Raw genomic sequence first — 56,130 nt, forward strand, 5'->3', positions numbered from 1 at the left:
CATTGCGCGTCGGGCATATTGCCGACGGGTGAAATCAGTCCAGCCCATTGTGGTCTCCGTTCGTCCTAAGCAAACAAACAGAATCACAACTGGCTGATTTCACTCAACTCTTTTTCGGTCAGGCTCTTAGCAGCGCAACAATTTCGGCAAATGATTTCGGCAAATGGATTTACGGGTGGAAAAGACCGCCGAGCGCATCTGGCAGGTCGTTGCTACTTCGGAGCGCGGCATGAATTGGCTAAAGGCGAATTTTGCCGAAACGACAAACGCAGATGAGGATGCCTTCACAACAGACCTGATGGGCACAAACAGCTTCATGGGAAAAGCGCATGGCCACGGCTATCGAATTGAATACATTGGTCCAAATCGGGTCGTTCATTTTTGGTCCGCATTCATTGGAGAAGTAAGCACGCTCACCGGATAGAGTCAGCGAAGGAGTTATCACCCGCCACGCCCGATCCAGAACGGGCGATCGCCGAAGCAGGACGAGATTATTGCCACGTTGGTTTGCGAATCGCGGCTGCGCCGGCACAGTCCGCTGCACGAAGTGGTGCCGATCCGGACGACCGCTTCGAAGACATGGTCGAGAATGTCGATCTCGTCCTTCATACGATTGCTGCCGAGAACCAAGAAGGTTCCCGCATTCTCAAGGAAGCGACACCATAATTCTCCGCGCCCTCAGAGCCATCTTCGAGCAATGCACACTATATCGGGACCTACTACAGCGCAGTCGAACTTGCCGGGCCGCGACTTTTCCAGCCGCACATCAAACTTCATACGACGCAGAAGGCGGCCTGCGACACGAGCGAGACGGCATGTTCCGACCCGGCCGCAGGCTAGGAGGAAACCTGAACCCCAAGGTCTTCCACCTTTGCATCGAACTCATCCTCGATGTCGTTGATGGTCGGCAGGTGCAGTGCCTTGAGATCTGCATGAACTTTCTCGGCGGCAGGTGAATTAAGGTCGCGCCGAAAGTTGACGACGACCTCCTGCGCAGAACCGTAGCCTCGATAGCGCTCGATCTCCGATCGGGTCGCGTCCTGGACATGTTCCAACGTGCGTCTCTCAGCCTCCGGTCGACCGTCCGGCTTTGCCTTCATGACCGGATCGAGCGCACGCCTGACAACGAAATTCACCAGTTCCTGTTTTGCATTCCTGGCCATCATCATTCTCCCTTTCGGTTCCAACGAGGCCGCTCGTTGGTCGTCTATCGCCGTGCTAACCCACGTAGGCACCGCGGCACGGCTTCTCACAGGTTATTGATCGCTGGCGACGGTAGCCTTAGCGCCGCCGCAGCTTAGGTCGAAACTCCGCAAACACGCGACCGTTCCAAAAGCTCAGCAATATGCGTGCTTTCGCCGCCATACGGCGCCAGTTCGGCAAGAGGAAAGCGGAGTTTGACCCTGATGGACGCGCTGTTCAGGCAGACTTCCGCCGGAGCCGGTCGCACGTGCAAAAGCGGGCGTGGTGCTCGCCACTACAGATTTGTTTCCTGTGCGGCTGGCTCAATGGCCGCGACGCTGCGGAAATAATGCTCTGCATGCTGATAGTAGTTTTCGGCTTCGATCCGATCACCGGATAAAGCTCTTTCGCGGGCAAGAGCGAGATAATGCTCATAACGCTGTTTTGCGTTTCCGGCCATACGGGAAGATCTTTGAGAGCCGGTGTTTGCAGATATCTTTTTCAAGCCAATGTTAGGCGATTGCGGTCTGTTCATTGTGTGTTTTCAAGCCAGCGACGTGGCTTGCTCCTTGGTTATGGATATGGGCGAGACAGTAGAAAACGTTGAGAGCGCGGCCGTTGGCTGCGACAATCCCGGGCGATTTTTCGCGGCTGAAACCGATGATGAGCAGTTTCCTAAAAGCTTGAGCCGGAAAGTTCCTGGTTCTGCCGATGATTAGGAAGCATCTTAGTGCAATTACCGTTTCAGTTCAGAAACCTTGCACATGCCCACAAGCGACAAGACCAAACTTGGCTGCTTTGTTTCGGACTGAAATGGCCAGCGGCCCGGAGAATGGCGATGAATAAAAGCCACACAGCAAACATGTGCCTCTTCTGGCACACGACGCCTCAACCCTCGAATGGATGTTATATAAAACTGCATTATAGCCGTTTCAACCTGGAAGGAGCTGATCCCGGACTGACCGCCAAGCTGATCGACGGCCTGCCCGCGCTGCGGTCTTTCTAACCCGGCATCGCAGGCCGCTAGCGGGCAGGCAGGACCCGCGCCCGACTCAGGCGGACAGGTACTTCTCGATTTCGTTGGGCGGCAGGTTGACGAAGTTTTTGTCATGTCCCGCCACGATCCGCTGCCTGATTCCTTATCAAAGGCTCTTTGAACAAGGCCGTGGCTAATCTCACTGTTGTCTGCGCAGGCGGCCAAATCGAAAACCGCCTGATACCGCCGCGCGGACCATCATCATTTCTCCGATCGTCTCATGCGTCATGAGGCCGATGAGATGATCAGCACCGTCTACAACGGCGATGGCTGGCACATTTCCCTGCTGCATCAATCGTAGGCTCTCTTCCAGGCTCTTGCGATGATGGATTTTTGGAATATCGACGCGCATCGCGCTTACGACCGGCATGTTGGGGCCCTTGTCCTTCAAGCCCCGGATCATGTCGTCACGCGTCAGGAGACCTTCAAAACGGCCGGCAGAATCGACCACTGGAAATTCGCGTTGTGTTGTCGCAAGCAGCATCTCGATTGCCTCGTCGATACTCGCCGAACGATCGAGCCTTGCGAATTTAGTGACCATGACATCGCTGATCAGAACGCTGCCGGAGATCTCGCGGATCTGCGCATTCTGCGCCTCTGCCGCCGCGGCGAGATAGACGAAAATACCGATAAAGATCAGCAGCGGGTTATAAAAGAGACCGATGAAACCAAAGACGAACGCAAGCCCCTGTCCGATCATCGCGGCAATCTGCGTCGCACGCGACCAGGTAAGATGCGAAGCGAGAGCGGCACGCAGCACCCGGCCCCCGTCCATCGGAAAGGCGGGGATCATGTTGAAGAACAACAGAAAGATGTTGACGCCGGCGAGCCTCGTGAAGAAGCCGATCTTCGGGTCGTCGACTTCGATGATCTGCTCCACGCCCACCGATGCGCCGAGCACGAGAACGATCAGCCCGGCGATCGCCAGATTGACCAGCGGACCGGCGATGGCAATCAGCAATTCCTGATGTGGTTCTTCGGGCATGCGCTCAAGTCGGGCGACACCTCCTATTGGCAGCAAGGTAATATCCGGCGTTTTGATCCCGAAGTAGCGTGCAGCGACAATATGGCCGAACTCATGTAACACGACGCAGGCAAAGACGGATAGGATAAAGGCAATGCCCTCCCACGCCGCCGGCGCGCCGCCGATTCGATAATGCGCAAGCCATATCCAGACGAGCAGGAGCGCGAAGGTGATATGAACGCGTATCATCGTGCCGCCGACCGTCCCGATCTTGAAGGACCAACCCATCAGGCACTTCCTTCCGTTCTCACCCGCTGCCGGCAGCCTCGCGCGGCCATTCAAAGCCGCGAATACGCGTCCGCAGCGATGCAAGCGCCGAGATATCGCAATGTATACGAAAGTCGTTGTCAGACATCTGCAGGAAACACGCAGCGGCAGTTGAAGTTCCGCATGAAGGACATATACGACAGTCAGGCATGCCCAGTCTGGCCAGCGCAAACAGCCACATGGAGAGATAATGGAAATACTGGCCATCGCTATCTGGCGCCTCGCACATGCGATAGCCGCGTGGCCGCCCCCTCTCCGGACCTTAATCCCATCGAGATGGCCTTCTCCAAACTCAAGACGCTGCTGCGAAAGAAAAAGGCCAGAACTTACGACGACTTGTGGAAAGCCGTCGGAAGTCTGCGGACCTGTTCACACGGAACGACTGCTGGATCTATTTCAAAGAAGCAGGGTGCGTTGCTTGTTAATCGCCCGATGCTCTAGTTGGTGTGTCCGTCCTGGCGGCCAGGAGATGAGCTAGTTCCATCGGGAAGGGGAATATAATCGTTGAGTTCCCTTCTGCGGCAATGACGTTCAATGCGCTTAAATAGCGCAACTGCATGGCCAGAGGCTGCCGGGCCAGGATTTCGGCCGCTTCCACCAGCTTCGCCGCGGCCTGCTGCTCGCCCTCGGCATTTATGACTTTCGCACGCCGCTCGCGTTCGGCCTCTGCCTGGCGGGCAATCGCACGGATCATGGACTCGTTGATGTCGACATGTTTGATCTCGACGTTGGCGACTTTGATACCCCACGCGTCAGTTTGGGTGTCGAGCATTCTCTGGATATCTTCGTTGAGCCTGTCGCGCTCCGCGAGCATCTCATCGAGATCGTGCTTGCCGAGCACCGAGCGCAACGTCGTCTGGGCAAGCTGGCTCGTGGCTGCCATGAAATCCTCGACCTGAATCGCCGACTTTTCGGGATCGATGACCCTGAAATAAATCACCGCACTGACGCGGACAGAGACGTTGTCATGAGAGATGACGTCCTGGCTGGGTACATCGAGCACGCGTGTCCGCAAATCGACCCGCACCATCTGCTGCACGTAGGGGACGAGCAGGATCAATCCGGGGCCTTTTACGCCGGTGAATCGGCCAAGTGTGAAAACAACGGCACGCTCATACTCGCGCAGGATCTTGACCGCACTCGCGATGATAACCAGCAATAGGATGATCCCGACGACATAGAAGATAAAATCTCCAAACATGGTCATGCGCTTTTCTCCCTGCCTTCCAGCGGCCGTTGATCTCTGCGCGGCTTGCGGGCAACCTCCAGCGTTAGCCCCTCTCGAGCGATGACCGTCACATCCACTCCAACTGTGAGCCGTTCGGCGGAGACCGCCCTCCAGCGCTCTCCATGGGCGACGATGTAGCCAGTGGTGCCCGTCCAATCGGAAACTTTGCCGGAAATGCCGATCATCTGCTCCGCACCCGTCACGACGGCGTGCCGGCGCGCGGTGAATGCAAGCCGAGCGACAATGAGGCTGAACGCAAGGCCTGAAATGCCGATGCCAACCAGGACTGGACAGCTCACTTCCAAATCCGGCACATCCGTATCGAAGAGAATTGTTGCGCCTAGAACGAGCGCGACCGCACCGCCGAGGCCCAGGACGCCGAACGTCGGCGTATGCGCTTCCGCAACGAACAGCGCAACAGCAAGAACGATGAGGCCGACTCCTGCGTAACTTACCGGCAGCATGGCCAAAGCATAAAGACCGAGTAAAAGACAGATGCCGCCGACTGTTCCAGGGATCACCGCACCGGGCGTAAGAAACTCGAAGATCAGGCCGTAGATACCAATGATCATCAGGATGAGTGCCACGTTCGGATCGGCAATGACCGAGAGCAGGCGCGTCCTCCAATCGGGCTCGACGTTTTGGACGATGAGACCGGTTGTATCGAGCTGTATGTCCGCCTCTCCCACGCGCACCGTATGACCATTGGCTTGCGCCAACAGATCATCAACTGTGGTTGCGGTGAAATCGATGACTTTTTCACGTTCGGCAGCGATCGATGAAAGGCTTGCAGCGTCGCGCACCGCCCGTTCTGCCCAGTCGGCATTGCGATTGCGAAGCTCAGCCAGCCCTCGAAGATAGGCAGCCGCGTCGTTCACTGCTTTTGCCTCTGGGGCGTTGCGCGGCTGTTGCTGCTTGCGGTCACGGTCGTCGTCACCGTCGAACCCGCTCCCACCGAGGGCAATGGGCGTTGCCGCACCCAAATTGGTGCCTGGCGCCATGGCAGCGAGATGGCTGGCATATAAAATGTAAGTACCGGCGCTGGCCGCACGTGCGCCACTCGGGGCTACGAAACTCGCGACAGGCACGGACGAGGCAAGGATTGCGCGAATGATTTCCCGCATTGACGTATCGAGGCCGCCGGGTGTGTCCATTTGCAGAACGACCAGCGTCACTCCGCGTTCGTTGGCAAGCTCAAGGCTGCGTTTCACATAGTCGGCCGACGCCGGGCTGACGGCGCCATTCAATCGCAACAACAGGGCGACGCGCTCCGAACCCGCTGTCGGTGCGGCGGAAAATAGGGATGCCGAACCCAAGATGAGTGCCAGAGCGAAGATTCGAATTGCTTGTTGGCAAAACCTCCAGGATCGCACCATCGCGCGATAAATATTCATAGTTTCAAGTATACGCCAGAATCACCAAAAGATAAGCGGAAGCGTCTTGGCCACCCGCGGCTATCGCACCGCGCGCATGAGATTTTGGAGGCCGGTCGGTCGCCACCAAAGTCTTTTGCCCGTCTCGAGACCTCAGCGTGATCTTCATGTCTTCGCAATATTGATTTGAAACATCAATAAGGAGGTCGTAGACTTCGAATATCAGAGCCTGAGTAATAAAAGCGATGGTTGAATCGTGATTACTGCCGCTCAGCTGCGGGCCGCCAGGGCCCTTCTCGGTATCGACCAGCGGCAGTTGGCCGGACTGGCCGGGATTTCGGTGCCGACCATCCAGCGCATGGAGTCAAGCGCCCATGTGGTTCGCGGCAATGTGGACTCGCTCATGCGGCTGCTCGAAGCCTTGGAGACCGCTGGCATCGAGGTAATCAACGAGGGCGCGGTCAGCGAAGGTGGTGGGCGCGGGGTCCGGCTGAAGGCAACCGCCAGCGTCGAGCCCATGCAGCGGAAATCCTCCAAAATACCGGGAACAATGCGCACACCGAGGCCCCACCCATGACGCCGGCGGTCGTCATGCTATTATGTGCGACGGCTTTTTTGGGAACGGCGATCCTGGCGATCCTGGCTGCGCGGTCCGGCCGCGCGACACAGGTGATCTATGGCACAAGCCTTGTTGTTTCGAGTATCGCCTTTGCGACCGCGCTCGTCCAACTTGCTGCGGCGATCTCTCCCACCTCGACGTCAACGCTCACCCTCCCCATTGGCTTGCCGTGGCTGGGAGCCCATTTCCGGCTCGACGCGCTTGCCGCCTTCTTCCTTGTGGTCGTCAATCTCGGGGGCGCCCTCGCCAGTCTCTACGGCCTCGGCTACGGCCGTCACGAACGTGCGCCGCAACGGGTACTGCCGTTTTTCCCGGCCTTTCTCGCTGGCATGAACCTCGTAGTTCTGGCGGACGACGCCTTTACCTTCCTGCTCTCCTGGGAATTTATGTCGTTGGCCTCCTGGGCACTGGTGATGGCGCACCATCGCGACGCCGGCAACCGCAAGGCAGGTTACCTCTATATCGTCATGGCGAGCTTCGGTACCTTGGCCATGCTCCTCGCTTTCGGCCTGCTCGCCGGCCCCGAAGGCAGTTACGATTTCGCCGCTATGCGCGCTGCCGAGCACACGTCATCTACAGCCGGCATTGTGCTCATTCTCCTGTTGCTCGGCGCCGGCTCGAAGGCAGGGCTCGTGCCATTGCATGTCTGGCTACCGCTGGCACACCCGGCCGCGCCGAGCCATGTTTCGGCACTCATGAGCGGTGTCATGACCAAGGTCGCAGTCTACGGCTTCATCCGGGTTGTCTTCGACCTGCTCGGCACACCGACGGCGTGGTCAAGCGTTGTCGTGCTGGTTCTCGGCGGCGGGACCGCGGTGCTGGGCATCCTGCACGCACTGATGGAGAAGGACCTCAAGCGCCTTCTTGCCTACAGCACAATCGAGAATATCGGCGTTATCTTTGTCAGCCTCGGGCTTGCACTCGCCTTTGAGGCGAATGGCATGGGATTGGCGGCGGCATTGGCGCTCACCGCCGCCCTGTTTCACGTTCTCAACCACTCGTTCTTCAAGAGCCTGCTCTTCTTCGGCGCCGGCGCCGTGCTGGTGGCGACGGCCGAACCGGACATGGAGAAACTGGGCGGGCTCATCCATCGGATGCCGTTCACCAGTTTTGCGTTTCTTGTCGGCTGTATGGCAATCTCAGCGCTGCCGCCATTTAACGGCTTTGTCTCGGAATGGCTGGCCTTCCAGGCCGTTCTTCAAAGCCCCGAGCTGCCGCAATGGGGGCTGAAGATCATCATACCGGCTATCGGTGGCTTGCTGGCATTGTCGGCAGCACTCGCAGCTGCCTGTTTCGTCAAGGCATTCGGCGTGACCTTCCTTGGACGTCCAAGAACGCTCGTTGCCGGGCAAGCACGGGAGGTCGACCGCCTGTCACTTGCCGCCATGTTCGTGCTGGCCGCATTGTGCCTTCTCGTCGGCATTCTGCCTGGGGCGGTCATGGACAGTTTAGCCCCCGTGACGCTCTCCCTGATCGGCACCAGAATGCCGGTACAGATGGGGATCCCATGGTTGTCGATCGTACCGATCACTGAGACCCGCAGTTCCTATAATGGCCTGCTCGTTTTCCTGTTCACTGCGTTCTCGGCGTCGCTTGCGGCCTATCTCGTCCACCGCTTCGCCTCGCGGGCTCTGCGGCGGGCACCCGCCTGGGACTGCGGCTTTCCCGAGACTGATCCTGCAACGCAATATACTGCCGGCAGCTTCGCCCAGCCCATCAGGCGGGTTTTCGGGACGCTCGCCTTCCGGGCGCGCGAACAGGTTGATATGCCAGCGCCGGGCGATCTGCGGCCGGCGCGTCTTACCGTCGTATCGCGTGATCTGATCTGGGATGGGCTTTACGTGCCTGTCGTAGGCGCCGTTGTGTCTATCGCAGAAAAGCTCAATCACCTGCAATTCCTCACCATCAGGCGCTATCTAAGTCTGGTCTTCCTGGCGCTCGTCTTGCTGCTCCTGGTGCTGGCGCTATGGTCGTGATCTCCGCCCTCCTCGTCCAGGCAGTCCAGATGGCAGCGGTCGTGTTGCTGGCACCGCTGCTGACCGGCTTCATCCGCAAGGTCAAGGCGCGATTGCTGCGCAGGCAGGGGCCTTCCGTTGTCCAGCCCTACCGCGACATCCTGCGGCTTCTGCGCAAGGAAGTGGTACTGGCAGAGAATGCGTCCTGGCTGTTCCGGGTAGCCCCTTATCTGATTTTCGCTGTCACCTGGGTTGCTGCGGCGATCATTCCGACCTTCGCGACAGAGCTCATGTTCAGCTGGACCGCAGACCTGGTCGCCATCATTTCCCTGCTTGGCAGCGGGCGCTTCTTCCTGGCACTTGCCGGCATGGATGTCGGCACCAGCTTCGGCGGCCTCGGATCGAGCCGCGAGGTTATGATCGCGACGCTTGCCGAACCGGCGATGCTGCTCATCATCTTTACGCTTGCGCTTGTCGCCGGCTCGACCCAGCTTTCCACCATCGCCGCCTTCATGACCTCTCCACAGGTGGGGTTACGGGTTTCGCTTGGGATCGCGCTGATCGCTCTGATCATGGTGGCGATTGCCGAGAATGCCCGCATCCCAGTCGACAACCCGGCAACACACCTCGAACTCACCATGGTGCATGAGGCCATGGTGCTAGAATACTCCGGCCGTCATCTCGCGATGATCGAACTGGCCGCGTCTCTCAAGCTGCTGCTCTACATCTCCCTGATCGCCTGCATGTTTGTCCCCTGGAAACTTGCAGTCCCGGGGGCGGGCTCCGCCGCATATCTGGTCGGCCTGCTCGCCTACCTCGCCAAGCTTGCGGTCGGCGGCATGCTGCTTGCCCTGTTCGAAACCGCCACCGCCAAGATGAGGATCTTCCGGGTGCCGGAGTTTCTGGGTGCGGCACTCATGCTTGGCCTGCTCGCCACCCTCCTGCTGTTTGTCTCGAGGAGCCTGTGATGAGCGGTCTTGTTTTCGATATTGCCCACATGCTTGCCGGCGGTCTGGTCCTGGTCAGCATGATGATGCTGTATCAGGATCGCCTTTATGCGCTGCTCAACGTTTTTGCGCTGCATTCGCTTGTGCTGACGCTGTCGGTGGCCTGGCAAGCTTTCGTCCAGGATGCTCCACATCTCTACCTGACGGCGGCGATTGCGCTTGTCTTCAAGGCCGTCATCATCCCCGTGGCGCTCCACCGCATGATCCGGCAACTCGGCATCCACCGTGAGATCGAGACCGTCGTCGGCATCGGCCCGACAATGCTGGCCGGTATCGGACTTGTCGCACTGGCGATGGTGGTCATGCTGCGCGTCACGCCTGAAGCCAATCCTTTGGCGCGCGAAGATCTTGCCTTCGCGTTGTCAGTTCTGCTGCTCGGGCTTCTGGTGATGGTCACGCGCCGCAATGCCGTCAGCCAGGTCGTCGGGTTCATGTCGCTCGAGAACGGGCTGGTGCTCGCTGCGACCGGCGCAAAGGGCATGCCGCTGGTCGTCGAGATCAGCGTCGCCTTCTCGATCCTGATCGCCTTCATCGTGATCGGCGTCTTCCTGTTTCGAATCCGCGAACGGTTCGACACCGTCGATGTCCGTGCGCTCGATGATTTCAAGGGAAGAAGGCGGAAATGAACGATTTCTTCCCCGTTCCGGCCTTCGATGCGGTCACGGCCGTTCTTCTGATACCGGTCGTTGCGGCGGCCATGCTGGCGCTCCTGCCCGGCTACCGGCTGACGGCCCGGCTGAACGTCGTCGCGAGCCTGCTGACCCTGCTTGCCGCTCTTTCGCTGCTCGTGACCACAAGGCCGATACCGGGACTGTATCTCCTCGTCGACGATCTCAATATCGTCTTCATCGTCCTCAACGCCTTCGTCGGCTTCACCACCAGCATCTTCAGCGCCAGCTACATCGCACATGAACTGGAAACCGGCCGGCTGACGCCCGCGAACCTTCGCTTCTATCACGCTATGTATCAGACCATGATGTTCGGCATGAACCTCGCCTTCGTGTCGAACAATATCGGTCTGATGTGGGTCGCCGTCGAGCTTGCGACGCTGACGACCGTGCTGATGGTCGGCATCTACCGCACGCACGAAGCGCTTGAGGCCGCGTGGAAATATTTCATTCTGGGAAGCGTCGGCATCGCCTTTGCGCTGTTCGGCACCATTCTCGTCTATATGGCGGCACAGCCAGTCGTCGGCGAAGGCTATGACGCCATGGTCTGGACCTTCCTGATCGAGCACGCTGCCGCCTTCGACCCTGCTCTCCTCAATGTCGCCTTCGTGTTTCTGCTGCTCGGCTATGGCACCAAGGTCGGTCTTGCGCCGCTGCATGCCTGGCTGCCCGACGCGCATGCCGAGGGGCCGACGCCGATCTCGGCGGTGCTCTCCGGCCTCCTTCTGAATGTCGCGCTCTATGCCGTTCTGCGCTTCAAGATACTGCTTGCCGCCAGTCCCGAGGCGATCGCCCCCGGTCCGTTGATGATGACGATGGGGCTCATATCGCTCGTCTTCGCCGCGTTCATGCTCTATCGCCGCCGCGACATCAAACGCCTGTTCGCCTATTCCTCCATCGAGCATATGGGCATCATCGTCTTTGCCTTCGGCTTGGGCGGGCCGATCGCCAATTTCGCCGGGCTGCTGCACATGGTCATGCACTCGCTCACCAAATCGGCGATCTTCTTTGCCGTCGGCCACATCGCACAGATCAAGGGAACGCAAAGGCTTTCCAGCATTCGTGGCCTCACCGAAACGCATCCGGGACTCGGCTGGGGGCTGGTGATCGGCGTCGTTGCCATTGCCGGCCTGCCGCCGCTGGGGATTTTCATGAGCGAGTTCCTGGTCGTGAGCTCCACCTTTGCCCGTCAGCCCCTGCTCGCCCTTCCGCTCGTCTTCGGCCTTCTGATCGCCTTCGGTGCTTTGTTGCTGCGGCTCACCGGCGTTGCCTTCGGACAGCCGCGCGGCAGCACCGCGCCGGCCGAGGCTTCCTACATACCGATGTATTCCCATCTGGCGCTCGTGCTGGGCGCAGGCATTTACCTGCCGCCGCCGCTGGTCGCCTGGTTCCAGCATATAGCCAACCTTCTTCGATGATGGGGAGAGCCGTTCGATGCCAGCGCTGACCGATCTCATTCTGGAAGGCCGTCCGGTTCAACACCATCGCCCCTGGCAACGCGCGACCGTCGATCCAAAGGCCTGGGCATCGGCAACGGCGGCACTCGCGCAAGGGCGCTGGACCTTGCTTGGGCTTTGGGGCGAAACCGCAGCAGTCCACATGGCGTTGCTGGAAGAGCCAACAGGCATGATCGGCGTCATCACTCTGGAAGGACTGGAAGGCGGCTATCCCTCTGTCGCGCAATACCATCCGCCGGCCCTCCGGCTAGAGCGCGCCATTCACGATTTGGTTGGGTTGGTCCCGCAGGGTTTGCCCGATCCGCGCCCATGGCTCGATCACGGCCGCTGGGGCCTGCGGTTTCCACTGGGCGACCGACTTCCCCCTGCACCCGAAACCGCTCCTTATGCGTTCCTGCGCGCAGAGGGTGACAGCCTGCACCAGATCCCGGTCGGGCCGGTGCATGCCGGCATCATCGAGCCGGGGCATTTCCGCTTCACGGCCAACGGCGAGACGATCGTCCGCCTCGAAGAGCGCCTCGGATATGTCCATAAGGGGATCGAGACGCTCATGACGGGCGCAAGCCTCGACCGGGCGGTGCAACTTGCTGGACGAACGTCCGGCGACAGCACGGTCGCCTATGCCTACGCGTTTTCGCGGGCGGTCGAGGCGGCCGTGCAGCTTGAGGTGCCGCCGCGCGCCATCTGGCTGCGCGCGCTGATGGCCGAGGTCGAACGGCTGGCCAACCATCTCGGCGACATTGGCGCCATCTGCAACGACGCTGCCTTTCCACTCATGCACACGCATTGCGGTGTGCTGCGCGAGCGCCTGCTGCGTGCGGCCGACATTGCGTTTGGCCATCGCCTGATGCGCGACCGCATCACGCCCGGCGGCGTTACCGCCGATCTGAATCACAAGGGGGCGGCTGCTCTGCGGGCTGTGGCCACCGAGATCGGGCAGACGTTCCCGGCCTTGGTCGAACTCTACGACAACACCGCCTCGCTTCAGGATCGAACGGTTGGCACCGGCATCCTCAGTCCGGACCTTGCCCGTCAGTACGGTGCCGGCGGCTATGTCGGGCGGGCCTCCGGGCGCAGTTTCGACGCCAGGCGCGGGGCCTGCTACCCGCCCTACGACAGCCTTCGTTTCGAGGTTCCCGTGCTGGGCGAGGGCGATGTCAATGCCCGGGTCTGGATCCGCATTCGCGAGGTTGAACAGTGCCTGTCGCTGATCGCCCAGATCCTGGATCAACTGCCGGCTGGCCCGGTGTGCATCGATATTCCGGATATTGCTGAAACACACGAAGGTCTGGCCCTTGTTGAAGGTTTTCGCGGCGATGTGCTGGTCTGGCTCCGCCTCGCCGAAAACGGCAGGATCGACCGATGCCATCTGCGCGACCCATCCTGGTTCCAATGGCCGCTTCTGGAAGCTGCGATCGAGGACAATATCGTCGCCGATTTTCCTCTCTGCAACAAATCGTTCAACTGCTCCTATTCCGGTCATGATCTCTGAAGGCAGGCACTCATGCGCAAACTCCTCTTCGAAAGCCTGATCCGCGTGCCCCTGACCGAACGCGCTCCTTCCCGCTCGGACGCTGCTATGGAAGAGCTGGCGTCCGCCATCGACAAGGCTGCCCGCCGCCATCTCGGCCGCAGTCTGTCGATCCGCGCCGTCGACGCCGGCTCCTGCAATGGCTGCGAACTGGAGATGCACGCTCTTAGCAATGCTTTCTACGACATCGAGCGCTTCGGGATTCGCTTCGTCGCCTCCCCGCGACACGCTGATGTGCTGCTGGTCACCGGGCCGGTAACCGGGAACATGCGCGAGGCCTTGGAGCGGACATATAACGCCACGCCTGATCCAAAATGGGTTGTCGCTTTGGGTAGCTGCGCGCGCGACGGCGGCTGCTTTGCGGATAGCTACGCCGTTGTAGGCGGGGTTTCGGCAGTCATACCGGTAGATCTCCATCTTCCGGGCTGCCCGCCATCACCGACAGACATCCTCAAAGGTTTGCTCGCGCTGCTCGAACATGTGACTATGGGAACCCACGCTTCGTGATGGCAATCTCCAATGGTTCGACTTTTCCAAGCTGGGCTTATCGCCATAGGTGCTCGGTTCGTCGCCGCGACAATGACGGTGCTTGCGGCTGTTCGACACCGGATCTATCCACCAACTTCAGCACGTCGGTCGCGCAAGAGCAGGCTCAATACCTCCGAGGAAGATCTGACTACGCGCCGGGGTATAGACGCGGTCCTATAATTTTTACCGGCGAGATGAAATGGAATCCACGGAACAGCAAAGCGCTTTCGAAAGCGCCGCGTCCGGAATGATCTACACTTTACCGCGGCGCCCCTCCGTTGCAGGTCGATCGGCTGCGGCGAACGACGCGGCCAAGGCGACGGGTTTGGGGGTATGCATCGAGACGCCGACGCAGCAGGTCGTGGCCGGCGAAGTCGTGGACCGTCAGCTCGCTATTGACGTGATCTCTCGAAAATCAGACGATCAAAAATCCCTGTATGGCACTCTTCTGGCCATTCAGTTCTATTACAACCCACAAGGGTGGGTCGGGCGTCGTTTTGGTGGTGTCGGTGGGCTTGGCGCCAAGCGCCGGCTGGGCGACGACCGGCCATACCTTGTCCGTACTCGTAGCAGAATGATCTGGAAGTACTTCGACAGCAACTCTCTCGCTGCCGTCCTCCTTGGTAGATACATATACATCCATCCCCTCACCAAAGCCGGAGCCTATGATTTTAAAGGGCGTTCGAACAAGTAATGGAGCAACTAAGGTCTCCGGCTCGAGGCGCTTGATTTTAACTTTAGGGCTTGCGGTTGGCATGTCATCCTCCCTAGTCCGTCTTTACATTGGATTAGTCGTTGTCGCCTGATCTTCGAGGAATGAACCCGCCTGACCTTGACATCACGCCACCAGAGCGGGACAGGGCACCGCCCGATCTGGACATTGCGCCGCTCGCCATGCCTCGGGGATCAGCAGAAACCTCGGCCGACAGCAGGATTTGCTCAAGGGTTCCCGTCTCGGCATCGAGTCTCATTGAGACATCGCCTTTGTCATAAATCCAGACCCTCATGTCCTTAGCCAGAGCTCCGAGTTGGGAACCAAGGCCGGTTCGTGCACTCGAACCAGGGGAACGATACAATCTGTCATACTCGATATCACCACCCACATTCCTCGGGGGTGGATCGTCAGGATCGGCTCCGGGGCCGTGGACAACGAAGATGGCTGGTCGACCAAGTTCAATGAACGCTCCCTCGAAGGAGAAAGCAAATATTCGCGCCAGAACCGCGTCGGCTGCACCGAGCTGGTCCCTCAGAAAGTTATTTCTTCCTGCTATTGGCACGCTTAGATTCTGATAAATGGGTCCGCCTCTGAGAATCAGATCGCTCAGTGGGCGCCCGAACAGATGTATCGCTGATACGCCAAGTAAAGTTTCGTTGTCTGCCACGTCTCCCTCCGTCTAGTTGATTGTTGAATTATTGGCCGCTCATTGATCTCGACAGCAGAACTTTCTCGCGATAGTTCATCTTCGGAAGCTCCAGATAATCTATCGGCAGTAACGTCCGCGCAGAGAGGACATGGCTGCGATGTTCGCCGCCTTTGAGGTGCGCGCCGGCGTGCAACTCGCCGATCGCCCGTTGCCCGAAGTTTCTGCTGATGATTCTTGCGAATTGGCCGCCACTTTCATTCCGATCAATCGCAAGCATCGTCCTTGCGACATCGCCGTAGTCCAGAAAGTCGGGAGCAAGAGCCCACAAGGTTTCCGCCAGATACGTCCCGACGATATCGCGTGCGTCGAGCAGTGCTTCGATAAAACCATCTGGGTTGCGCCCGAAATCGCGATCGAAAGCATGCTGCACGGGCGCCTCGGCAGCCGGATCGAACTCGGCAATATCTGCGAGATCCTCAACGGCAGGCGAGATCAAGCCGCGCGCCACCAGGCTTTCATGAAAGATGTCGACGAGGATATCGAATATCGCACCGGTGAGTGGTTGCGAGAGCTCGTGCTCGTCCTTCCACCCACGAGCGAACTCGGCCATCGTCCTTTTGTTGTTTGCAGACCGTATCTGCCGATGCGGCGAAAATTCCGAAAAGCGCGCAAGGCGATTTGCGCGGTAGAGGTTACCCCGCGTCTCCGCGAGAACATTGTCGATCACGGACGGAAAATGCATGGCCGCGATCAGCGACACGCAGTCGGAGAAGGCCTCCTGGAAGCCAAGATATTCGGGGTACTCGGTCCCCGGGTGCGGTACGCCCAGTACGCTGAAGATGATCGCGTGCCCCACCTCATGAGCGATAACGTCGAAATCCAGGCTGAAGGGAAGGACGTGCCCGTCATTTTCGAACTGGCTCCCAACTTCGAGGAAACCATAGCCGTACTGAGCGTTGTCCCATCGCGGCAGGATCGAGATTTCCAGACGGTCATAATGATCGCGAAAATGCCAGGTGAGCGGTTGGCCGAGATAGCGCTCCCACACATCCAGGGTGAATCGCACGCAACCAAAAACATGCGCGGCTTCGAAGCCAGCCATCGAAGGCCGGAGATAGTCGAAATTGCCGCACTCGTCGGGGGTGGCCGGCTCGATGATTTTCCCGGTCCAGGGCGGCAGATACATGTACGGCGTTCCGAGCGGCCCGCGGTTCACACCGTAAGGACCGATCTTGCCGACCGGTTCCACAACGAACATGCGGTTGTCGGCCGGACCAGCTGTCAGGCTACCCAGCGGAGACGATACTTCAACAATCTCAGGACTAGACCGAGCATCTTCAAATGGAGGCTGTACAAAAAGTCTAAACTGGGTGCCCATTCGCTCTCCCCTCAAAAGACTTTTATGATTGCCATTTTAAGTTGACATTCGGCGCTCGCAAGAATTTTAGCAAGTAATAAAATAGAATTAGAAACAGCCTGCCAGATGTACTTGGCGTTATTCAGACAGCTCAACCAATCTCGAATAGCGCGGGTGATTGCGAATGGTATCGAGGTCGGAATCGTTCTTGAACCAGAGCCTCATTTCTCCGCCGACCTGAGGCATCCATACCTCAAGCACGTCAATCGCGCGGTCGATCTCGCCAAGTAGCGCATAAGTGCAGGCGGCATTGTATTGAATGTTTATGTCGTTGGGATCGGTTGCCAGGGAGCGAGCCAACCATTCCAGTGCCTGATCGCGCTCACCGAGAAATGCCAGTACGGTCGCTCCAAGACAGGCAACATTGGCGTTCTCGGGGTGTAGCCGCATTTCTTGGTCAGCCCTTTTTATCCCGATTCGCGCAAAGCTCTCGGCTTTGTCTGCCTGTCCTAGGGAACGAAAGACGTGTACGAGCATGATCGGCGCGCCGTAATCCCCAGGCTTGATTTCCATCGCACGCTGAAAGTAGGTGGCCGCCAGTTCGAACTGACCTTCGGTAACGCAAAATTCGGCATAGTATCGATTGGCTTCGTGGCAATTGGGGCCGAGCAACAACGCCTGCTGAAATGCAGAAACCGCCTCGGCGCGATTTCCGGCGACCGCCAAAGCAAGCCCTTTGGCCGCATGTGCCTCCGCCAGATTTGGATCAATAGCGAGGGCCTTCGCTGTATTAGCAAGAACGTCATCCACCGGAATTTGAACGCCAAACTGGGACAACAGACGCGCATCACAAACCGCGACGCCCGCATAGGCGCGGGCATAGCCCGGGTCCAGTTCGATGGCTCTGGCAAAACTCTGCCTGGCCATCAGATGGTTTGAGCGAGAGGCAATGTGAAGGTACTCGCGCCCCCTTAGATAGTGCGTATAAGCTTCCACGCTTTCTGTCGGCGTCTGCTCGATTGCCTTCTTTTCCTCCGGGAGCAGCTTGACCTTTAGTTGCTCGACGATCGCCTTGGTAATCTCGTCCTGGACTTCGAAGATGTCGGTGAGGTCGCGGTCGTAGCGCGCGGCCCACATGTGGCCGTCGCTCGCTGCGTCGATCAATTCAGCATTGATCCTCATATGGTTGCCGGCCTTGCGGACGCTGCCCTCTACGACATAGGCAACCCCGAGTTCCCTGGCGATGCGCTGCAGGTTCTCGCTGCGGCCTTTCCATGTGAAGACAGTGTTGCGGCTTAGTACAAACAGGCCTGAAACATTCGATAGGTCAGTGATGATGTCCTCGGTGATGCCGTCGCTGAAAAACTCCTGGGCGGGATCGTTGCTGATGTTGGCAAACGGCAGGATGGCAACCGATGGCTTGTTGATGGGTGCCTGCGTGTGGCCGCTTGCGGTAAGCGGCACCTCCTCGCTGGAGGCGACATTGCCCCAATCGGCAAAATAGACATGGACCGGACGGGAAATGTTCTTGACGGTCTTGGCGCCCTGGTCTGCGAAATTGAGATCGAGCTTGTTTCCGACTTCGTGGCGCACAGCCGCCGAACAGGCAATGCCGCCAGGATCTGCAAGGGCTTGTAGCCGGACCGCCACATTGATGCCGTCCCCATGAAAGTCATCCGCATCGAAGATGATATCGCCCAGGTTCAAGCCTATTCGAAACGCAAAGTGCCGGTCCGCTGGAATCCCCATGTTGCGCTCCAGCATGCCGCGCTGGATTTCGACTGCGCATCGTGCAGCACTGAGCACGCTGCCGAACTCGACCAGGAAACCATCGCCCATCACCTTGATTATACGCCCGCCGTGGCTGGCGACAGCGGGATCGAAGAGCTCGCGGCGATGCTGACGAAGGGCATCAAGCGTCTCCTCTTCGTTTGCCTCCAGGAGACGGCTGTAGCCCACCACATCGGCAGCCAGGATAGCCGCCAATCGGCGCTCGACAAGCTCTGCGCACATGCCCGTCTCCCCAACGTGCTGGTGGCAATATTACTCAGTTCTAGAAGCTGGCCGGTCATGTTGCCGGACGATTGTATTACTGACAACTAAAATATGTACCTGTCGCCGAACCGACAGTTATATCTTCCGGATTTGGCCATCTGGCATCGGCGACTTCGACTACCGGCACCCCCGGCATTCGCCGAAGCCGGCTCCGTCAGCTCTTCGGAGCGGCGATGCTCTCCCTCGGGATAAGGCTGCTGCGGATGACGGTACGCACCGTCGCCTCATTCTGCGTCTGGCCAATGGCGCCGAGCAGGAGATCCACCGCCGCGCGTCCCATCTCTTCCACCGGCTGCTTGATCGTCGAGAGCGGCGGCGAACAGAATTCGCAGACCGGGGAGCCGTCGAAGGAGACGACGGACAGATCACCGGGAATGCTCACGCCTCTCCGCTGGACACGGCTGACAAATGAAATGGCCATATCGTCGCTGGTCGCGATGACCGCCGTCGGCTTTTCCGTCAATTTGGCGAAATCGTCCGCCGCCTGGACGCCGATGTCGAAGCCGTGCTGATAATCGAGATGACCGCCCGAGCGACGCACCGAGCCCTCGGACAATCCAGCCGCCTCGAGCGCCTCGAGCACACCGCCATAACGCTCGACATCGTGATAATTGCCTTCAGGCCCTGCAAGATAGAAGAACCGTCTATGACCCAATCGGATCAGTTCGGCGGTGACGTCGCGCACAGCCTCGCGGTCGTTCGTGATGACGCTCTGCAGGCCGGCATCGCTCATGTCGAGCAGCATCGACACGATCGGCAGACCGGAATTTGCCAGCGAGCGCCCGTCGACCTCCGGAAGCTTCGACGACAGGATGATGGCCCCGCGCACGCTGCCGCCAAAGGCGAGGTCGAGAATATGCCGTTCGGAAATTTCGTCGCGATCGAGGTTGGCGATCATCAGGTTGTAGCCGCCCTGGATCAGCGACTTGTTGATGCTCTGCAGCACCTGCGGAATGATCTGGGAAGCGCCGTAGTAGAGCGATCCCGGCAGGATGATCATGATGATGTTGGACTTGCCGACCCTGAGGCCGCGCGCCATGGCGTTCGGCGTGTAGCCCAATTGCCTGGCTGCGGCATTGATCTTGGCGCGCGTCTTCTCGTTGACCCGTCCGGGATTGGCGAGCGCTCGGCTGACTGTCGATATCGCAACGCCGGCGAGCCGCGCGACATCGGCCATCAATGCGCCTGATGGCTCCTCTCCCACCACAGCCTTGTTTTTGTTCATGTTTATTTCGGTCTCCCGGATGCTTCGATTTGCAACTTTAAGGCAGGCGGCGATTCATAGCAAACGTTTGCCAAAAACCGCTTGCTTAAAAAACCGGCTTGGATATTATCTAGTCATGGCAAACGATTGCCATTTCTTAATGCGTTGAAAATCCATGGCTTATTGGATGCGGAACGGCTCTTCCGCACGCGGGTAGGTCATGCCTCGATAAATGGACAGGTTATGGCTGCTGACAGGCTGCGCTTCGGCGTCGATCTCGTGACATTCTTCCATCCCGGCTTCTGGGGCGTCGACAGCCATGATGCGATCGTCGACTATGCCCGCGCCGAACCGCGTGCCTTCTGGGACAAGATACTCGACAGCGTCCAGGCTTCCGGCGTTACCGGTGTCGAGCTGACCTTCTCTCCCTTCAACTGGCAGGATGCGATCAAGACCTACGGTTCCGTCGAAGCCTTCGCAGCCGAGCTGGCACGACGCGGTCTGACGCTGTGCAGCGGCTTCTTAGCGGAACTGGAGGCGGCCGGCGACTTTGCCCAGCCCGAGGCCCAGCGCGCGCTGATCGACAAGGCGGAACGATATGCCGATTTCCTGAAAGCCTGCGGCAGCGACATCATGGTGATCGGCGCCCCCTTGCGCCAGACGCTCGGTGCCCAGCCAGTACAATTCTACGATTTCGACCGCGCCAAGGTGATCGCCGATTTCCTGAACCGGCTCGGCGCGACCCTCTATGCCAGGGGCGTGCGGCTGGCGCTCCACACCGAGGCGCATTCGATCTTTGCGGCGGCGCGTGACGTCGACCTGATGATGCTTTTGACCGACCCGGCTTATGTGCACATGTGCCCGGACACGGCCCATATCATCGTTGCCGGCTCCGATCCCATCCAGCTGGTCGATCGCCATCACGAGCGCATGATCATCGCCCATTGGAAGGATGCGATCGGCCCCATGCCCGCCGACACGCCGATCGACAAACATATCCATGAACGCCACCAGCCCTATTTCTGCAGCTTCGGCCTCGGACAGGTCGATTGGCCGGCCTGGATCCGGCTGCTGCGCGACCGGGCCTATGAAGGCTGGGCGATCCTCGAACTCGATGCCGCGCCCGATCCCGTCCGCGACATCGCCTACGGGCTCACGCTCGTCCGGCAGGCGCTCCTGCCGATCTATCGCTGACAGTCATCCCTAAGACAACAAAACGCCCCGCAAAGAGGGCATTTTCAAGAGGTGGAACAATGAAGAATATGATGAAGCTTTTTCTTGCCGGCGCCGCAATCGTCGGCCTATCCGCCTCGGCTCATGCCGAGGACAAGCCGACGATCGAGATCATGTCGTCCTGGACGTCGGGCGGCGAAGCGGCTGCCCTCAACGTCATCAAGACCGAGTTCGAAAAGCGCGGCGGTGTCTGGAAGGATTCCTCGATCGCCGGCTTCGGCGCGGCCGATGCCGCCTTCCAGAACCGTATCGTCGCCGGTGACGCGCCCGGCGCCAAGCAGGGCGTCATCGGTCTCGCTGCCGCAGATTTCATCAACCAGGGACTGTTCAATCCAATTGACGACGTGGCCGCCGCCGGCAAATGGGCTGACGCCCTGCCGAAATCGATCCATGATCTGATCTCCTATGACGGTAAGGTCTACCTTGCGCCGACCGGCGCCCATGGTGAAAGCTGGATCTTCTATTCGAAGGAAGCCTTCGAGAAGGCCGGCATTTCGCAAGAGCCGAAGACCTGGGACGAGCTCTTTGCCGATTTCGACAAGATGAAGGCTGCCGGCATCGTTCCGGTTGCCTGGGGCGGCCAGCCCTGGCAGCAAACCAAGGTCTTCAACATGATCCTGCTCTCGCAGGTGGGGATCGACGGCTTCCTGAAGATCTATGTCGATAAGGACAAGAGCCCGGCATCCGTCGAAGGCGTGAAGAAGACCCTTGAGATCCTCGGCAAGCTGCGTGGCTATGTCGATGCGGGTGCTGCCGGCCGCAACTGGAACGACGCGACCGCCATGCTGATCACCGCCAAGGCCGGCGTGCAGTTCATGGGCGACTGGGCCAAGGGCGAATTCACCGTTGCCGGCAAGGAGCCGGGCAAAGACTATGGCTGCATGATCGTGCCGGAGTCGAAGGGCATGGTCTACATCGCCGACGCCCTCTGGTTCCCGAAGACCGGCAAGGCCGAGACCGACAAGGCACAGAAACTTCTCGCCGAAGTCGTCATGGACCCGGCCGTCCAGGTCGAATTCGCGCTCAAGAAGGGTTCGGTTCCGATGCGCTCCGACGTCGACAAGTCGAAACTGGACGTCTGCGCCCAGAAGGGTGTCGAGCTGATGGCCGCGGGTGCGATCGTGCCGGATCAGGCAATCGTGCTGACGCCCCAGCAGGTCGGCGCGCTCGACGACTTCGTCGACGAATACTGGAGCGGCGGCTCGAATGATACGGCCTCCGCAGCCGCGAATTTCTTCGCCATCTTCGAGTAGGATAGCGACTGTGGCGTCGGCCTGATGTCGACGCCACAGCTGCCGGCCGCCGCCTCGCGCGGCGGTGCGAGCCCTGCTTTCCACCCGTCAACGAGCTGGCCGATGTCCATCAAACGCAAGCCCAATCTTTCCGCCACCATCGCCCTTTTGCCGACATGGTTTGTTGCGGTCGTGGTCTTCATCGGCACCATGGCCTGGTCGATCCGCCTGTCCTTCACCAATTCGACGCTTTTTCCGTCCTCGACCTATGTCGGCTTGGCGCAGTATTCGAAGCTCTTCTCTTCCGCCAAGTGGCTGGCATCGCTGCAAAACGTGTTGATCTTCGGCGTCCTTTACGTCGCAGGCTGTTTGCTGCTCGGCTTCCTGTTGGCCGCGGCGCTGGACCGCAAGATCCGCTTCGAAAGCGCCTTCAGGACCATATTCCTTTATCCCTACGCCATGTCCTTCGTGGTGACCGGGCTGATCTGGCAATGGATGCTCAATCCGACGCTCGGCATCCAGGCAAGCGTGCGCTCGCTCGGCTGGGAAAGCTTCGTCCTCGACTGGGTGGTCAATCGCGACATGGCAATCTATGCGCTGGTGCTTGCCGGCGTGTGGCAGGGCGCGGGGCTCGTCATGGTCATTGCGCTCGCCGGCATGCGTGGCATCGAAGGCGAGCAATGGAAGGCGGCGCGGATCGACGGCATTCCCGTCTGGCGGATCTATGTCTCGATCATCCTGCCCCAGCTCGGGCCGGCGCTGGCGGCGGCCGGCATGCTGCTCGCCATGGGCGTGATCAAGACCTACGACATCGTCGTCGCCATGACCAATGGCGGCCCCGGCAATGCGACGGAGGTGCCGGCGAAATTCATCATGGACAATCTGTTCGGGCGCCAGAACCTTGGCCTCGCCACGGCTGGCGCGACGGTGCTTGTCCTCGGCGTGATCATCGCAGTCGTCCCGTTCCGCTATGCAATGCACATGCGTGGCAAAGCAAAGGGGGCCGCGTGATGACCCGTCCTAATCCGAATGGCCCGAAGCCGGCACAGATCACCGCCGGGCGCATCGGCCTCTATGCCTTCCTTGTCGTCGCAGCACTTTTCTTCCTTCTGCCGCTCTACACCATGGTCGTCACCTCGCTGAAGTCCATGGACGAAATCCGGCTCGGGCAGATCTTTGCCCTGCCAGCCACGCTCGATTTCTCCGCCTGGGCTACCGCCTGGTCGGGCGCCTGCATGGGAACGGTCTGCGTCGGCATTCGCAGCGGCTTCTGGAATTCGGTGGCGATCACCCTCCCCTCGGTGGCGATCTCGGTCTTCATCGGCGCCGTCAATGGCTATGCGCTGTCGCTCTGGCGGCCGCGCGGGGCAAACCTGCTTTTTGGCCTACTGATGGCCGGCGGCTTGATCCCCTACCAGATCTTCCTCTATCCGATGGTCCGGGCGATGGCGAATATCGATCTCTATAATTCGCTCGCCGGTATCATTCTCGTGCATATCATCTTCGGCCTGCCGCTGGTGACGCTGCTCTTCCGCAACTATTTCGTCAGCGTGCCGGAGGAACTGTGCAAAGCGGCGCGCGTCGACGGCGCGGGCTTCTGGCGCATCTTTTTCGAGATCATGCTGCCCATTGCCGTGCCGATGGTCGTGGTGGTGTCCATGCTGCAGTTCACCGGCATCTGGAACGACTTCCTGCTCGGTCTCGTCTTTGCCGGGCGCGACAACCTGCCAATGACCGTGCAGCTCAACAATATCGTCAACACCACCATGGGCGAGCGGACCTACAACGTGAACATGGCGGCGACGATCCTCACCGCCATCGTTCCGCTTGCCATCTATTTCCTGTCCGGCCGCTGGTTCGTGCGCGGCATCGCGGCCGGCGCAGTCAAGGGGTAACGCTTCCATGCAATCTGCCGTCTCCGTCAAGGATCTGAAGATCGCCTATGGCGACCATACGGTGATCGAGAAGATGTCGATCGATATCGCGCCGCGGGAGTTCCTGGTGCTGCTCGGCCCTTCCGGCTGCGGCAAGTCCACGCTTCTGAACGCCATTGCCGGTCTCCAGGACATCACATCAGGCGAGGTCTGGATCTCAGGCAAGAACGTCAGCTGGGAGGAGCCGAAGGACCGCGGCATCGGCATGGTCTTCCAGTCCTACGCGCTCTATCCGCGTATGTCGGTCCGCAAGAACCTCTCCTTCGGACTTCGCGTCGCCGGCCTGCCGAAGGCCGAAATCGAGGCTCGTGTTTCCCGTACCGCAGCGCTTCTTCAGCTCGACAAGCTGCTCGACCGGCGTCCGGCCGAGCTTTCCGGCGGCCAGCGCCAGCGTGTCGCCATCGGCCGGGCGCTGGTGCGTGAAGTGGATGTCTTCCTGTTCGACGAGCCGCTGTCGAACCTCGATGCCAAGCTGCGCAACGAATTGCGCGTCGAGATCAAGAAGCTGCACCAGCGCCTCGGCAATACGATGATCTACGTCACCCACGACCAGGTCGAGGCCCTGACGCTTGCCGACCGCATCGCCATCATGCGCGATGGCGTCATCCAGCAGTTCGCCTCCCCGGCCGAGATCTACCGCCGCCCTGCCAATCTCTTCGTTGCCGGCTTCATCGGCGCTCCGGCAATGAATTTCGCCGAGGGCCGGATCGAGCGCGGCAACGGCGCGCCGGTCTTCAGAAGCAAGGAGCTCACTGTCGATCTCTCCGGTTATTCCTTTCGAGCGGACGCAGCGGAAGGACCCGCTACACTCGGCTTTCGCCCGGAACACCTTGTGCTCGATGGCGCCACGAGCGGCCTGCCCACCATTCCGGGCCGTGTGTCCGTCGTCGAGCCGATGGGTTCGGACGCCGTCGTCTGGTTCGACTGGGCAGACCAGAGCCTGTCGCTCCGGCTGATGGGCGATGTCACCCTGCAGCCCGGCGATGCCGTGGCTCCCGGGCTCGATATCGCCAAGGCATCCCTCTTCGGCGTTGACGGATCGCGGCTGTAACGCGTCATCCCTTTGTTTTCCCGCAATTCCGGACGCCTTTCGCGCCGTTTTGAGGATTGCTCCAGGACAGGATTTGAAAAGACATGTCTGAGATGGTCTATGATGCGCTGGTGATCGGCTCCGGCGCGGCAGGTTCCTTTGCGGTAAAGGAACTGACGGCACAGGGACTGCAGGTGCTGCTGCTCGAGGCCGGCCCGGCCGTCGGGCCGAAGGATTTCGATCCCGCGCGCAAGAAGGCGCCGGCAAGCAGCATCAATATCTGGGAGCGCGCGCGGGCCACCCTCAAGGGCCAGCCGATCCAGGCGCGCGCAGCCTTTTTCACCGAGCGCTTCAGCCACTTCTTCGTCAACGACCGCAAGAACCCCTATACGACGCCGAAGGGCGAACCCTTTCTCTGGATCCGCGGCCGCCAGGGCGGCGGGCGCCTCCACAGTTTCGGCCGGGTGCTGCTGCGCTGGACCGACGACGATTTCAAGATCCGCTCACGCGCCGGAAAGGGCGTGGACTGGCCGGTCTCCTATGAAGAACTGGCGCCTTTCTACGATGAGGTAGAGGCCTATCTCGGGCTCTACGGCAACAAGGACAACGTGGCCACCCTGCCGGACGGCATCTATGCGAAGCCGGCAAGCCTGACGCCCGCCGAACAGATCTTCAAGCAGGCGGTCGAAAACTGCTGGCCGGAAAGGCACGTCGTCTCCTGGCGCTACATTGCGCCCGACGCCGACCGCATGCCGCGACCGCTGCGAGAAGCAAAGGCGACGGGTGAGTTGACCATCCGCTACGACGCCGTCGTTCGCCGCATCACCACGGATGAGAAGACCGGCCGCGCCACCGGCGCGGAATACATCGATCGCAACACGGGCGCGGTATCGACGGCGCGCGCCGCGACGGTGGTGCTTTCGGCCTCGCCGATCGAGAGCGTGCGGCTGCTGTTGAATTCGGTTTCGGCGAAACATCCGGATGGGCTCGGCAACAGCTCGGGGGCTCTCGGTCGCTATTTCATGGACCAGCTGCCGTGCCTCGCCTTCGGCTCCTTTTCGAAGGCGAAGGGCTGGGCGCCCGACGACTCCGCGCCGACCGACCCGTTCTACAATCCGTCCGGCGGGATCTTCATTCCCCGCTTTGGCGAGGGCGACGCCGCCCGCGGCGATTTCGACTACCAGGGAAGCGTCGGCCGCGCGCCGGTCTCCGAAGATAGAGATGCGCGTCTCGCCTTCTTCGGTTTCGGCCGCATGCTGCCCTATGCCGACAACCGCATCACGCTTGACGTCAGGCGCAGGGATGCCTGGAACATTCCCGTGCCGCATATCCGCTGCGTCATGCAACAGGAGGAGCATTTACTGCTCAAAAGGCAGGAGGAGACGCTGATCGCCATGATCAGGGAGATTGGCGGCGACCTCGAATTCATCGGCTCGCCCACCGGCCTCAAGGAAATGGGCAAGGGCGCCTTTCCCGAAGCCGACGCCTTCAGCCGCTTCATGTTCCGCAAATGGTTCCGCAAGACCATGTGCATGGGCGCCGCAATCCATGAGACGGGCGGCGCGCGCATGGGCGAAAACCGGCAAGTTTCCGTGCTCAATCCCTACAACCAGGTCTGGGATGCCCCGAACCTCATCGTCACCGACGCCAGCGCCTTCCCCGGCAGCGGCATCGCCGGCACGACGCTCACCGTCATGGCCCTGACGATCCGCGCCTGCCGGAATCTTGTCGACCAGTACCGGACAGGACGGCTGTAGCCGCGCTTGGAACGAGGGACCCGGGTAAACCGTTTCAGTCTTCGATCAGTGGTCGTCATATAAACTTCGCACTGACATGCTCCTGTCAACAAAAGCAGGAAGGGAAACACATGTCGCAAACACATCAGGACCAGCTTAGCCGTATAAAGGCCGAGATTGCCGATAGCTTCGATGAAGAGCTGGAAATGCAGATGGAGGAAGACCGGCTGGATGATCTGGTCGCCGAAGGAATGTCGGAATCGGCGGAGCAGACGATCGAGCGAAAGACCTACTTCCGCGAACTCTTCCGGCTGCAGCATGAACTGGTGCGATTGCAGGATTGGGTTCAGCATAAGAAGCTGAAGGTGGTCGTGCTGTTTGAAGGCCGGGATTCGGCTGGCAAGGGAGGCGCGATCAAGCGCGTAACCCAGCGGCTCAATCCGCGCGTTTGCCGGACGGTCGCGCTGCCCGCGCCTACCGAGCGGGAACGTCATCAATGGTATTTCCAGCGTTATGTCCCGCATCTTCCGACCGCCGGCGAAATGGTGCTCTTCGACCGAAGCTGGTACAATCGCGCCGGTGTCGAGCGCGTCATGGGGTTCTGCACCCCTGATGAACTCGAGGAGTTTTTCCGCTCGGTGCCTGAATTCGAACGGATGCTCGTCCGTTCCGGCATCGTGCTGATCAAGTACTGGTTTTCGATCACCGACGAGGAGCAGGAATTCCGCTTCAAGATGCGCATCCACGATCCGCTGAAGCAATGGAAGCTCTCACCGATGGATATGGAAAGCCGTGTCCATTGGGAGGAGTACACCAAAGCCAAGGAAGAAATGCTGGTGCGGACACACACGGAGGACGCACCCTGGTGGGTTGTACAGGCCGTGGACAAGAAACGCGCGCGTTTGAACTGCATTGCCCATCTTCTCGATCAGATCCCTTACGAGGATGTTCCGAAACCTGAGATCCAGTTGCCGGACCGCATCCGTCACGCTGATTACAACAGGGCGCCGGTTCCGACTGAAATGCTCGTGCCGGAGCGCTATTGACAGCATAGCCCCAACGCGGCCCTAAATCGGAAATCGATTCAGGGTTGCTACGCTACGCCATGGAAGAGCGTGGCGTAGCGTTGGAACGCCGGCGGCCTTCAGGCGGCGACATCAGGCATGCGGTTCAATTCCGAGACGGCGTCATCCGGCAGCACGAGCCCGGCGGCGGCGAGGTTCTCCCTGAGATGGCCGACCGACGAAGTGCCGGGGATCAGCAGGATGTTTTCCGCGCGACGCAGCAGCCAGGCGAGTGCCACCTGCATAGGCGTGGCATTAAGGCGTGCGGCGACATCGGCCAGGGTGGAAGATTGGAGCGGACTGAACCCGCCGAGCGGGAAGAACGGTACATAGGCAATGCCGTCGCGCGCGAGGTTGTCGATCAGGGCATCGTCGGCCCGATGCGCCAGATTGTACTGGTTCTGCACGCAGACGATCTCGGTGATCCCACGCCCTTCGGTGATCTGCTTGGATGTGACGTTGCTCAGCCCGACGTGACGCACCAGGCCTTGCCGCTGAAGATCGGCCAGCACCGTCAGCGGTGCTTCGATCGACCCTTCGGCCGGGCCGTGCACGTCGAACATGAGCCTCAGATTGACGACATCAAGCACATCGAGGCCGAGATTGCGGAGGTTGTCGTGTACTGCCTCCGTCAGCTCTTCGCGCGAGAAGGCCGGAATCCACGATCCATCCGCGCCGCGCCGGGCGCCGATCTTGGTGACGATAACGAGATCGTCACGATAGGGATGCAGCGCCTCGCGGATGATCTGGTTGGTGACGTGCGGGCCATAGAAGTCGCTGGTATCGATGTGGTTTACGCCGCTCGCGACGGCCTCTCGCAGCACAGCCAAGGCCGCGCCATGATCTCTGGGCGGGCCAAACACGCCGGGCCCGGCAAGCTGCATGGCGCCATAGCCGAGCCGCTTCACGCTGCGGCCGCCGAGGTTGAACGTGCCGGACTGATCGGTAATGGACATGATCTAATTCCTTTCAAGAGATGACGCCAAGATAGGCCCCAAGATAAGCCCAAGATAAGCATTGTCGGCGCGTGTGAAAATTGGCTACAATCCGCACGGGCTGTGCGGAGTGGCGAACAGTGAAAGCAGATCTGGGTGACCTTAATGCCTTCGTTGCCGTGGCGCGTGCCGGGGGTTTTCGCGAGGGCGCGCGCATAAGCGGCAGCAGCGCCTCCTTCCTCAGCGAAGCGGTGCGTCGCCTGGAGGCGCAGCTCGGCGTCAGGCTGCTCAACCGGACGACCCGCAGCGTCGTGCCGACCGAAGCGGGCAAGGGCTTGCTCGCGCGGCTCGGCCCTGCTTTGAGCGAGGTGGAGTCTGCCCTCGACGTCGTCAACGGATTTCGCGACAGGCCGGCCGGTGCGTTGCGCCTCAATGTGCCGGTCAGCGCGGCGCGGCTGGTGCTGCCGGCCATCGTTCCACCGTTCCTCGCCGCCTATCCCGATATTCGGCTGGAGGTGGTCACCGACGAGAGCTTTGTCGACGTGATCGCGGCCGGCTGTGACGCCGGCATCCGCTATGACGAGCGGCTGGAGCAGGATATGATCGCGATACCGATCGGGCCCCGCGTTCAGCGTTTCGCCATCGCAGCCTCCCCCGATTACCTGGATCGCCGTGGCCGGCCGCAACATCCGAGCGAGCTGCTCGGCCATGCCTGTCTGTTGGGTCGCTTTTCCAGCGGTGCGATGACGGCGCCGTGGGAATTCGAGCGCGATGGCGAGATCGTGCGAGTCGATCCGACGGGGCCGCTGATCGTGCGGGTCGGCGGAGCGACCGACCTGGCCGTCGATGCAGCGATATCGGGAACAGGCATCGTCTGCCTCTTCGAGGACTGGTTGCGCCCGCATCTCGACAGCGGCGTGCTCGAGCCCATCCTCGAACCGTGGTGGCAGCGCTTCTCCGGGCCATTCCTCTATTATCCCGGACGTCGGCTGGTGCCGGCGCCGCTCCGGGCGTTCATCGATTTCGTCAAGGCATCAGCCAATCAGGCTTGATGTTTGTCGGCCACAGGGAACGTCGTTGAGCGCTTCTATGCGTTAGAGCGTGACCTCGGCATTGTCGCCCATGTCAGGTTTGCTGTTCGAGACCGCGGCGGCGGCCATCTTGATATAGCTGATGATCGTGCCCGGGCTGTCCCAATATTCGGCCGAAGACGGGGTCATCTTGAGGATGCGGATAGAAGGATCGTCGGGATTGTCCCACCACGCCTTTGCGGGCGTCGCCCATAATTCCCTGATCTTCTCCCGGTCGTTCTGCACCTCGGCCGTCCCCGATACGGAGACATATTTCTGTCCCTTGGTGTCGGCAAAGGCCAGGCAGACGTTTGGCCAGCGGGCGATCTCATCGTCCTTGTGACTGCTGACATCCGTCAGAAAATAGATCGCATTCTCGAGCTGGGCGGTATAGGCGGACATCGGGCGGGCTTTGAGATCGTCGCCGCTGCGGGTCGTCAGCATGCAAAAACCGATCCTGTCGATCAACTCCCATACCCGCGTCACATCGTCATGGTCGGTCATCGTCATCTCCATCTGTGCAAAAGACGAAGGAACCATCTGCCGAGGCCGATGTTCCGAATGGGCGGTCTATTCAGCCAATTCCCTGAAGGTGATAGAATAACGCAGGCGGTCGACGGGCGGGATGGAATGTTCCCAGAGCGTTCTTGAAGCGCCAGCCATGAGATAGGCCGAGCCGGGTTCAAGGACGAGCGATCGCCGCTGCCATTTGGCACCGTCACGCCGCCTGAGCCTGAAGGTGCAAGACGAGAGCAAGGAGACACCGACGACCCGGCCGAAGACCAATTTGTCCTTGTGCCAGCCGATCGGAGCACCCGGGCCATACTCGGTGACCAGCGCCTGCACGAGCGCATCGGGCTCGATGCCGGCGAAGCGCGCCACCACTTCGCGAATGGGAAGCAGCACCGACGGCATCGCATCGGCTCTTCTGACACGCTGGCTGTCGAAGTCGTATTTCCAGCCGAAGGAAACCGTCCTGCGCTTGCCCTCAAACCCATGAAAGTCGAAGGCTTTGAAGGCAAGGGTCGGCATTGCCTCAAGAACCGTGCGCTGAAGATCCGGACGAACGATCTCAGCAGAATATCGGAACCCCTCAGGGAGCGTCCGGTCCGCCGCACGAAAGAGATCCTCCTGCACGATGATGCTCACTGCGCTCGTGCCTCAATGGACGCTTGGGGTTTTCATGGTCATCGCGAAGTCTTCGGCGACCAGTTCGCTGACGGCGATGAGGATTTCCTCCCGGGAAAAGCCCGATGTCAGAGCGCGCTGGATCAGATCCTGCAGATCCGGGTCCACCACATCGCGGCAATCCTCGAGGCGTTCCTCGGAAACGGTGAGGCTATTGAGTTCGTCCATTGTCTGTCCTTTCGGGGAATGTACCCACTGAAGTCCGGCAAAAGCCGGTTTGGGAATGGGTTGCTAGCGGGCAGTGGCGACCCGGTTCGGCCCGGCAAGCAGGCCTTCACGCTGCATCTTCTTGCGTGCAGCCTTGCGCTGACGGCTGATCGCCTGCGGCTTTTCCCTGACGCGTCGTTCGGACGGCTTTTCATAAGCGCGCCGTTCCTTCATTTCACGGAACAGTCCTTCGCGCTGCATTTTCCTTTTCAAGACCCTGAGCGCTTGATCGACATTATTGTCTCTGACGAGTACCTGCATTTCAAGTTCTCCTTGTTTGGGTGGTGCGACGATCGCCGCTCAGCCGAGCTGCTCGGCGATCAGAGCCCGCAATTCGCAGCGGGTGAGAAGGCAGGGAAACGGCTTCCAGCTCCCAGCAACGCGGCGGACAGCCTCGTCATTCTCACGCGGTCTCGCCGCCGCAACCGCGGTGGCTGTATTTATGTGGTTCAAAAAGAAATCCTTTGCCGATCTAGGTCGGCGTCATCGATTGTTTGTGGGATTGCCCGTCACGCAGCCATAACGGCGCGTACGGATGTACAAGCGTTTCAATCATGGGCCAGCAACGGCTTAGATTTCCGCTTGATCGGGTATTTCCGCAACATAGGTATCGGCGGGTAAAATTGCAACGGATGGCCCGGGTGGCATGGCGCGGGCATCGCTAATCGCCTTTAGATATACTCAGTGCCGTTTTATTCAAGTTAACCGGGTATAGTTTTTGTCAAATTTTCTTCAATTTGGCTTGAAAGTGACATTGATCCGCCGAAATGGAAGCAACGGAGGAGATTGGTTTCGAAATTAACCTTCTGTTAAGTAGGCCATTGACTTGTAGTATTAATGGGTTGTTAAAGGAGCCGCTCGCTGAGGTCAAAATTGACCCGCCAATAAACAATTTGAGGAGAGAGCTATGGCTTCGCCGATACATGCAACTGATGATAGTGCAACATTTAAAGAAACCGACGTTATTTCCGGAAATCTGCTTTCCAACGATTCCTCCGACAACGGCCACCTGTTCCTGCGCGCCTTCGATGGCGCGAGCGTTGGCGCCAAGGCCGGCAACAGCCAGGTCACCGAGATCCAGGGTGACTACGGCACCTTCTTCGTCAAGCCCGATGGCAGCTACACCTATGTCCTGAGCGCCGCTGCCAAGATCGGCTTCACCAATGGTGAATTGATCCAAGAGAAGGTCTCGTACAAGATCTCCGACGGCAGCGGTCATACCGATGTCGGCCTGTTCACTCTGAACATTCAGGGCGTAACCCAGGTAAAGCCGATTGCTGTCGACGACCACTACAGCTTCAACGAAGGCAGCGTCATCGGCGGCAACGTCCTGGACAACGACATTGCTGGCGACAACGGTAAGCTCTTCCTCCGTCAGTTCGATGGCACCAACGTCAGCGCCAAGAGCGGCCTCGACGCTGTTACCGACATTGTCGGCGACCATGGCGTCTTCCACGTCAAGCCGAATGGCGAATTCACCTACACGCTGACGGAAGACCTGGCTGCCGGCCAGAACGTCACGGAAACCGTCCAGTACTACAAGATCTCCGATGGCCAAGGCCACACGGATGCTGGCGTTCTGACGCTCAACATCACGGGCACCGACGCTCATCTTGCTTGATCAGCAGCAATAAATCGGTGAGACACAACGCCCGCCGCGCAATCGGCGGGCGTCTTCGTGTATCCGCTTATCACATCAGCCGGTCCGCAAAGCGGTATAATACTTTTTAGCTAGTTCTTATAAATGCCGGCGTGGCGTAGTCTCGATGTTCGGAGGACACGCCGTGACCGAACACATCGAACCCAGGCAGATCGAAACAGACGATCTGACGAAAGTCTGGTCCGTGACGGAGTTTTGCGTGCGTCACCGCATAGATACCGAGGAACAAGCGCTGCTGCTCAAACTTTTCGGGCCGTTCGCGACTGCCTCCGAGCTGATCCACAATGCCAGGCGCGCCCCAAGATTTAGATAGGGGGCGCTCGACCTGGTGGCCTGCTTGGGAGCGCCTGTGGGCTCCGACTCGCGACGCTAGGCTTGCTTTCCGGCCACCTCACGTCCGGCACGTATCACTGCGTCTGCGGTGATATCGAACTTCTTGTAAACGTCATCGATTTTGCCGGATGCTCCGAATTCATGCATGCCGACGAATACGCCGTCCAAGCCGAGATAGCGGTCCCAGGAATCCTGCACGCCTGCTTCGACGGCGACCCTGGCTCGGCTGTCGCCCAGCACCGATTTCTTGTAGGCGGCATTCTGCTTCTCGAACAGCAGCCTGCACGGCATCGAAACCACGGCCGTGCGAATACCCTCGCTCTGCAGCACCGAGCGGGCTTGGACCGCCAGATGCAGTTCCGAGCCGGAGGCAAGGATCGTCAGTTGCCGCTCGCCGCCTTCAGCTTCCTGGAGAACGTAGGCTCCCCTTGCTGAGCGGTTCTCGTCAGACGGGTCGCGGCGTAAAAGCGGCATTGGCTGGCGGGACAGAGCAATCAGTGCTGCCTGTCGCGGCGCATCCAAGATCGCCTCCCAGCACTCGGCCGTTTCGATTGGATCGCCCGGGCGATAGACGGCGAGCCGGGGAATGGCGCGCAATGCGCTCAGATGTTCGATCGGCTGATGTGTCGGCCCGTCCTCGCCCAATCCGATCGAGTCATGTGTCATCACGAAGATCGAACGCACTTCCATTATCGCCGCGAGCCGGATCGCCGGGCGGCAATAGTCGGAAAATGTCAGGAACGTGCCGCCATAGGGAACAAGCCCCCCATGCAGCGCCAAGCCGTTCATCACTGCCGCCATGCCGTGCTCGCGGACACCATAGTGGAGATAGGATCCGCCATATTCGCCGGGCTTGATCTCGACCTGGTTCTTGGCCTTGGTGTTGTTCGAAGGCGTCAGATCCGCCGAGCCGCCAAGAAGTTCGGGGATCGCATCGAAGAGATGGTTGAGCACGATGCCGCTCGCCTGGCGGGTGGCGAGATCCTTTTCGGAGCCTGACAGTTCCCGCTTTGCCGCAGCAATGGCGGCGCGCCAGCCGGATGGAAGCTCTCCTTTTATCCGCCGCTCGAAATCGTCTCGCTTACCCGGCGAAGCAGTCTGGGCGCGGACCGCCCAGGCCATCCGCGCCGACTGCCCTTTCGCGCCGATCTTTCGCCAGTCGCTCAGGAGCGTTTCCGGTATTTCGAAGGGCGGCGACGTCCAGCCGAGGATCTTGCGGGCGCCGGCGATCTCGTCTTCGCCGGGTGCGTCGCTATGGGCCTTCTGCGTTCCCGCCCTGGTCGGGAAACCGAAGCCGATGATGGTTTTGCAGGCAATCATAGACGGCCGATCGGTCACCTTCTGCGCTTCGATGATTGCGGCGCGGATCGCATCGGTATCGTGACCGTCGATTTGCTGGACGTGCCAGTTCGCCGCGCGGAAACGCGCCGGGTGGTCGTCGGATTCGGCAAGGCTGGTCGCACCGTCGATCGAGATCGAGTTGTCGTCCCAGAAGGCGATCAGCTTGCCGAGCTTCAGATGTCCGGCAAGCGATATTGCCTCGTGGCTGATGCCTTCCATCAGGCAGCCGTCACCCAGGAAGACATAGGTGTGATGATTGACCAGATTGTCGCCGAACGAGGCGTTCATGATCCGCTCGCCGAGCGCCAAGCCAACGGAGTTTGCGATCCCCTGCCCCAGCGGGCCGGTCGTCGTTTCGATGCCGGTGGCGTGACGATATTCGGGATGACCCGCCGTGCGGCTGTCGATCTGCCGGAAGCGTTTGATCTCTTCGATGGTCATATCCTTGTAGCCCGTCAGGTAAAGCAGGCTATAGAGCAGCATCGAGCCGTGACCGTTGGAAATGACGAAGCGATCGCGATCGAACCAATATGGATCGGCCGCATCGAACTTCAGAAACTCGGAGAAAAGCACCGCAGCGATATCGGCCATGCCCATCGGCATGCCGGGATGACCGCTCTTTGCCTGTTGAACCGCGTCCATGGAGAGGAAACGAATGCAGTCGGCGAGATCCCGAAGGCGCTGATCCTTGGGAGCTGGGAATGTCTTCGGGGCTTGTGAGGTGTCCGGCATTGGGAGAAACTCCTCGCGATACGTGGATTGTGAAGGCAGAGACCGTCTGCCTCGCTATCTCGTTCACCGTAGTGCTGTGAGCTCGCCACGGCGAATTTGATGGGTCCAGTTGAACCTAGTGCGGAGTTTCCGGTTGTGGATACCATCTGCGCCAGGAAAGACCGATTTCCGGGACCTGATCGTGTCGAGCCCCTCAATGACCTCGCAGGTCAAGGCAATATTCCTGAATTGCTCCTCACTCTTTGCACAAAATCTGCAATCCGGTCGGGCATCTCCATGCCATGAGCAAGAACGACATTCCGCCCCGCATCACACCGCCCGCTGTGCCGGACCGCCTCCGCAATGACGGATGGTGGCTGACAGAGACGGGTCGGCCTCGAGGGACTCCCTTCGCGGAGATCTCCGTAAGCATGCTCATCGTGACCGAAGGGCGGCATTTACGAGAGGACCAGCAATGGACACTACCAACATTCTGACAGCACCGATGCCTATCAGGCGCTATCCCGGCCGAATAGCCGTACTGCTTGGTCTCGTGGCGCTGGCAGATTTTCTGATCTTTGGTGAGATGCCCGGGATAAACCTTTTCTTTTTTGCGCTCGCCGTCTGCGCCGGCATTCTGCTCCCGGCCATGAAGGGGCTATCGCCTTCGACGGCGGCTCTCCTGCTGGGCTTGTCGCTCCTGGCTTCGGCACCTCTGCTCGAAACACCGTCAGTAATGGGCTTTGCCCTTTGCCTCAGCGCGCTGATGTCTGTGGCTCTCGTCAGCGGCAAGCTCATGCCTCGCAGCCTCAACGGCCTGCCTTTGGTGTTTTCCCGTTTCGCGCTCGTCATTCCCTTGCGGCTTGCCGAGGATGTCGGGAAATATCTTGCGACACCGGCGAATCGTTCCTCCCTCACCGAAGTCCGGCGGAGCGCCGGCCTCTGGGTCATGCCGCTCATTCTCGCATCGGTGTTCTTGCTCCTCTTTGCAGCGGCAAATCCCGTCATCGAGGTCACGCTGCGCAGCATCCGTTTTGACGTTCTGCTGCAGTTCCTCGATCCCTGGCGGATCGGCTTCTGGATAATGACAGCCGCTGTGGTCTGGGCTTTGCTGCGGCCACGCCTGAAGCGTCGATTTGCGAGGCTGCAAGCCGAAAGGGCGTTCATGATCGTGCCGACCAAAAATTCACCGCTCGGCCATGCCTCGCTGTTGCGCTCGCTGCTTCTCTTCAATGCGCTCTTTGCCGTGCAGACGGTTCTCGATCTCGTCTATCTCTGGGGCGGCGCGGATTTGCCCGATCACATGAGCCACGCCGAATATGCTCATCGCGGCGCGTATCCGCTGATTGCGACAGCGCTTCTTGCTGCCGGTTTCGTGCTGCTTGCCATGCGACCCGACGGCCCCGGCGATAAAAGCTCGCTGATCCGCCGCTTCGTCTATGCTTGGATCGGCCAGAACATCCTTCTCTGCCTGTCTTCGATGCTGCGGCTCGAGCTTTACGTCGAGGCCTATTCGCTGACCGAATTGCGTGTCGCCGCCGGTCTCTGGATGGGCATCGTCGCCATCGGCCTTGCCTTGATCCTGCTGCGTATCGTGCTCAACCGATCCAACGAGTGGCTGATCGCCACCAACCTCGCCTCCCTGATCGCGGTCCTCTACATCAGCGCCTTCATCGATTTCCCGGCTGTGATCGCCCGCTTCAATGTCGCCCACAGCCAGGAAATTAGCCAGGAAGGTCTGCCGCTCGACCTCAATTATCTCTCCTCGCTCGGTCCTTCCGTCATTCCGGCCCTCGATCTCTATCTCCTCAAGCTTCCGGATCAGCTGATCGACCAGAGAAGCCAAGCGGTGACAGTTCGGTACTACCTCGCCAGGAATTTTGAGATGCGCCGGCGGGACTGGCGGAACTGGACCTTCCGGGCGGCGCGGCTGGAGAGTTATCTTCTGTCTCCCATTGCAAGATAGAACGAGAACGATAACAACAGGCACGACAACCAAACGCAGGACTGGTGGATGGCGCCGCGCATTCTCGTCGTCGATGACGAACCTCACATCCGCGACGTGATCTGCTTCGCGCTCGAGCGCGCCGGCCTGGCCTGGATGGCAGCCCGCAACGGCACTGAAGCGATGACCGCCTTCCGCCGCGGCGGCATCGATCTCATCATCCTCGATATCGGCATGCCCGACATGGATGGTCTGGAAGTCTGCCGCCAGATCCGCAAGACGTCGGCATTGCCGATCCTGTTCCTTTCGGCGCGTGACGAGGAGATCGACAGGGTACTGGGTCTCGAAATCGGCGGAGACGATTATGTCACCAAACCGTTCAGCCCGCGCGAACTCGCGGCGAGGGTCAAGGCGATTTTGAAGCGTAGCGGCAATGAAGCGGGGCCTGAAAGACGCCACGCCACCCTTGTCGCCGGTGAGCTCAGCCTGGATCGGCGCGGCAGGACGGTCATGTTTGGCGAGAGCACCATCGCAATGACAGCGCTCGAATTCGCAATCCTGGACGCATTGTTGTCACGCCCTGATATGGTTTTCAGTCGCGAGCAACTGATGGAAGCGGCCTATGGCGCCGGTACCTGTGTTGCTGACCGGACGATCGACAGCCATATCCGCAACATCCGGGCCAAGTTCCTGGCGGCCGGCGGTCAGGGGATCATCGCAACCGTTCACGGTATCGGCTTCAAGCTCGGCATCAAAAGCGGGAGGAAGGCCTGATGCCGGCACCGAAAGTCAGGACGAAATGGCGGCCGACGCTGGCGCTGATCGTCTACGTCGTGCTTCTCGCGGTTATGGCATTGCCGATCCTGATCGTCATCTGGTTTCGTGCCGTGGAGGCGAGTTCGAATCGGATGGCACCGGCGGAAATCGGCGCCCTCGCCGTCGTCTTCATCCTGACGCTTGGCGTTGCCTATGTGCTGACGCGCACCATCACTGGGCCTATCGACGCTTTGATCGCCCGGACCGAAGAGATCGCCCGCGGCGGCAAGGGAGCAATCCGGCCGCTGGAAAGCTATGGAACGCGCGAGATCGCCGTCCTGTCGCAAAGCTTCCTCGATCTCGCCGGAAAACTGGTCGATCGCACCGAATATGTCCGCTCCTTTGCCGCCCATGTCTCCCACGAGCTGAGATCGCCGCTGACGGCCATCCGGGGTGCCGCCGAACTTTTGCGTGACGATGACGTAGAGAGGCCCATGACGACGGTGCAGCGTTTGCACTTTCTCGACAACATCGTCGCCGACGCCGACCGGCTCGATGCATTGTTGCAGCGGTTGCGGGAACTTGCGCAGGCGGAAACGCCCGTGGCCGAGGGCAAAAGCAGCGTGACGGACATCTTATCCTCGCTGCGCGGGCGATTTCCCGCTCTCGATATTTCCAGCGCAGGCGATACAGAAATATCGGTTGCCCTTCCTCAGGAAGCCGCCGGCATCGTCTTTGCCAATCTTGCCGAAAACGCTCTTCAGCACGGCGCCACGCTCTTGGAACTCAGAGTATCGGCCGACGCCCGAACAGTCATCATTCTCGTCCGTGACGACGGCACCGGTATTTCCGACGCAAATCGCCAAAGGATCTTTCAGCCGTTCTTCTCAACCCGCCGCGAGCAGGGCGGTACCGGCATGGGCCTCGGTATCGTCCGCGCCATGCTGAGCTCCCATGGCGGTACGATCCGCCTGCTGCAGATGACCGGCGCCGGTGCCGAGTTCGAAATCACCATCCCGGGACCGAGCTGACGTTCCAGAGACTGATCGGAGCTCTGCGCCGAAAGGCGATCCCCTGAGCAAGGCAATATCTCCAAGCGAGTGGATCAGTTTCCAGGCTCTATCGCCGTCAATGCAGCCTGCGCGATGACATCTGCAATGCGTTTGGATAGCGCCGGGTCGGAAGCCGCGCGGGCGAGGGTCACACCGCCACTGAGCATGGCGAGCAGCAAGATCGCCTGATCTTCCCGGCGCCTTTTGTATTGACCCGGTATCTCACCCTCCGGCAAGCCGACAGCAACTTCATCGATGAGACGTTTGAGCTCTGTCGTATAGGCGCTTCGTGTTTCATCGTCTGCGCGCATGACGTCGGGGGAAAGGCTCGGCAGAGCGCAGCTCTCGCCCAGATCGCAGGTTCTTTTATAGCCGAGATAGTAGCCGACGAATGTCGTTAGCCAGTCTTTCGGTTCACTGGCCTTTAGCGCCGCAATTCCTTGCCGCAGCTCTTCGAGGCCCGTCAGCACGGCGGTGCGAAAGGCTTCGCCCTTGGACTTGAAATGTCCATAGAAGGCACCGTTGGTCACGCCAGCCGCCTTGGTCAATGCATCGATGCCCGCACCGCCATAGCCTTCCTTTCTGAAAACCTGTCCAGCCGCCGCAATGACGCGCGTTCGGGTCTCCTGCTTGTGTTCGGCACTGTATCGCATGAATATCCTTTGTAAGAGTGATCACTCTTTATGCCTTGCTAAGAGAGTGATCGATGTGTATGTATAAAGAGTGATCGGTATATATCAAAAGCGGTCACGGTTCAAACAGGGAGATATACGATGCCTATCACACTCACCGTGCCTGAAGGCCTGCTTTCGCAGGAGGCTCAGGCCCAAGCCTTTGCCGGATTGACGGAGGCAGTGCTCGATGCCGCCGGCTTGACCGGCAATGACTTCATGACAGCCAATATTATCGGTACGATCAACGTGCTGCCGCGGGAGCATGTGCTTGCGGCTGGGGAGCCGGTCGCTGCAGCATTCGTCGAGCTCAAGCTGCCCGAGATAGCGCTGGTGAGCGCTGAAGCAAGACAGTCCTTCTTCGAAAAAGCGGCCGATGTCATCGAACGGGCCGCCGAGGGCCGGCTCAAGCGCGAACACATATGGTCGAACATCGTCTACGCACCTGAAGGGGCCTGGGGTATCGCTGGCCGCAGCTACAACAACGCCGATCTCGTCGGCGCCATCCAGGGTGCGGTTGCCGCCTCGTAACGATCGCGGCGTACGCTCGGAAATCTCAGACTTGACGCAATGCCGGGCCGGCGACACCAAGGCGTCGCGGTCCGGCGCCTTGACGGAGCCAGCCATGCAGCTTGCCAACTATCTGTTCTTTTCCACCGGTTGCGAAGAGGCGCTCGCCTTCTATGCCGAATGCGGGCTTGGCCGGATCACGCAATTGAAGCGCCACGGCGCTGACGGGATGTCCGTTGCGAGCGAAGCCATGCGGGGCAAGGTGATGCACGCTCGTTTCGAAGGACCTGGTATTCTGTTCTTCGCCTCGGACAATCACGATGCCGAGCCGATGCGAGGCTCCGCCCATATCGTGATCACGGACGACCGCGACAGTACCGACAGGCTCTTCGCTCGGCTAGTCGAAGGCGGCAAAATCACGACGCCACTGGCCGTCCAGCCATGGGGGAGCTACTACGGCAAGTTCACCGATCGTTTTGGCGTCCAGTGGATGCTCGATTGCCTATAGCATGATGCCGGAAAGTGTGAGCGGTTTTCGGACGACATCATGCTCTAAGCCTCGCCCCGACCAAGCGGCCGCGAGCACCCTCCCCAATCTCGCGTTCGCGTCTCAGCGCGTCGTATAACCGCCGTCGATAACCAGCACTTCGCCGGTGACATAACTTGCCGCCGCCGAGCAGAGGAACAATGCGGCACCCGCCACCTCCTCCGGCTGCCCGACGCGTCCCATCGGGGTCATGTTGCGCCAGGTCGGAAACCAGTCGGGATTGTCGATGCCGCCGCGCGACAAATCGGTCTCGATATAGCCGGGGGCGATGGCGTTGACGCGGATGTTTTCAGCGGCAACCTCGCTAGCGAGGCTCTTGGTCATCATGTGGACCGCTGCCTTGGAGGTGTTATAGGCGACCTGGTTCTGCGGAATATTGGACACGATGCCCGACATCGAACCGATATTGAGGATGACGCCGCCGCCCTGGCGCCGCATGGGTGCGAGTGCGGCGCGGCAGGCGCGGAAGACGGCGTCGACATTGACGGTCATGATCTCGCGCCAGATGGCATCGGAAAACTCGCCGCTGTCGCCATGAATGGCGATGCCGGCATTGTTGACGAGGATGTCGAGCCGTCCTGTTCGTGAAAGGGTTTCACCGACGAGTTCGTCGGCAGCACTTTCCTTCATGAGGTCGGCGGCGATGAAATCGCAATCGACGCCGGCCTTGGAGAGCCGGCCTTCTGCCGCGGTATTGCGAGTTCGTCCCGTGATGAGGACTTTGGCGCCCGCCTCGCCGAGCGCCTCGGCGATCGCAAGCCCGATGCCGCGCGTGCCGCCGGTCACCAATGCCACCTGTCCGTTCAGGCGAAATCTGTCGAAGATCATGGCCGTTTCCTCTTGAGTAGGCGTTCCGCGATTGTTGAAGCGATCGCACTTTCGTCAGATGTCGGCGCTTTGCGGCAGAATGACAAGATCGCGGATCGTGATGTTGCGTGGGCGCGTCAGCATGAAGAGCACCGCTTCGGCCACTTCGTTCGCCTCCATCAGGCCGCCCGCGGCGAGCGCCTCATCCAGCTTCTCCTGCGGCCAGTCGCTGAGAAGGGCGGTGACCACGGGGCCTGGAGCGACGGCGCCGACGCGCAAGCCATGCTTGGCTACCTGCCGCCTCAGCGTATGGACGAATGCCTGGACCGCATGTTTCGAGGCCGTGTAGATCGGCTCCCAGACGACTGGGATCATGCCGGCAACGGAACTTGTCAGGATGATATCCCCGGTCTTGCGCTCGACCATGTGCGGCAGAACGGCATGCACCGAACGGAATGCGGCGTTGATGTTCAGATTGAGCATCCGGTCCCAGGCATCCGGATCGCCGTCCAGCACCTCGCCGCCGATATAGGAGCCGGCATTGGCGTGGAAGATGTCCAGCTGGCCGGCTTTCTCCAGAATCTCAGGCATCATCCGTGCGACGCTTTTTGGATCGGTGAGATCGATGACCAAGGGGATGGCGTTGGCGTCGAGTTTCGAGCAGATTTCCCGCAACGCTTCCTCGTTACGGTCGACCAGCACCACCCGAACGCCGGCGGCAAGCAAAGCCTTGGCGCATTCCAGGCCGATACCCGACGCCGCTCCGGTGACGGCCGCGACTTTTCCAGACAGATCCTGTCCCATTTTCTTCCTCTGTTTTCTCGGTTGCTTTAGGCTCGGCCGTGCGAAATTCGCGATCGGCGTGCCAGCGAGTCGACGATGACGGCGACGGCAAGGACAGCGCCGGTGATCATGTATCGAAGTGACGATGACAGATCGAGAAGCGTCAGCCCGCTGGCGATCGACTGGATGACGATGATGCCGAGAAGGGCTGAATAGGCACTGCCGCGCCCGCCAAACAGGCTCGTGCCGCCGATAACTGCTGCGGCGATGGCATTGAGATTGACGTCGCCCGTGCCGGCCTGCTGACTTGCCGTCGCCAGCCGTGCGGCGGAGAGCACGCCGCCGGTTGCCGCAAGCAGGGCGCACATGACGAAAGCGCTCGTATAGATGCGAGAGACGTTGATGCCGGAACGACGGGCGGCCTCCCTGTTGCCGCCGACGGCATGCATCGAGCGTCCCCATTTGGTGCGCGTCAGCGCATAGTTCATCGCGGCGGTGAGCCCGACGAAAAGCCCAAACATCCACGGAATGCCGCGCGACTGGTTGAGATAAAACGCGACAGCTTCAAGAGCCAGTGTGATGATGACGGCGCGCAGAAGCAGCCCGCGAGCCGATTTCGACGAAAGGCCGGCGGCCCGCCGGCGCGCCGAGGTGCGGTAGCTGGCGAAAAAGAAGGCAATGCCGGCAAGTGCCACCAGCAGATAGGCGACCGGGTCCGGCATGACCATGATCTGGCCGAAACTCACAAGCCAGGAACCATAGGGGAGATTGATCGAGCCGGTCGCTCCGAGGATATAAAGCTGCAGGCCGAGAACAGCGAGCAGCCCCGATAGCGTCGACACGAAGCTCGGCATGCCGAAGCGGTTGAAGAGAAACGCGTAGAGCGAGCCGATCAGGGCGCCGACGATCATCGCGGCGAGGATGGCCAAGACCACCGGCCAGCCCTGGTTGACCCAGAAGACGCCGACCAGTGCCGAGGCGAAGCCGCTGACGGAGCCGACGGACAGATCGATCTCACCCACCATCAGGATGCAGACGATACCAAGCGAGATGACGCCGACCGTCGAGCAGTCGAACAGCATGTTGACGAGGTTGCTGCTGGAGAGAAACACCGGATTGAGCGCCTGGAACACCGTCCAGATGATCGCCAGGCCGACAATGACCGGCAGCGAACCGAGATCGCCGGAACGGATGCGATCCCCAAAGGCGCGGATCGAGCCGGCAAGGCTATCGTCATGGTGCACTCTTTCGTCACTTCGGTCGAGGAGTGCCGGTGCTGCCGGTTCATTCTGGATGGTCTTCATCATTGCCTGCCCTCCTCGTTCTGTTGGCTTTGCGCCTTGCGGCGCATCGCGCGGCGGGAGACGGAATTGTTGGATGCGCCGGTGATGGCGCTGACAAGCTGTTCGTTGGATGCGTCAGGCGGCATAGTGCCGTTGTTGCGGCCGAGCCGAAGGACGACAATACGGTCCGCGACGGCACGAACGTCCTCCATATTGTGGCTGATCATGATGACGGCGAGGCCGCGCTCCCGAACGCGCTCGATGAGGTCAAGCACCTCGGCGGTCTGGGCAACGCCAAGTGCAGCTGTGGGTTCGTCGAGCATGATCAGTTTCGGCTCGAGCAGCAGCGATCGGGCGATCGCCACCGTCTGGCGCTGTCCGCCAGAGAGTGAGGCGACGGGTTCGCGCACGCTCGGAATGCGGGCGGAAAGCTCGTTCAAGAGCTTCCAGGCGGCGATCTCCATCGCGACCTCATCGAGCTGAAACGGACTGAGCTCCTTGCCGAGAAAGATATTCGCGACGACGTCAAGATTTTCGCAAAGCGCCAAATCCTGGAAGACGGTGGCGATGCCGAGGTCGAGAGCCGCGCTCGGGCTCGACAGGTTGACCGGTTTGTCTTCGAAGAAGATCGCACCCGAGCTCGGCTGGTGCACGCCGGCCAGGATCTTGACCAGCGTCGATTTGCCGGCGCCGTTGTCACCCACCAGCGCCACGACCTCGCCGGCATACACGTCGAGTTCGATATCGGTGAGCGCCGACACTGCCCCGAAGTTCTTCGATATTCCACGCAGACTGAGGACAGGCCGACGGGAAGGGTCAGGAGTATGAGAGGTTTCAGACATTGCCTGGCCTTTCGAAAAAGCGAAAATCGGAAGCGCGACCGGCGGCCCAGCCGCGCTTTCCCTTGGCTCGACTACTTGGCGATGCCGAGCTTCTTGCAACCGTCGGCATAGCGGCCGGCGCACAGCTCCTCGGCAGTGTTGATCTTCTTGTCGATGATCTCCGCCTTTAAGTTTTCGGCGGTAACGACAGCCGGTACGAAGAGCTGTGCGGGCGTGTCGTAGAGCGTCATCTCGGCCTTGATCGTTTCTCCGGCGAGGAGCTTCACGGCGACGTCGGCAGCGGCGGCGGCGACGATTTCGCTCGGCTTGGAAATCGTATTGTACTGATCCCCTGCTATGATCAGCTGCAGCGCGGCGATCGTCGCATCATTGCCGGTCACCGGCGGCACGGGATCGACACCCGCTGCCTTGAAGGCTGCGATGGCGCCGCCACCCGTGCCATCGTTGGCGGCGACCACGCCGACGATCTGTTTGCCGAAACGGGTGATCTGGCCGCCCGCCCATTGCTGGGCGTTCGCGGGCTGCCAGTTGGGCGTATCGAATTCGGCAAGCGTCTTGTATCCGCCGCTCGCGAGTCCCTCGTGAATGCCGTCCTTGATCAGCCCGGCAGCCGCATCGGTCGGCGAACCGTTGATCTGCAGGATGCCGCCGCCATCGGTCGGCACGTTCTCAGCCTTCAGATGCTGGACGAGCGATTCCGCGATCGCCTTGCCAATCGCCTTGTTATCGAAGGAAACGTAGAAATCGGCCTTGCCTTTTGGAATCGGGCGGTCATAGGCAATGACCTTTACACCCTGGCTCTGTGCGAGCTGGACGAGCGATGCGGCGGCCGCCGAATCCACCGGGTCCAGCACGATGACCTTGGCGCCTTGCGTGATCGCCGAATTGAACTGTTGCTGCTGTTTTGCGATATCGGCATCGGCGTTTTGATAGAGAACCTTGCACGACTCGCAAAGCTTCTTCATTTCCGCGACGAAGCCCGGGTGATCGTGCTCCTCGTAGCGGGTCGAGCCCTGGTCGGGCATGAGGAATGCCACTGTTGCACCCGAAACGGCCGTTTGCGCAAAGGCGGAAGTACCGCCCAGCAAGGACAGGACAAATACCGCGGCGCCTGCCGCCTGTGTTGAGAATTTCATCATTTCCATCTCCTCCCGTTGAAATAATTGTGTAGGTTCGTGATTGCACTGTTTTCGCTGTGGCCGTTCGGCTGGATGAACGGTTGCGCCTGTTCCGGCGGTTTGACGTTTTCGAAGACAAGCATCTCCAGTCGCGAGCCGCTCATCGTGTGCCCGCGTTCAAGTCAGTGTCAGTTTTCGTTCCTCCTCCTCCTCGTCCTCCCTCGTCCTTTGGACGTGCTCGTTCGGCTCCTCTAGGCCGCCTTTGCCACGTTGATATTGTCACCCAACAACCGACGGAAACGGGAAGGCGTCATGCCTTTTTCCGCGAGAAACTGCCGGTTGAAGTTGGACAGATTGTTGAAGCCGACCTCGAAGCAGATATCGGTGATCGATGCGTGGGCATCGCTCATCAGTATCTGGCAGGCCAGGTTGATGCGCAGGCGTTTGACATATTGCACCAGCGACATGCCGGTATGGCGGCGGAAGCCGCGCGAAAAGGCGCCTGTCGATTGTCCAGCAATCGCCGCGAGATCGGCTTCGTCGAAGGATTTGGTCAGGTGTTCCCTGATATAAGCGAGCGCTTTGTTGATGCCGGCCGACATGTAACCGGAGGGATCGGGCAGATAGCTCGGGCTGGCGAGAAGCTGCGCATCCTGTGCGCGGCTGAGCAGGCCGACGATCATCATGAAAAGCTCGATACGGCGCACACCCTGCGCCTGCTGCACCTCGTTCATCAAAGGTGCGACTTGCCGGCTGGTCTCGGCGCCGAAAAGCACGCCGCGGCGGGAGGCTTCGAGAACCGGTTCGAAGGGGCCTAGTTCGGCCAGCACCTTCATCGTGTCGATGATGAAATTCTCGCTGAACTGGATGAGCTGGCATCGAAGCGGAATGCTCGATCCCGTCGGGACATCGCTGATCCAGTTATGTGGAAGATTAGGTCCGGCAAGCACAAGGTTGCCGGGCTCGAACTCGCCGATGAAGTCGCCGACGAAATACCGTCCTGTTGTCGCCACGACGAGATGAAGTTCGTATTCCGGGTGAAAATGCCATCGAACCGTATGGTAGGGATAGCCATGCGCCTTCGTTGCGAAAGATTCGCCCGGGCGGATCTGAATGACTTCCAAGTCAGGTTCCATTGTTTCCTCCTCCGAGGACGGCTCGAAGCCCGCCAGCCAAATTCCCTTTTTGGCTTTATTGTTGAAGCGGAGTGTAATGGGCTCGTGTCACGCCCGCCACCACGATTCCCAGTCAAAACCGATACTTTTTTGACAATTGACGCTGCGCAGCCGTCGTAAAGACGACAGCAATCCGCATTGCACATCGCCTAGGGGCTGGCCTCAAGCGGCCAGGGCTGCAATGACGTTTCTGACCAGCGCAGAAGAGGACAGGCGGCTCGTGGCGCAGCTCGGTGCACCGATCGCGCCGACACGCACGGAAACGCCGCCACGCGCATTGGCGATCGCAAACATCGACTCATCGGTCAGATCATCGCCGATGGTAATCGGGGAGCGGTTCTTGAACGGGTCGGACTGGAAAAACCGCTCCAGCGCATCGCCCTTGCTTGATCGTGCCGGACGCAGCTCGAACACCATCTTACCAAGCTGCAATGCCCAGTTCGGCCCGGCGAGCTCCGCATAGTGATGCATCCGGTCTTCGAGCACCTTTTCATATTCAGGCGCGAGCCGGTAATGGGCGGCAACGGCCGCGCCCTTGTCCTCGATCAAGACGCCAGGATAACGCTCGGCTTCCGCGGTCAGGGCACGCTTCAGCGCCTGAAACTCAGCTGTCGCCTCGATCGTCTGCATGCCGGCGGCGTTCCTGATTTCTGCGCCGTGCAGGCCTGCTGTCGGAAATGCAAAGGGTTTGAACAGCGCGTCTGCATAGGCAAGCGATCGTCCGGTGACCAATGCCAAGGCACCGCCGAGCTTGTTCGACAGCCTATGAAGTTGTCCAGGAAGCTCCTCCGGCACCTCGATCGCATCCGGTGTAGGCGCAAGGTTGAGCAGCGTCCCGTCGATATCGAGAAACATCGCCCAGTGGTCCGGTTCCTCCAAGACCATTGAAAGCATTTCCTGAGTAGCGGTGTCGTCCTGCACGGCATTCTCCAAACTCTGCAATTATTGAAGCTAGGTCGCTAGTCGACGGGGACAAGGTGGCCTTTCAGACTCCGGAACATACAGAGGCTGGTCCGCGTTGTATCTCGCCGCCCGTTCGAGCACTCGCGCCGTAGAAGGTACATTGATGGCCAAAAGCAGTTCCGATCCCCGTGATCAGGTCAATGCCCCGCTGGCACATGGCGCTTTAAATCTGCCATTGGTGACGATCGACGACTACAACAACGAACTGCGTGACAAGGATGGTTTCGTTGGCGACAACGCAAATAAAAAGACGTTCCAACAGAAGCTCGACGATTGGAGAAAACGCATCCGCAAGGTCGGAGACGACCCAATAGGCAAGACCGCGACGGAGAAACTCTCCAAGAAAAAAATCGACGCCCTTTTGAAGGGCGATGATTTGGCGGCGGCGGCGTTGGTCATGGGAGCAGTGGAGGATTTTGCGCAAGACTTTGCCGATGTGATCGGCAAGTTTCTGAAGGATAAACGTTGGGGAAAGACAGAACGCATCGTCGTTGGCGGCGGCTTCCGTCGGAGCCACTTTGGTGAACTAACAATCGCCAGGACGATGGTCATTCTCAAAGCGGCCGGGGTCGACGTCGAAGTCGTGCCGATCGTTCACCACCCCGATGAGGCCGGACTGATCGGCGCGGTCCACCTGATGCCGCGCTGGATGTTCAAAGGTCACGAGGCGATCCTCGCCGTCGATATCGGCGGCACGAATGTTCGCGCCGGCGTTGTTAAATTCGGAAACGACGACGTGCCGAATTTTGGGGATGCAAGCGTCTGGGAATCCGCCATCTGGCGTCATGCCGACGACGAGCCGAGCCGCACCGCGACCATCGAGAAGCTGGCCGCAATGTTAGAGGATCTAATCGGCAAGGCCGAGAAAGCCAATCTGAAGCCGGCGCCAATCATCGGCATAGCATGTCCTGGCATCATCAAAGCGGACGGCTCCATCGAACGCGGCGGACAGAACCTGCCCGGCGGAAACTGGGAGAGCGACAGCTTCAACCTTCCCGCCGCACTGATCAAGGCTATTCCTGAGATCGGCGACGACAGCACATTCGTGATGATGCACAACGACGCCGTCGTGCAGGGATTGTCGCAGATCCCTTTTATGAACGACGTGTCGAGATGGGCAGTGCTGACCATCGGCACGGGATTGGGCAACGCGCATTTTACCAATCGCGAGGGAACGAAGGCGCGTTAGTGGAATCCCTGCCCCGTCAACCCTGCTGGCAAGGAACGCACGATCGACCGCGATGCGGGCCCGGCCGGCGCGGTGGAGGATTATGGTAAATAGCAGGTAAACAAGAAGGAATTCCCTAGCCGGAAGCGAACTCGCCAATAAGTTCCGTTAGGAAAGATTGCCGCTTTGTGGGACATAGAGTGAGGTCTGATCGATCGGGCTAGCGGCAAAACGTCGGCGACACCCAACCAGCACCTGCCGATCATACCCGTCGAGGCCTGATTCGCCTAGCATGCGATGTTTTGATATTTGCGGTTGATGACGCATCGGGACGTCGTCAACCCTGTTCGTGCTCGATTGGACTGGTGTCAGCGACTTGGCCTGCCGATTGATCGGATCACCGGACAGACGACCGTAACCTCTTTAACGCCACCTGCCCCCTCAGCATTCCGCCGACTTAGATCGGCAAGAACTTTCAGGCTGCACGCCCCCTCCCCCGATAGCGCGCAGCAACGGCGCTCTCCTGGTGTAAGACCCGAACCGGCATCTCGGAATTCCGGCGATGCCGCATGATCGGAGACAGCGCCGGTTCGCCGGTGCCGGCAAAGATGCGGCCTTTCGCATGGCAGGCCGCATCTGCACGGCACTCCTCGATCTCTGCGCGCAGAAGCGATCCGAGACGGCGAGCGTCGCCGCCGAAGACCGCATTTCAGAGCGGCGCTTGAAAGATGGAGGTCTCCTCCCCTTTCTCGCCTCGCATCGGAAAAGATGGTGATAACGCTGGCGGACAGTTCTCGGCAGGTTCAAATTGCGCTTATCTCTGCGGCTTCACGCAATCGATGCGCAGACGAAAGATGGATCATGAACTTCAAGGGAATAAGCGCTCCGCTCAATGCCGGCCGTCTCGAACAAATGCTCGGCCTTGCGCAACCACGGCGCGATGCCGAAACGCAGGACGCAAATGACAAGTCTTCCGGCAGTGAACCTGCCCGCGGGTTGGAAGCCGAAAGCCTGTGCCGTTCAATTGCCTATAAATGAGAAACGGATTGCCTGATCCGACGCGCCCAAGCGGTGGATGTTTTCTCCAGTGAGTCGGTAATGGCGTTAAAGGCTGGCATCGACGGATATGGGCACGACCGGCATTGTCAGCTGACAACTCAGCTAAGATTCCGAAATTCCACATGATTTTTTCGTCGAATCCGGTTTGTTATCCATTGGCCAACCAAGAAATCGCTTGACGGAATCGGCAGACTCACGATCATTTGCGTAAAATGACCCGATTTATCAGGATTTGCGTGAATGCCGACCAAGGCCGCGATTGTTGAGAAAGCCAAGAGAGCGACTCGAGTTTCGATCGACGAGACGATCGCGCAGGACTCGACGATGCTCAGCAGTCAATTGCAGGTGCTGTTCGAGCGGTTGTTTTCGCCCGACGCCCGCAAATCGCTGCGGCGGTTCAGCAGCACGGAGACTGCCAAGCTGCTCGGCGTTACCGACAGCTATGTTCGCCACCTCGCCGCCCAGGTGGAAAGCATCAATCCGGAAAAGACGGCGGCCGGTCGACGGGTGTTCTCGCTTGTGGAAATCCATGCAATGCGCCACCATCTCGGGCGCACTAAACCCTCCTATCTGCCGATGCGCCGGCCGGGCGACCATCTCCAGGTGATCGCCGTCACCAATTTCAAGGGCGGTTCCGGCAAGACGACGACATCAATTCACCTCGCGCAGTTCCTGGCCCTTCGCGGCTACCGCGTGCTCGCCGTCGACCTCGATCCGCAGGCGTCGATGTCGGCGATGCTCGGGTACCAGCCCGAATTCGATGTCGGCGAAAACGAGACGCTTTACGGTGCCATCAAATATGACGAAACGCGCCGCGACGTAGCCGACATCGTCCGCCAGACCTATTTTCCGGGGCTCGATCTCATCCCCGGCAATCTCGAACTGCACGAGTTCGAGCACGATACTCCAAAGGCGCTCGCCGACACCAACCGCGACGACAAGGATATGTTCTTCATGCGGGTCGGCAATGCGCTGCATTCGCTGGAGCAGAGCTATGACGTCGTCATCATCGATTGCCCGCCGACCCTCGGCTTCCTGACGCTGTCTGCTCTCTGCGCTGCCACCTCCGTCCTCATCACCGTCCATCCGCAGATGCTCGACGTCGCGTCGATGAACCAGTTCCTGACGATGACTTCCGACCTTCTGGCCGTGGTCAAGCAGGCAGGCGGCAATCTCGATTATGATTGGATGCGCTATCTGATCACCCGCTATGAGTCCAATGATGGACCGCAGGCGCAGATCGTCGCCTTCCTGCGCAGTCTGTTCGGCGAGCGCGTGCTGACCTCGATGATGGTCAAGTCCACAGCGGTCTCGGACGCGGGCCTGTCCAAGCAGACAATCTACGAGGCGGGACGCGAGACGATGCATCGCCAAACCTATGACCGCGGGGTGGAATCCGTCGACAGCGTCAATGCCGAGGTCGAGCAACTCATTCGCAGCGCATGGAGCAGGACATGAGCCCAAAAGGACGCGACATCCTGAAGAGCATGGTCGGTGCGGTCGAGCCGACACGGCCGGAGGTGCCGAGCGTTCAACAGCCGCATCGGCCATCGGGAGCAGTCAAGGCGATGAACCTGTCGCTCGGACGGCTGGGAGAGGAAGCAGCGGCCGCCAAGGCGCTGCGCGAATCGCTGGCCTCCGGCGACAAGGTGCTGGAGATCGATCCGGCTGCCGTCGAAATGTCCTTCATCCGCGACCGTATCCCGGTCGACAAGGATGCCGAGTTCGAACGATTGAAGCAGTCCATCCAGGAAAGCGGGCAGCAGGTTCCGATCCTGGTGCGGCCGGACCCGGGAAGGGCCGGGCGCTACCAGGCCGCCTATGGCCACAGGCGCCTGCGGGCCGCCGCAGAGATCGGGCTTCCTGTTAAGGCCGTCGTGCGAAAGCTCACAGATGAAGAGCTGATCCTTGCACAGGGTCAGGAAAATGGCCCCCGTGTCGACTTAAGTTTTATCGAACGGGCATTGTTTGCTCGTCGCATGGATGAACATGGCTTCAGCCGCGACATGATTGCCAAGGCGCTGGCGACGGACAAGCCTGAAACGTCAAGGCTCCTGCAGGTGGCACAGACGATCGACCCCGAGATCATTCTCGCCATCGGCCCGGCCCCCAAGGTCGGTCGTCCACGCTGGTTGGCGTTTGCCGAGAAATTCAGAGAGACGGGCGGACAGAAGAAGGCGCGGGCTGCAATCAGTGCCGCCGGTTTTGACGCGTTGGAGACCAACAGCCGCTTCGATGTCATCTGGAAGGCACTGGAGGAGAAGAGCGCACCGCAGCGGGCCGAGCAGACGCTCCGGACCCAAGGCGGCGCGCCGCTTGCTTTGGTAGCCCGTTCCGGCAAAACCTTTCGCATCACCGCCAGATCGGCGGCGTTTTCGGAATTCCTAGCTCAGCGGTTGATAGGCCTCGCCGCCGAGTTCGAAGAGGAAAATGAGGGAAAATGAGGCAGTTAGACCGGTTGTCAGCTGACAATCCGAATAGGAGATAACGCGCAAAAGAAAAAAGCCCCCGAACGTCACCGTCACGGAAGCTTTCCTCGTAGTCTTGAACACCTCCGAGAATCGCACTTCCGAGAATCGCTGTCAAGAGTATTTGGCGCCGTTTTGGTGAGTGGATTTCTTTTGCCTCGTTGAGGTGGAAGATATGGAAACCGGGAATGTGACGACGCCTTTCGGGCGGCGGTCGATGACGCTTGGCATGCTTGCAAATCAAGTCATGGCCGGGGAGATCAAGCCGGATCAGTCGGTCGATAAGTGGAAATTGTTTCGCGCGCTATGCGAAGCAAAGCCGCTGCTCGGCATCGGCGATCGAGCGCTTGCCGTGCTCAACGCTCTTTTGAGCTTTTATCCGAAGAATGAGCTGGCCCAGGGAAACGGTTTGATCGTCTTCCCGTCGAATATCCAGCTTTCGCTCAGAACGCATGGCATGGCCGAGCAGACTGTGCGGCGTCATCTCGCCGCGCTCGTCGAGGCAGGTCTTCTGCTGCGCAAGGATAGTCCCAATGGCAAGCGTTATGTCCGCAGAGACAGGACAGGGGAGGTCAACGAGGCTTTCGGTTTCTCGCTTGCGCCGCTGCTTGCCCGTGCCGAGGAGATCGAACGGCTTGCGGCCGAGGTGATGGCGGAGCGGCTGCATGTCCAGCGTCTGCGTGAACGCATCACTCTTTGCCGCCGTGACATTGCAAAACTGATCGAAGCGGCCGTTGAAGAAGACATCCCTGGGGATTGGCAAAGCCTATACCGCGAATTCCGGGACCTGATCGAAGGCCTGCCGCGATCGCCGACAACAGCGCAGCTTGAACTGATGCTGGGTGAATTGACGGGCCTGCGCACAGACGTTCTTAACCAGCTGGAAATTCGAGTTAAATCAACAAAACAACGCGGCAATGCCGATTATATCGAGCGTCACATACAGAATTCAAATCCCGACTCCACCATTGAACTTGAACCAAGCTTCGAACCGAAGCAGGGAGCGATGGCAGAGCAAGACAAAGGGCGAGAGGCGGAGACGCTGGAAGAGGGGAGGGCGGAGACAACCCATCCGGGCCGGCAGGAGGAAAGTCGGCAGTCGGGCGGCCGCAACGATGGTGGCGGACTGAAATCCTTCCCGCTCGGCCTCGTTCTGCAGGCCTGCCCGGAAATCCTTGCCTATGGACCGGGTGGTGCGATCCGCAACTGGCGCGATCTGATGACCGCAGCGGTTGCGGTTCGATCGATGCTGGGCGTCAGTCCGTCGGCCTACGAGGAGGCCGCCAATGTGATGGGTGCGGAAAATGCCGCGACCGTGATGGCATGCATCCTGGAGCGCGGCGGCCACATCAATTCGGCCGGTGGCTATCTTCGTGGCCTGACGCGGCGAACCGAAAAGGGCGAATTCGCGATCGGCCCGATGCTGATGGCGCTTCTGCGGGCAAATGTGCCGGCCGGGCGGAAAGTTGGATAGGTCTTCGGCTCCGTGCGGCGGTGCCCGCGCGGCTTTGAGCGGCCGGGTAGCGATGTCGATCTTAATCTTAAAACGCCATCGGAATGGCAGGCGCTCGCAGGCGACCGGGTGATCGGAGCGATCATGAAGGAGGAGAGGAGGGGCCTTGATCCTAAACGCTACTCGTCTGACGTTTGAAGACACGGAATCCGCCCCCCGCATCGATCGCCTACCGTACCATTCATGCGTTCGCACCCCATCGCTAAACGACGACTCGATCTTGCGAAGCTCGCTCCCGCTCATGGTAGCCGTCCAAGGGGCGGGCGTCTTCGTAGTGATCGGGTTAGGAGGCCTCCTGGAACTGTTGGCGGAACCGGGCCGGCGTTGAGGTAAGTTGTGACGAGACGAAGGAGAACCTCGCTCTACCGCGCCCGGCGAGAAACACGTGCAACCGGACATTGTGAAGGCGTGATCGATGCCATCCTGTTGTGCAGTCGTCAAAGACGGGGCCAGGTCTGCGACTCGCAGACGACCTTAAGGACGCAGCCCTTCATTTTCAGCGCGTCGCCGGAGACCGTCAGGGAGCCGTCGTAAGTCTTTTTCGCATCTGGATCGGTGATCTTGCCCTCGTAGCTTCCGTCCTTGCCATTGAAGTTCCCGATCTGCTCGCCGGCATGCTTGCCGGACTTCAACGTGATGCAGTAGCCACTGCCACAGGGAGCGATCGCGGCGGTATCGCCAAGTTCGGTCTTCCAGTTCCCGACGATCGGGTCTTGTGCATAGGCGATGGCTGCGGAGGCTGCGAGTGCGGCGGCAGCGAAAATTATGCGGTTCATGATGTCCTCCTTGGTTGAATTGGCCCGGAGTCTACGCCTTTGCGCCAGGCGAGGCTCGTAGCTTCTGGTATGCTCTGTCCGATTGGGACCTGCACTTTTGCGGAACTACTGATCGTAAGAAAAGAACGCCCAAAGCCAATCCGGAGAGGCATTGCCGGTTCGTCTCGAATACCACGACGTTCCTTTACGATGAGGGACGTTCAGTTCGGGAAGAGGAACGTCAGCGCCACGCGGCAGCCGAGCCCTTGAGGTCCGTCCGTTCACGGGGGCATCCGCCCGATACCGGATCCCGGCCGTGAGGCTGATTGGCTGCTGCAGATTGAAAGTCATTATTGCCGTCCGCAGTTCGGCGCCGGTCGTCCTTCCTCGCAGTGTTTGACTGCTGGCTGCGCCCCATTCGTGCCCGCCAGGTCGTTGACGTGGCTCGCATAGTTGTCTCGCGTATCCTGATCGAGCGCGGCAACGGGCGCGGCTAGAACCAGACCAGCGACGTTGCCCGCGGCGGTCGCCGCCCCGGTGGTCGCAACCAAGATCTGATCGCCAAGTCCGACGTGACTGTCGGTTAGCGTCTGCCCTTCCGAAATGCGCTGGCCAATGAGCTGCACGATTTGTGGCGATTCCGCGAACTTGCCGTGGTTCATGCCGTCGCCGGATTTGATCTTGGTAAGGTCGATCACCATGATCTTGTTGTCCTCGAGCTCCTTCTTATACGGGGCCTGCTCCGGGTCGATGGCGCCGAGTCGGGAGACGTCGCCCCAGACCCGGCGCGAAAACGCCAGCGCCTTGTCGTCACGGGAGACAAACAGCGTGAACTGTGGGTGCTGCTTTCCCATATCCGCAATCTGCTGCCGGAACACGTCCACGTCGACGTCGGGAGCCGCCAGCATGACGTTCTTGAATTTCTCCGGCAGCCGGCCGTTGCGGATAGCCATCTGGCGCAAGGATTCCAGAGCCAGCCAATTGCCCATCGAGTGCGCGAGGATCGAGACTTCCTTCACCTGGGGATCCTTTGCCAGATACTGGAAAAGCGTCTCGAGGGCGTTGCGGGTATAATTGGTGCTCTCACGGTCATAGCCGTAGGCGAGCAGGCTGCCGCGCGACGGCCATGTCACCAGGATGGGCGCACTATGGACGCCGGAGTCGTGAACGATCTGCGCGAAACGGT

56 protein-coding genes and 1 pseudogene (1 of these 57 only partly in view) are annotated in these 56,130 nt (G+C 60.0%); 31 read left to right on the forward strand and 26 right to left on the reverse strand.

The features are described from left to right. Positions 1–175 precede the first annotated feature (175 nt). Positions 176–424 carry a hypothetical protein gene (locus ACIPSK_RS08760; RefSeq protein WP_162117420.1) on the forward strand — a complete coding sequence of 83 codons (249 nt, stop codon included), beginning with the start codon at positions 176–178 and terminating at the stop codon, positions 422–424. A gap of 17 nt (positions 425–441) precedes the next feature. On the opposite strand, the gene ACIPSK_RS08765 is transcribed toward ACIPSK_RS08760, so the two are convergent. From ACIPSK_RS08765 to ACIPSK_RS08775, 3 genes are all read right to left on the reverse strand, one after another. After that, a complete protein-coding gene (locus ACIPSK_RS08765; protein WP_162117421.1) occupies positions 442–609 on the reverse strand; it encodes a hypothetical protein in 168 nt (55 codons plus the stop codon). Between the two features lie 227 nt (positions 610–836). Continuing rightward, on the reverse strand, positions 837–1,163 hold the full coding sequence (locus ACIPSK_RS08770) for a hypothetical protein (RefSeq protein WP_017968790.1): 327 nt from the start codon (positions 1,161–1,163) through the stop codon (positions 837–839). A 314-nt stretch (positions 1,164–1,477) separates the two neighbouring features. Further along, positions 1,478–1,642 (reverse strand): DUF4167 domain-containing protein, encoded by a 165-nt coding sequence (locus ACIPSK_RS08775; RefSeq protein WP_348642915.1) that lies wholly within the window; start codon positions 1,640–1,642, stop codon positions 1,478–1,480. A gap of 22 nt (positions 1,643–1,664) precedes the next feature. Here ACIPSK_RS08775 and ACIPSK_RS08780 point away from each other — a divergent pair, with 22 nt between their 5' ends. After that, entirely contained in the window at positions 1,665–1,901 is a 237-nt protein-coding gene (locus ACIPSK_RS08780; protein ID WP_162117418.1) for a hypothetical protein, read from the forward strand. 456 nt (positions 1,902–2,357) lie between these two features. Here the strand turns inward: ACIPSK_RS08780 and ACIPSK_RS08785 are convergent, their stop codons facing one another. Beyond that, complete coding sequence (locus ACIPSK_RS08785) at positions 2,358–3,470, reverse strand: site-2 protease family protein (protein ID WP_162117423.1); 1,113 nt, start codon at positions 3,468–3,470, stop codon at positions 2,358–2,360. A 291-nt stretch (positions 3,471–3,761) separates the two neighbouring features. On the opposite strand from ACIPSK_RS08785, the pseudogene ACIPSK_RS08790 reads away from it, so the two are divergent. Next, a pseudogene (locus ACIPSK_RS08790) lies at positions 3,762–3,934 on the forward strand (IS630 family transposase); the annotation flags it as partial. On the opposite strand, the gene ACIPSK_RS08795 reads toward ACIPSK_RS08790, so the two are convergent. Together ACIPSK_RS08795 and ACIPSK_RS08800 are read right to left on the reverse strand one after the other, a co-directional pair. Continuing rightward, positions 3,931–4,716 carry a slipin family protein gene (locus ACIPSK_RS08795; protein WP_162117424.1) on the reverse strand — a complete coding sequence of 262 codons (786 nt, stop codon included), beginning with the start codon at positions 4,714–4,716 and terminating at the stop codon, positions 3,931–3,933. The pseudogene ACIPSK_RS08790 and the gene ACIPSK_RS08795 overlap by 4 nt on opposite strands. After that, positions 4,713–6,131 carry an NfeD family protein gene (locus ACIPSK_RS08800; RefSeq protein WP_162117425.1) on the reverse strand — a complete coding sequence of 473 codons (1,419 nt, stop codon included), beginning with the start codon at positions 6,129–6,131 and terminating at the stop codon, positions 4,713–4,715. The genes ACIPSK_RS08795 and ACIPSK_RS08800 overlap by 4 nt, the downstream gene beginning before the upstream one ends. A gap of 235 nt (positions 6,132–6,366) precedes the next feature. Between ACIPSK_RS08800 and ACIPSK_RS08805 the strand changes: the two genes are divergently transcribed. From ACIPSK_RS08805 to ACIPSK_RS08840, 8 genes are all read left to right on the forward strand, one after another. Beyond that, a complete protein-coding gene (locus tag ACIPSK_RS08805) occupies positions 6,367–6,687 on the forward strand; it encodes a helix-turn-helix domain-containing protein (RefSeq protein ID WP_162117426.1) in 321 nt (106 codons plus the stop codon). Continuing rightward, complete coding sequence (hyfB, locus tag ACIPSK_RS08810; protein ID WP_162117427.1) at positions 6,684–8,705, forward strand: hydrogenase 4 subunit B; 2,022 nt, start codon at positions 6,684–6,686, stop codon at positions 8,703–8,705. The genes ACIPSK_RS08805 and hyfB overlap by 4 nt, the downstream gene beginning before the upstream one ends. After that, positions 8,696–9,652, forward strand: coding sequence for a respiratory chain complex I subunit 1 family protein (locus tag ACIPSK_RS08815; protein ID WP_162117428.1), 957 nt, complete (start codon positions 8,696–8,698; stop codon positions 9,650–9,652). Before hyfB ends, ACIPSK_RS08815 begins: the two co-directional genes overlap by 10 nt. Continuing rightward, positions 9,652–10,317, forward strand: a complete 666-nt coding sequence (locus ACIPSK_RS08820) for a hydrogenase-4 component E (protein ID WP_026154626.1) — start codon at positions 9,652–9,654, stop codon at positions 10,315–10,317. Before ACIPSK_RS08815 ends, ACIPSK_RS08820 begins: the two co-directional genes overlap by 1 nt. Beyond that, positions 10,314–11,777 carry a hydrogenase 4 subunit F gene (locus ACIPSK_RS08825; RefSeq protein ID WP_162117429.1) on the forward strand — a complete coding sequence of 488 codons (1,464 nt, stop codon included), beginning with the start codon at positions 10,314–10,316 and terminating at the stop codon, positions 11,775–11,777. Before ACIPSK_RS08820 ends, ACIPSK_RS08825 begins: the two co-directional genes overlap by 4 nt. Before the next feature lie 16 nt (positions 11,778–11,793). Further along, positions 11,794–13,308, forward strand: a complete 1,515-nt coding sequence (locus ACIPSK_RS08830) for a hydrogenase large subunit (RefSeq protein ID WP_162117430.1) — start codon at positions 11,794–11,796, stop codon at positions 13,306–13,308. A gap of 12 nt (positions 13,309–13,320) precedes the next feature. Then, entirely contained in the window at positions 13,321–13,854 is a 534-nt protein-coding gene (locus ACIPSK_RS08835) for an NADH-quinone oxidoreductase subunit B family protein (protein ID WP_162117431.1), read from the forward strand. A gap of 220 nt (positions 13,855–14,074) precedes the next feature. Then, positions 14,075–14,569 (forward strand): hypothetical protein, encoded by a 495-nt coding sequence (locus ACIPSK_RS08840; protein ID WP_017968806.1) that lies wholly within the window; start codon positions 14,075–14,077, stop codon positions 14,567–14,569. Between the two features lie 94 nt (positions 14,570–14,663). On the opposite strand, the gene ACIPSK_RS08845 is transcribed toward ACIPSK_RS08840, so the two are convergent. From ACIPSK_RS08845 to ACIPSK_RS08860, 4 genes are all read right to left on the reverse strand, one after another. Continuing rightward, entirely contained in the window at positions 14,664–15,257 is a 594-nt protein-coding gene (locus ACIPSK_RS08845; protein WP_162117432.1) for a hypothetical protein, read from the reverse strand. A 28-nt stretch (positions 15,258–15,285) separates the two neighbouring features. Next, positions 15,286–16,617 (reverse strand): hypothetical protein, encoded by a 1,332-nt coding sequence (locus ACIPSK_RS08850; protein ID WP_162117433.1) that lies wholly within the window; start codon positions 16,615–16,617, stop codon positions 15,286–15,288. Between the two features lie 117 nt (positions 16,618–16,734). Next, positions 16,735–18,609 carry an adenylate/guanylate cyclase domain-containing protein gene (locus ACIPSK_RS08855; RefSeq protein ID WP_162117434.1) on the reverse strand — a complete coding sequence of 625 codons (1,875 nt, stop codon included), beginning with the start codon at positions 18,607–18,609 and terminating at the stop codon, positions 16,735–16,737. 196 nt (positions 18,610–18,805) lie between these two features. Continuing rightward, positions 18,806–19,876 carry a LacI family DNA-binding transcriptional regulator gene (locus ACIPSK_RS08860; protein WP_162117435.1) on the reverse strand — a complete coding sequence of 357 codons (1,071 nt, stop codon included), beginning with the start codon at positions 19,874–19,876 and terminating at the stop codon, positions 18,806–18,808. 222 nt (positions 19,877–20,098) lie between these two features. Here ACIPSK_RS08860 and ACIPSK_RS08865 point away from each other — a divergent pair, with 222 nt between their 5' ends. From ACIPSK_RS08865 to ppk2, 7 genes are all read left to right on the forward strand, one after another. Further along, positions 20,099–21,049 carry a sugar phosphate isomerase/epimerase family protein gene (locus tag ACIPSK_RS08865; protein WP_162117436.1) on the forward strand — a complete coding sequence of 317 codons (951 nt, stop codon included), beginning with the start codon at positions 20,099–20,101 and terminating at the stop codon, positions 21,047–21,049. Between the two features lie 59 nt (positions 21,050–21,108). After that, entirely contained in the window at positions 21,109–22,341 is a 1,233-nt protein-coding gene (locus tag ACIPSK_RS08870) for an ABC transporter substrate-binding protein (protein ID WP_162117437.1), read from the forward strand. Positions 22,342–22,443: 102 nt separating this feature from the next. Then, a complete protein-coding gene (locus ACIPSK_RS08875) occupies positions 22,444–23,331 on the forward strand; it encodes a carbohydrate ABC transporter permease (RefSeq protein WP_162117438.1) in 888 nt (295 codons plus the stop codon). Then, on the forward strand, positions 23,331–24,215 hold the full coding sequence (locus ACIPSK_RS08880; RefSeq protein ID WP_162117439.1) for a carbohydrate ABC transporter permease: 885 nt from the start codon (positions 23,331–23,333) through the stop codon (positions 24,213–24,215). Before ACIPSK_RS08875 ends, ACIPSK_RS08880 begins: the two co-directional genes overlap by 1 nt. Positions 24,216–24,222: 7 nt before the next feature. Then, positions 24,223–25,305: an ABC transporter ATP-binding protein gene (locus tag ACIPSK_RS08885; protein WP_162117440.1), complete on the forward strand. Its 1,083-nt coding sequence runs from the start codon at positions 24,223–24,225 to the stop codon at positions 25,303–25,305. An 83-nt stretch (positions 25,306–25,388) separates the two neighbouring features. Then, a complete protein-coding gene (locus ACIPSK_RS08890) occupies positions 25,389–27,041 on the forward strand; it encodes a GMC oxidoreductase (protein ID WP_162117441.1) in 1,653 nt (550 codons plus the stop codon). 110 nt (positions 27,042–27,151) lie between these two features. Then, positions 27,152–28,066 carry a polyphosphate kinase 2 gene (ppk2, locus tag ACIPSK_RS08895; protein ID WP_162117442.1) on the forward strand — a complete coding sequence of 305 codons (915 nt, stop codon included), beginning with the start codon at positions 27,152–27,154 and terminating at the stop codon, positions 28,064–28,066. A 98-nt stretch (positions 28,067–28,164) separates the two neighbouring features. Here the strand turns inward: ppk2 and ACIPSK_RS08900 are convergent, their stop codons facing one another. Further along, positions 28,165–29,040: an aldo/keto reductase family oxidoreductase gene (locus tag ACIPSK_RS08900; RefSeq protein ID WP_162117443.1), complete on the reverse strand. Its 876-nt coding sequence runs from the start codon at positions 29,038–29,040 to the stop codon at positions 28,165–28,167. 119 nt (positions 29,041–29,159) lie between these two features. Here ACIPSK_RS08900 and ACIPSK_RS08905 point away from each other — a divergent pair, with 119 nt between their 5' ends. After that, positions 29,160–30,071: a LysR substrate-binding domain-containing protein gene (locus ACIPSK_RS08905; RefSeq protein ID WP_162117444.1), complete on the forward strand. Its 912-nt coding sequence runs from the start codon at positions 29,160–29,162 to the stop codon at positions 30,069–30,071. A gap of 42 nt (positions 30,072–30,113) precedes the next feature. Here ACIPSK_RS08905 and ACIPSK_RS08910 read toward each other — a convergent pair whose 3' ends face one another. The 4 genes from ACIPSK_RS08910 to rpsU form a co-directional block, all read right to left on the reverse strand. Next, complete coding sequence (locus ACIPSK_RS08910; protein WP_162117445.1) at positions 30,114–30,593, reverse strand: pyridoxamine 5'-phosphate oxidase family protein; 480 nt, start codon at positions 30,591–30,593, stop codon at positions 30,114–30,116. A 66-nt stretch (positions 30,594–30,659) separates the two neighbouring features. After that, positions 30,660–31,238: an alpha-ketoglutarate-dependent dioxygenase AlkB gene (locus tag ACIPSK_RS08915; protein ID WP_162117446.1), complete on the reverse strand. Its 579-nt coding sequence runs from the start codon at positions 31,236–31,238 to the stop codon at positions 30,660–30,662. Positions 31,239–31,250: 12 nt separating this feature from the next. Next, positions 31,251–31,445, reverse strand: coding sequence for a hypothetical protein (locus ACIPSK_RS08920; protein WP_162117447.1), 195 nt, complete (start codon positions 31,443–31,445; stop codon positions 31,251–31,253). Positions 31,446–31,508: 63 nt separating this feature from the next. Continuing rightward, positions 31,509–31,745 carry a 30S ribosomal protein S21 gene (gene rpsU / locus ACIPSK_RS08925; RefSeq protein ID WP_162117448.1) on the reverse strand — a complete coding sequence of 79 codons (237 nt, stop codon included), beginning with the start codon at positions 31,743–31,745 and terminating at the stop codon, positions 31,509–31,511. 646 nt (positions 31,746–32,391) lie between these two features. Here rpsU and ACIPSK_RS08930 point away from each other — a divergent pair. Beyond that, a complete protein-coding gene (locus ACIPSK_RS08930; RefSeq protein ID WP_017968823.1) occupies positions 32,392–33,105 on the forward strand; it encodes an Ig-like domain-containing protein in 714 nt (237 codons plus the stop codon). A 163-nt stretch (positions 33,106–33,268) separates the two neighbouring features. After that, a complete protein-coding gene (locus tag ACIPSK_RS08935) occupies positions 33,269–33,457 on the forward strand; it encodes a hypothetical protein (protein WP_162117449.1) in 189 nt (62 codons plus the stop codon). A 56-nt stretch (positions 33,458–33,513) separates the two neighbouring features. On the opposite strand, the gene tkt is transcribed toward ACIPSK_RS08935, so the two are convergent. Then, entirely contained in the window at positions 33,514–35,550 is a 2,037-nt protein-coding gene (tkt, locus tag ACIPSK_RS08940) for a transketolase (protein ID WP_162117450.1), read from the reverse strand. Positions 35,551–36,004: 454 nt separating this feature from the next. Between tkt and ACIPSK_RS08945 the strand changes: the two genes are divergently transcribed. From ACIPSK_RS08945 to ACIPSK_RS08955, 3 genes are read left to right on the forward strand one after another with little or no spacing between them, the layout of a single operon-like run. Then, entirely contained in the window at positions 36,005–37,495 is a 1,491-nt protein-coding gene (locus tag ACIPSK_RS08945) for a DUF4153 domain-containing protein (RefSeq protein WP_162117451.1), read from the forward strand. A gap of 48 nt (positions 37,496–37,543) precedes the next feature. Then, a complete protein-coding gene (locus tag ACIPSK_RS08950; RefSeq protein ID WP_162117452.1) occupies positions 37,544–38,248 on the forward strand; it encodes a response regulator in 705 nt (234 codons plus the stop codon). Continuing rightward, positions 38,248–39,261 carry a sensor histidine kinase gene (locus tag ACIPSK_RS08955; protein ID WP_162117453.1) on the forward strand — a complete coding sequence of 338 codons (1,014 nt, stop codon included), beginning with the start codon at positions 38,248–38,250 and terminating at the stop codon, positions 39,259–39,261. Before ACIPSK_RS08950 ends, ACIPSK_RS08955 begins: the two co-directional genes overlap by 1 nt. A 74-nt stretch (positions 39,262–39,335) precedes the next feature. Here the strand turns inward: ACIPSK_RS08955 and ACIPSK_RS08960 are convergent, their stop codons facing one another. After that, complete coding sequence (locus ACIPSK_RS08960; protein ID WP_162117454.1) at positions 39,336–39,935, reverse strand: TetR/AcrR family transcriptional regulator; 600 nt, start codon at positions 39,933–39,935, stop codon at positions 39,336–39,338. A 120-nt stretch (positions 39,936–40,055) separates the two neighbouring features. Between ACIPSK_RS08960 and ACIPSK_RS08965 the strand changes: the two genes are divergently transcribed. Together ACIPSK_RS08965 and ACIPSK_RS08970 are read left to right on the forward strand one after the other, a co-directional pair. After that, positions 40,056–40,484 (forward strand): hypothetical protein, encoded by a 429-nt coding sequence (locus tag ACIPSK_RS08965; protein ID WP_017968828.1) that lies wholly within the window; start codon positions 40,056–40,058, stop codon positions 40,482–40,484. A 94-nt stretch (positions 40,485–40,578) separates the two neighbouring features. After that, on the forward strand, positions 40,579–40,971 hold the full coding sequence (locus tag ACIPSK_RS08970; RefSeq protein ID WP_026154633.1) for a VOC family protein: 393 nt from the start codon (positions 40,579–40,581) through the stop codon (positions 40,969–40,971). A 102-nt stretch (positions 40,972–41,073) separates the two neighbouring features. Here the strand turns inward: ACIPSK_RS08970 and ACIPSK_RS08975 are convergent, their stop codons facing one another. The 7 genes from ACIPSK_RS08975 to otsB all read right to left on the reverse strand — a co-directional run bounded on the left by ACIPSK_RS08975 (position 41,074) and on the right by otsB (position 47,960). After that, positions 41,074–41,838, reverse strand: coding sequence for an SDR family NAD(P)-dependent oxidoreductase (locus ACIPSK_RS08975; RefSeq protein WP_017968829.1), 765 nt, complete (start codon positions 41,836–41,838; stop codon positions 41,074–41,076). Between the two features lie 54 nt (positions 41,839–41,892). Next, a complete protein-coding gene (locus tag ACIPSK_RS08980) occupies positions 41,893–42,621 on the reverse strand; it encodes an SDR family oxidoreductase (protein ID WP_017968830.1) in 729 nt (242 codons plus the stop codon). A 26-nt stretch (positions 42,622–42,647) separates the two neighbouring features. Continuing rightward, positions 42,648–43,907: a sugar ABC transporter permease gene (locus ACIPSK_RS08985; protein WP_017968831.1), complete on the reverse strand. Its 1,260-nt coding sequence runs from the start codon at positions 43,905–43,907 to the stop codon at positions 42,648–42,650. Then, on the reverse strand, positions 43,904–44,725 hold the full coding sequence (locus tag ACIPSK_RS08990) for an ATP-binding cassette domain-containing protein (protein ID WP_017968832.1): 822 nt from the start codon (positions 44,723–44,725) through the stop codon (positions 43,904–43,906). Before ACIPSK_RS08990 ends, ACIPSK_RS08985 begins: the two co-directional genes overlap by 4 nt. A 71-nt stretch (positions 44,726–44,796) precedes the next feature. Continuing rightward, positions 44,797–45,870, reverse strand: a complete 1,074-nt coding sequence (locus ACIPSK_RS08995) for an ABC transporter substrate-binding protein (protein ID WP_017968833.1) — start codon at positions 45,868–45,870, stop codon at positions 44,797–44,799. Between the two features lie 224 nt (positions 45,871–46,094). Beyond that, positions 46,095–46,979 carry a helix-turn-helix domain-containing protein gene (locus tag ACIPSK_RS09000; RefSeq protein WP_017968835.1) on the reverse strand — a complete coding sequence of 295 codons (885 nt, stop codon included), beginning with the start codon at positions 46,977–46,979 and terminating at the stop codon, positions 46,095–46,097. A 201-nt stretch (positions 46,980–47,180) separates the two neighbouring features. Continuing rightward, entirely contained in the window at positions 47,181–47,960 is a 780-nt protein-coding gene (gene otsB, locus ACIPSK_RS09005) for a trehalose-phosphatase (RefSeq protein ID WP_017968836.1), read from the reverse strand. Between the two features lie 124 nt (positions 47,961–48,084). On the opposite strand from otsB, the gene ACIPSK_RS09010 reads away from it, so the two are divergent. The 5 genes from ACIPSK_RS09010 (at position 48,085) to repC (ending at position 54,150) form a co-directional block, all read left to right on the forward strand. Beyond that, on the forward strand, positions 48,085–49,170 hold the full coding sequence (locus ACIPSK_RS09010) for an ROK family protein (RefSeq protein WP_017968837.1): 1,086 nt from the start codon (positions 48,085–48,087) through the stop codon (positions 49,168–49,170). Between the two features lie 840 nt (positions 49,171–50,010). Further along, the gene (locus ACIPSK_RS09015; protein ID WP_020486290.1) at positions 50,011–50,187 is read left to right on the forward strand and encodes a hypothetical protein; all 177 of its coding nucleotides are present in this window, start codon (positions 50,011–50,013) and stop codon (positions 50,185–50,187) included. 261 nt (positions 50,188–50,448) lie between these two features. Beyond that, the gene (gene repA / locus ACIPSK_RS09020) at positions 50,449–51,666 is read left to right on the forward strand and encodes a plasmid partitioning protein RepA (protein ID WP_017968840.1); all 1,218 of its coding nucleotides are present in this window, start codon (positions 50,449–50,451) and stop codon (positions 51,664–51,666) included. Further along, the gene (repB, locus tag ACIPSK_RS09025) at positions 51,663–52,652 is read left to right on the forward strand and encodes a plasmid partitioning protein RepB (protein ID WP_017968841.1); all 990 of its coding nucleotides are present in this window, start codon (positions 51,663–51,665) and stop codon (positions 52,650–52,652) included. The genes repA and repB overlap by 4 nt, the downstream gene beginning before the upstream one ends. 199 nt (positions 52,653–52,851) lie before the next feature. Beyond that, entirely contained in the window at positions 52,852–54,150 is a 1,299-nt protein-coding gene (gene repC, locus ACIPSK_RS09030; RefSeq protein ID WP_017968842.1) for a plasmid replication protein RepC, read from the forward strand. 476 nt (positions 54,151–54,626) lie between these two features. Here repC and ACIPSK_RS09035 read toward each other — a convergent pair whose 3' ends face one another. Both ACIPSK_RS09035 and ACIPSK_RS09040 read right to left on the reverse strand, forming a co-directional pair. After that, a complete protein-coding gene (locus tag ACIPSK_RS09035; protein ID WP_017968843.1) occupies positions 54,627–54,965 on the reverse strand; it encodes a DUF2147 domain-containing protein in 339 nt (112 codons plus the stop codon). Positions 54,966–55,294: 329 nt separating this feature from the next. Further along, on the reverse strand, positions 55,295–56,130 hold the 3' portion of the coding sequence (locus ACIPSK_RS09040) for an alpha/beta hydrolase (RefSeq protein WP_162117531.1). The gene runs 394 nt beyond the window's last position; the window shows 836 of its 1,230 coding nt (coding positions 395–1,230); its start codon lies off the right edge, out of view; the stop codon is at positions 55,295–55,297.

The organism is Rhizobium sp. LARHSG275 (assembly GCF_052871115.1).

Coding starts and splice junctions, on each gene's coding strand:
- ACIPSK_RS08880 (WP_162117439.1), top strand. CDS start 23,331: ATGACCCGTCCTAATCCGAATGGCCCGAAGCCGGCACAGATCACCGCC.
- ACIPSK_RS08785 (WP_162117423.1), bottom strand. CDS start 3,470: ATGGGTTGGTCCTTCAAGATCGGGACGGTCGGCGGCACGATGATACGC.
- ACIPSK_RS08795 (WP_162117424.1), bottom strand. CDS start 4,716: ATGACCATGTTTGGAGATTTTATCTTCTATGTCGTCGGGATCATCCTA.
- ACIPSK_RS08965 (WP_017968828.1), top strand. CDS start 40,056: ATGCCTATCACACTCACCGTGCCTGAAGGCCTGCTTTCGCAGGAGGCT.
- ACIPSK_RS08835 (WP_162117431.1), top strand. CDS start 13,321: ATGCGCAAACTCCTCTTCGAAAGCCTGATCCGCGTGCCCCTGACCGAA.
- ACIPSK_RS09015 (WP_020486290.1), top strand. CDS start 50,011: ATGAACTTCAAGGGAATAAGCGCTCCGCTCAATGCCGGCCGTCTCGAA.
- ACIPSK_RS08830 (WP_162117430.1), top strand. CDS start 11,794: ATGCCAGCGCTGACCGATCTCATTCTGGAAGGCCGTCCGGTTCAACAC.
- ACIPSK_RS08930 (WP_017968823.1), top strand. CDS start 32,392: ATGGCTTCGCCGATACATGCAACTGATGATAGTGCAACATTTAAAGAA.
- ACIPSK_RS08950 (WP_162117452.1), top strand. CDS start 37,544: ATGGCGCCGCGCATTCTCGTCGTCGATGACGAACCTCACATCCGCGAC.
- ACIPSK_RS08815 (WP_162117428.1), top strand. CDS start 8,696: ATGGTCGTGATCTCCGCCCTCCTCGTCCAGGCAGTCCAGATGGCAGCG.
- tkt (WP_162117450.1), bottom strand. CDS start 35,550: ATGCCGGACACCTCACAAGCCCCGAAGACATTCCCAGCTCCCAAGGAT.
- ACIPSK_RS08975 (WP_017968829.1), bottom strand. CDS start 41,838: ATGATCTTCGACAGATTTCGCCTGAACGGACAGGTGGCATTGGTGACC.
- rpsU (WP_162117448.1), bottom strand. CDS start 31,745: ATGCAGGTACTCGTCAGAGACAATAATGTCGATCAAGCGCTCAGGGTC.
- hyfB (WP_162117427.1), top strand. CDS start 6,684: ATGACGCCGGCGGTCGTCATGCTATTATGTGCGACGGCTTTTTTGGGA.
- ACIPSK_RS08850 (WP_162117433.1), bottom strand. CDS start 16,617: ATGGGCACCCAGTTTAGACTTTTTGTACAGCCTCCATTTGAAGATGCT.
- ACIPSK_RS08995 (WP_017968833.1), bottom strand. CDS start 45,870: ATGGAAATGATGAAATTCTCAACACAGGCGGCAGGCGCCGCGGTATTT.
- ACIPSK_RS08860 (WP_162117435.1), bottom strand. CDS start 19,876: ATGAACAAAAACAAGGCTGTGGTGGGAGAGGAGCCATCAGGCGCATTG.
- ACIPSK_RS09035 (WP_017968843.1), bottom strand. CDS start 54,965: ATGAACCGCATAATTTTCGCTGCCGCCGCACTCGCAGCCTCCGCAGCC.
- ACIPSK_RS08985 (WP_017968831.1), bottom strand. CDS start 43,907: ATGATGAAGACCATCCAGAATGAACCGGCAGCACCGGCACTCCTCGAC.
- ACIPSK_RS08825 (WP_162117429.1), top strand. CDS start 10,314: ATGAACGATTTCTTCCCCGTTCCGGCCTTCGATGCGGTCACGGCCGTT.
- repB (WP_017968841.1), top strand. CDS start 51,663: ATGAGCCCAAAAGGACGCGACATCCTGAAGAGCATGGTCGGTGCGGTC.
- ACIPSK_RS08945 (WP_162117451.1), top strand. CDS start 36,005: ATGGACACTACCAACATTCTGACAGCACCGATGCCTATCAGGCGCTAT.
- ACIPSK_RS08765 (WP_162117421.1), bottom strand. CDS start 609: ATGAAGGACGAGATCGACATTCTCGACCATGTCTTCGAAGCGGTCGTC.
- ACIPSK_RS08885 (WP_162117440.1), top strand. CDS start 24,223: ATGCAATCTGCCGTCTCCGTCAAGGATCTGAAGATCGCCTATGGCGAC.
- ACIPSK_RS09010 (WP_017968837.1), top strand. CDS start 48,085: ATGGCCAAAAGCAGTTCCGATCCCCGTGATCAGGTCAATGCCCCGCTG.
- ACIPSK_RS08990 (WP_017968832.1), bottom strand. CDS start 44,725: ATGTCTGAAACCTCTCATACTCCTGACCCTTCCCGTCGGCCTGTCCTC.
- ACIPSK_RS08980 (WP_017968830.1), bottom strand. CDS start 42,621: ATGGGACAGGATCTGTCTGGAAAAGTCGCGGCCGTCACCGGAGCGGCG.
- ACIPSK_RS08875 (WP_162117438.1), top strand. CDS start 22,444: ATGTCCATCAAACGCAAGCCCAATCTTTCCGCCACCATCGCCCTTTTG.
- repA (WP_017968840.1), top strand. CDS start 50,449: ATGCCGACCAAGGCCGCGATTGTTGAGAAAGCCAAGAGAGCGACTCGA.
- ACIPSK_RS08775 (WP_348642915.1), bottom strand. CDS start 1,642: ATGGCCGGAAACGCAAAACAGCGTTATGAGCATTATCTCGCTCTTGCC.
- ACIPSK_RS08910 (WP_162117445.1), bottom strand. CDS start 30,593: ATGACCGACCATGACGATGTGACGCGGGTATGGGAGTTGATCGACAGG.
- ACIPSK_RS09000 (WP_017968835.1), bottom strand. CDS start 46,979: ATGGAACCTGACTTGGAAGTCATTCAGATCCGCCCGGGCGAATCTTTC.
- ACIPSK_RS08840 (WP_017968806.1), top strand. CDS start 14,075: ATGGAATCCACGGAACAGCAAAGCGCTTTCGAAAGCGCCGCGTCCGGA.
- ACIPSK_RS08865 (WP_162117436.1), top strand. CDS start 20,099: ATGGCTGCTGACAGGCTGCGCTTCGGCGTCGATCTCGTGACATTCTTC.
- ACIPSK_RS08890 (WP_162117441.1), top strand. CDS start 25,389: ATGTCTGAGATGGTCTATGATGCGCTGGTGATCGGCTCCGGCGCGGCA.
- ACIPSK_RS08970 (WP_026154633.1), top strand. CDS start 40,579: ATGCAGCTTGCCAACTATCTGTTCTTTTCCACCGGTTGCGAAGAGGCG.
- ACIPSK_RS08870 (WP_162117437.1), top strand. CDS start 21,109: ATGAAGAATATGATGAAGCTTTTTCTTGCCGGCGCCGCAATCGTCGGC.
- ACIPSK_RS08900 (WP_162117443.1), bottom strand. CDS start 29,040: ATGTCCATTACCGATCAGTCCGGCACGTTCAACCTCGGCGGCCGCAGC.
- ACIPSK_RS08800 (WP_162117425.1), bottom strand. CDS start 6,131: ATGAATATTTATCGCGCGATGGTGCGATCCTGGAGGTTTTGCCAACAA.
- ACIPSK_RS08820 (WP_026154626.1), top strand. CDS start 9,652: ATGAGCGGTCTTGTTTTCGATATTGCCCACATGCTTGCCGGCGGTCTG.
- ACIPSK_RS08855 (WP_162117434.1), bottom strand. CDS start 18,609: ATGTGCGCAGAGCTTGTCGAGCGCCGATTGGCGGCTATCCTGGCTGCC.
- ACIPSK_RS08770 (WP_017968790.1), bottom strand. CDS start 1,163: ATGGCCAGGAATGCAAAACAGGAACTGGTGAATTTCGTTGTCAGGCGT.
- repC (WP_017968842.1), top strand. CDS start 52,852: ATGGAAACCGGGAATGTGACGACGCCTTTCGGGCGGCGGTCGATGACG.
- ACIPSK_RS08920 (WP_162117447.1), bottom strand. CDS start 31,445: ATGGACGAACTCAATAGCCTCACCGTTTCCGAGGAACGCCTCGAGGAT.
- ACIPSK_RS08960 (WP_162117454.1), bottom strand. CDS start 39,935: ATGCGATACAGTGCCGAACACAAGCAGGAGACCCGAACGCGCGTCATT.
- ACIPSK_RS08955 (WP_162117453.1), top strand. CDS start 38,248: ATGCCGGCACCGAAAGTCAGGACGAAATGGCGGCCGACGCTGGCGCTG.
- ppk2 (WP_162117442.1), top strand. CDS start 27,152: ATGTCGCAAACACATCAGGACCAGCTTAGCCGTATAAAGGCCGAGATT.